This window comes from Cryobacterium tagatosivorans (genome assembly GCF_004402215.1).
GTDB lineage: Bacteria > Actinomycetota > Actinomycetes > Actinomycetales > Microbacteriaceae > Cryobacterium > Cryobacterium tagatosivorans.
Window position 1 is genome coordinate 57,227 of sequence record NZ_SOEZ01000079.1, and the last position, 53,270, is coordinate 110,496.

Consider the following 53,270-nt stretch of genomic DNA (forward strand, 5'->3'; position numbering starts at 1 on the left):
CATGTCGTCGGGCAGCAGGTCGAGCTCGTCGATGACGAGACGCTCGAATTCCTCCGGGGTGAGCTGCGCCATCCGTCCAGCATCCCACGCCACACTCAGTCGCCCTTCACATTGACCAGCTGCCGGAGCGTGTGTCGCACCTCCACCAGGTCGGCGGAGTCCCGCATGACCCGGTCGATGGGCTTGTAGGCCTGCGGGATTTCGTCGATGAACGCCGCTGTGTCCCGGAACTCGATCCCGGCCATCGCCTCGCGCAGCTGCCGGAACGTGAACGTCTTGCGGGCGGCCGTGCGGGAGTACTCCCGGCCGGCCCCGTGTGGTGACGAGTTGAGCGAGAGCGGGTTTCCCCTGCCGACGACGACGTAGGATGCCGTACCCATCGAGCCCGGAATCAGGCCGGGCTTGCCCGTGCTCGCCTCGATGGCGCCCTTCCGGCTCACCCAGACGTCCTTGCCGAAGTGGCGCTCGCGCTCGGTGAAGTTGTGATGGCAGTTGATGCGCTCCTCCTCGACGACGGGGACGCCGGTCCACCGTTCGAACTGCGCCACGACGCGGTCCATCATCTCCTCGCGGTTGAGGAGGGCGAACTGCTGGGCCCAGCGCATCTCGGCGATGTACCGGTCGAACTCCGGCGTGCCCTCGACCAGGTAGGCGAGATCGGGGTGGGGCAGCTTGATCCGGTTCACGGATGCGTAGTGCCGGGCGATGCCGATGTGATGCTGCGCCAGCTGGTAGCCCACGCCCCTCGAGCCGGAGTGCAGGAACAACCAGGCACGGTCCTGCTCGTCCAGGCTGACCTCGATGAAGTGGTTCCCGCTGCCGAGCGATCCCAGCTGCAGCCGCCAGTTCGGCGAGTAGACGGCCGGATCGAAGTGCGCCGCGGCCGCCGCGCGCTCGAGCTCCCGGGTGCGCGCGGCGGCCGACGGGGTGAGGAGGTCGTTGTAGTGGCCGGCCGACAGCGGGATCGCCCGCTCGATGGCCTCGCGCAACGGCCGCCGGTCCCGCGGGAGGTCGCCGGCGCTCAGCTGCGTGCGCACGGCGATCATGCCGCAGCCGATGTCCACGCCCACCGCGGCCGGGATGATGGCGCCGAGCGTCGGGATGACGGACCCGACCGTTGCGCCCATGCCGGGATGCGCGTCGGGCATCAGCGCGAGGTGAGGGAAGATGAACGGCAGCGAGGCCGTCCTGATCGCCTGCTCCCGGGAGTCCGGGTCAAGGATCGAGGCCCAGTTCAGGAGCTTCGGTGTGATTTCTTCCATGCCGGCATCCCTCTTCGGAGGCAGCCTACGCCTGTCCCGAGGGGAGCGCCGATAAGGCAAAGAAAAGCATTGGGGTGAGTAACGGGGCTTGAACCCGCGACCTCCTGGACCACAACCAGGCGCTCTACCAGCTGAGCTATACCCACCATGTGTGCTTACATCGCATGCGACGTAGGCAACTCAAGAATTCTATTACACCTTCGGGCCAAAGTTGGACACGGCGTGTGCCGAATGCACTTTCGCCTGGTCGCTCGTGGGTCCGGGGTCGGCCACGAAGACGCTCCGGCGGTAGTAGGCGAGTTCGCGGATCGATTCGAGGATGTCGGCGAGGGCGCGGTGGCCGCCGTCTTTCGCTGGGGCGTTGAAGTAGGCGCGCGGGTACCAGCGGCGGGCCAACTCCTTGATCGACGACACGTCGACGTTGCGGTAGTGCAGCTGCTTGTCCAGGCGCGGCATGTACCGGGTGAGGAAGGCGCGGTCGGTGCCGATGGAGTTGCCGGCGAGTGGTGCCTTCTGCTCGGCGGGGATGTACTTCAGGATGTATTCGAGCACCTGGTACTCGGCCTCGGCGACGCTGACCCCGTCCGGGATCTCGGTGATCAGGCCCGACGAGGTGTGCATCTCGCGCACGAAATCGCCCATGTTCTCCAGGGCGGACGCGTCCGGCTTGATCACGATGTCGAGGCCAGGGCCGATGAGGTTGAGGTCGAAGTCCGTGATCACGACCGCGATTTCCACCAGCTCGTCGTTTTCGAGGTCGAGACCGGTCATTTCACAGTCAATCCATACCAACCGGTCACCGCTAATTGTCATGGGTCGAGTCTACCGGTGGGCGGTGACACGGCCGGCCGAGGCTGCGGCCCCGGCGATCGGCGGGGGGCGGGCTCCGTAGACTGGGACCGATGCCAACGACACTCGCGGTTCTCCTGATCATCAACGCGGCCTGGGCCTTCATCGTTTGGCCGCAATTCTTCCGGCGGGTCCGGCGCGACGAGCGCGCCCGCGACGCCTCCGGCAAGCCGACGAAGTTCCTGATCGTCCACGCCGTGCTCATCGGCATCTCCCTGCTGCTGGCGGCCGTCTCGGTCGTCGTGGCGACGATCGCCCTGATCACGGGCTGACCCGAAGGCCGACGATGGAATTGATCCTGTTCTCCTCCGCATTCTGCGAGCCGTGCATGCAGACCCGCGCGGTGCTGGCCGAGGCGGCGCGACTCGTGCCGCAGGCGACCGTGCGGGAACTGGATGTGGCCAGGGACGCCCGGGAGGCCGAGGCGGAGGGGATCCGGATCACGCCGACCGTGATCGTGAAGAACGCCGCCGGAGCCGAGGTGTTCCGCGCCCGCGGGGTGCCCACGCTCGCGCAGGTGCTGGTGGCCGCCGCGAAGGCGCTCTGAGCGGCCGCGTCGACCGGTGACCGGCCCGCGACGTCGCCTGCGGTATCGTTGAACCGCGTTTCCCGCCCCCGTAGCTCAGTGGATAGAGCAGCGGCCTTCTAATCCGCTTGTCGTAGGTTCGATTCCTACCGGGGGCACCACGTCCAGCCCAGCGCGGGCATCCGACGCGGGCACAGGGTCGAATCACTCAGGCTGGTAGTCAGACGAGACGAAGGGTGCGTGGCCGCTCATGGCCTATCCGCTGGTCACAGGACGCCTGAGCATCGCGCCGCTGGCCGAGGAAGACGCCGCGGCGTTCGCCCGGTACCGGCAGCAACCGGAGGTGGCCCGGTACCAGTCCTGGTCGACCGCTTTCTCCGAGGCGGATGCCGCGCGCCTCATCGCTGCCCGGCCGCCGGGCGACCTGCCCGGCCCAGGGGAGTGGCTGCAGCTGGGCGTGCGGGTCCGGGGCGGCGTGCAACTCCTCGGCGATGTCGCCGTCCACTGCGTCGCCGAACAACCGGACACGTTCGAGCTTGGCGTCACCTTCGCGGGCGAACACCAGGGCCGCGGCTACGCGACGGAGGCCCTGCTGGCCGTGCTCGGCGGCCTCTTCACCGAGCACGGCGCGCATCGGGTGATCGCCCGCTGCGACGCGAGGAACGACGCCATCGCCGCGGTGCTGCGGAAGGGCGGCCTGCGTAAGGAGTCGCGGGAGATCGAGGCGGACTGGTTCAAGGGGGAGTGGACGACGCTCGACACGTACGCCCTGCTCGCGCGTGAATGGGCCCCGCGCGCAACGGCCACCTGAGCCCGGAGACCTCCGGCTGGCCCGGTCGTCTCGTCCGGCTTGATAGATTCGGTTCATGCGAGAACTTCAGGCGCGGATCATCGCGGAACTGCACGTGGCCCCGACCATCGACCCGGCCTTCGAAGTGAGCCGCCGGGTCGGCTTCCTCAAGGAATACCTGCTGCGAACCGGGTCGAGGGGGCTGGTGCTGGGAATCAGCGGCGGCCAGGATTCGTCGCTGGCCGGGCGCCTGTGCCAGCTGGCGGTCGACGAACTCGGCGCCGAGGGGCATTCCGCGTCGTTCACGGCCGTGCGCCTGCCCTATGCCGTGCAGCGCGACGAGGTGGACGCCCAGCTGGCGTTGGAATTCATCCGCCCGCAGACCGTGCTCACCTTCAACATCGAGCGCGCGGTCGACGGCTTCGAGGCGGAGTTCCAGCACAGCACCGGTGAGGAGCTGACCGACTTCAACAAGGGCAACGTCAAGGCGCGGGCCCGGATGATCGCGCAGTACGCCCTCGCCGGGACGCGCGGCCTCCTGGTCGTCGGGACCGACCACGCGGCCGAAGCGGTCACCGGATTCTTCACGAAGTACGGCGACGGGGGAACGGACATCCTGCCCCTGGCCGGCCTGACCAAGCGCCAGGGCCGTTCCCTCCTCGTCCACCTCGGAGCTCCGGAGCGGCTGTACCTGAAGCCGCCGACCGCCGACCTGCTCGATGACCAGCCCGGCCAGACCGACGAAGCGAACCTGGGCCTGCGGTACGAAGACATCGACGATTACCTCGAGGGAAAAGCCGTCGACGAGGGCGTCGCGGAGGCGCTGGAGGCGCGCTTCCTCAGCACCGAACACAAGAGGACCGTTCCCGCCTCGCCGTTCGACGCGTGGTGGCGCTGAGCCGCGTGGGTCTGCTGCCGGCCGACTAGTGCCGGCCGACTACTGCCGGCCGACTACTGCCGGCCGACTACTGCTGCGAAGGCGTTGCGACCGGTCCGGTGGGATTATAGGGCTCCGCCTGACGAACCTCGAGCGCCTCGACGTCATCGAGCAGCTGCTGGGTCTCCGACGGCGTCGACGGTGTCGCCGGTGTGTAGCCGAGCGGCGCGTAGCTGATCGGCGCACGGCCGGCCTGGGCCGCGTCGGCCTGGACAGCGGCGGCCTGCCGGGCGTCGGCCTGCCTGGCGTTGTCCTTCGCCGCGTCGGCATGGTCGGTGTCGCGGTCGCGGTCGCGGTCGCGGTCGTTGACGTTGGCATTGACGTTGGCATTGACCGCGGGTTCGGCCTGCATCGTCGCCTGGTGCGTCGGTTCGAACGACCGGGGCGCGCCGGCCGATTCGGACTCGAGCCGGGTGAAGTCGTCGTGGTGCTGCTGCGCCACCCAGGCGTCACGCTCGGCGAGGAGGCTCTTCTCCGAGCTCGTGTCCTGCAGTTTCCAGCGGTCGATGTCGCCCTGGAAGATCTTGCGGGCCCGCGACGGCTTGTTCTGCCAGTCGACCAGACGGTCGCGGAACTCGGCCACGGCGGGCTCGAGCTGATAGCCGAACGTTGCCGAGGTGCGCTTGAGGTCGGCAAGTTGGTGGGCGGCCCAGTTGGCGGCGATGCCGGCACCGCGAATCGGCAGCAGGCGCAACTGGATGTCGGCGTGACCGACGGCGCGGTCGGCCATGACCTGCTCCTGCGTTGTCAGCGAGTTCCAGACCGAGGCGTCGGCAGCCGCGTCGACCAGGGTGCTGATCACCGCGGACTTGAGCTCGCGATCGCGCTGGTCGAGCAGACCCCTGACGGCGCCGCGGGAGATCCACGCGGCCAGCACGCTGGCGACGATGAGCGCCACGACGAGCACGACGGCGCCGAAGACGACGGGCTGGTTACTGATGGCCGTGAGCCAGGATACGAAGTTATTCCACCACTGCATGTGCCGAACTGTACCGGGCGCCGGAGCGGTTCCCGCGGAAGGTGCGCGGCGTGCCCCGAAGTGGTGCCAGGCGAATGCGGGCTCAGCGGAAGTAAGGGGCTCAGTGGAAGCAGTCGCTCAGCGGAAGCAGTCCGCCGCGTCGTCGATCCGCCAGAACTCGCCCAGGTCGATGCTGCGCGCTGCCTGGACGATGCGGCGCGCGGCGAAACGCTCCCCGCGGGCATCCGCTCGGCGTTCGATGTGGCCGAGGACGGCTCCTGAACGACCGGTCACCCGCCACAGGCCGTCTTTGACCGGGATGAGGCTCGGGCCGCGGGTTGCGGTTATCGTGCTCATGGAATCCTCCGAACTGTCAGCCGGCCGCTGGGGTTTTTCCCAGGTTATGGCCGGCCGCCGACATTCGTCCCGGGTCAGCGGGGCAGGCTGTTCGCCAGGGCGAGGTCCTGGCTCGCCAGGTCCAGGTCCACCGCCTTGTTGGAGCGTGCCGTTTGCGCGACGACGATGCCGACGAGCACGAGCACGGCTCCGGCGGCCTGCACCCCGGTGAGCGATTCGCCCAGCCAGAGGAACGCGAACGCGAACGCGAAGATCACCTCGGACGCCGAAACAACCCCGGCGCCCGTGGCGTTGAGCCGGCTGAGCGCCATGTAGGAGAGCAGGTACGGCGCGAAGGAGCCGAACACACCGTTCCAGAGCAGGATGCCCCACAGTGGAACGGTCACCGCGTCCAGGTTGCCGCCGAGCGACGTCTGCTGGGCCAGGATCGCGGGGTCGAGCTGCCACCACGCGCTGAACAGGAGCCAGAACGCGCTGGCGAAGAGCATCGACCAGAACGCCACCGCGAGGGGGGAACTCGTGGCGACCTGGCGTTCACCGAGCAGGAAATACACGGCCAGGCAGATTGCCGCCAGGATCCCGGCCACGACGCCGGGGGCGGACAGCCGGCTCGCCCACACCTCGGCGACGATGGCCATCCCGACCAGCACGCAGACGATGGCCACCCAGATCCTTGATTTCACCTTCTCCTTGAAGACGAAACGAACCACCAGGGCGATGAGCAGCACGCCGGAGTACTCGAGCATGAGCGCGATTCCGACCGGCAGCAGGCTGATCGCGACGGCGTAGAACCACTGGATCAAGGCGACCCCGGCCACGCCGAGCAGGGCCATCACGGCCAGCTGCCTGCGGTCGATGCGGAACGCGGCTCGGTTCGTGGCGAGCAGCAACCCACCGGCGAGGATGGCGATGATGGTGACCCGGGCGAAGGTGAGCTGCGCGGGGGAGAGGCCGGCCTCGACAATGACCTTTGTGGTGCTTCCGTTCAGTCCGAACAGCAGGGAGGCGAGCAGCGCGAAGAGGTAGCCCACCCCGTTATCCGAGTGACGTGCCGTGCACGGCGTGTGGTTCGATGGCGGCGATCTCGTCGTTCGTCAGCGCCGGGGCGTCGAGCGCGGCGATGTTCTGCTCCAGTTGGCTGACGCTGCTCGCCCCGATGAGGACCGAGGTCACGGATGGCTGCCGCAGGATCCAGGTCAGGGCCAGTTGCGCGAGGGTCTGGTGGCGTGCGGCGGCAAAGTCGTTGAGCGCGCGCACCCGGCCGAGATACGTCTCGGACAGGGCGGCCTCGGTCAGGAATCCGCTGGTGGCGATGCGCGAGCCCGACGGCACCTGGCCGTCGAGATAGCGGTCGGTCAGTAGACCCTGCGCGAGAGGAGAGAAGACGATGCTGCCGACGCCGAGTTCGTCGAGGACCGGGAACAGCCCCTCCTCGATGTGCCGGTCGAACATGGAGTAGCGCGGCTGGTGGATGAGCAGGGGCACGTTGAACTCGGCCAGGGCGGCCGCGGCGGCGCGGGTCTGCTCCGGGTCGTAGTTCGAGATCCCCGCGTAGAGTGCCTTGCCCTGCTGGACGGCGGTCGCCAGGGCGCCCATCGTCTCCTCGATCGGGGTGTTCGGATCCGGCCGGTGCGAGTAGAAGATGTCGACATAGTCCAGGCCCAGCCGCCCGAGGCTCGCGTCGAGCGATGACAGCATGTACTTGCGGGAGCCCCACTCGCCGTACGGACCCGGCCACATGTCGTACCCGGCCTTGCTGGAAATGATCAGCTCGTCCCGGTAAGGGCGGAAGTCCTCGGCGAAGATCCGGCCGAAATTGGTCTCCGCGGCCCCGGCGGGCGGCCCGTAATTGTTGGCCAGGTCGAAGTGGGTGACCCCGAGGTCGAAGGCGCGGCGCAGGATGGCGCGCTGGGTGTCGATGGGGCGCTCATGGCCGAAGTTGTGCCAGAGGCCCAGCGACACGGCCGGCAGCCTGAGGCCGCTGCGCCCGGTTCGTCGATAATCCATGGCGGCGTAGCGGTCAGCGGCGGCAACAAAGGTCATGGAGTTACTCTAGAGGCGTGCAAACTTTCGTGGTCGCAGGTGGATGTTTCTGGTGTCTTGACGCCGTGTATCGAGTGTTGCGGGGGGTGAGCGACGTCGTCTCCGGTTACACCGGCGGCGAGGTCCCCAATCCCAGCTATGAGGCGGTGTGCACGGGCCGAACTGGGCACGCGGAGGCCACGGCGGTGACGTTCGACCCCGAGGTCATCCCGGCGGACGTGATCCTGGACGTGTTCTTCACCCTCCACGACCCGACCCAGCTGAACCGGCAGGGGGCCGACGTCGGCACCCAGTACCGGTCGGCGATGTTCTACGCGGACGAGGAGCAGAAGCGGCTCTTCGAAGCGGCGCGGGAGCGCGCCAACGGCTACTGGGACGGCGGAATCGTGACCACGATCGAGCCGCTCGGCGAGTATTACGTCGCCGAGGACTACCACCAGGACTTCTTCGCGAAGAACCCGGGCCAGGGCTACTGCATGGCGGTCGCCCTGCCCAAGGTCAACAAGATCCGCAAGTCGTACTCGCAGTACATCGTCGCGTAGCGCTTCACCGCCGGCGCCCGTGGGCGCGCCCTCCACAGCCCGTCGCCGCGGCGGATTTCCTCCGATGCCGGGCGGGCGGTCTGTCGCGCCCTCGGGGCGCCGCACACTCGTCGTACGCGGCCCGAGGTCGACAAGACTGGCACGAGTGGTTGTCCCCGGGTCGCGCGCGAAGGGCCTTCCGCCCTGCGCCGCTGTCCGTGCGGGGCCGTTCGTCCAGGGCCGTTGGTCCGGGGCGGTTCGCGCTGGGCCGTTCGTGCCGGGAGAGCGACATGACGAGTGACACCATGACCCTGACGGGAGTCGTGGCGACGACGCCGCGCCACCTGGTCACGAGTTCCGGCGCAATAGTTTCTATAAGGATAGTTCCCCCCCAGTTCTGGGGTGCTCCAGTGTGCTGCACCGATGATGTGGCCCAATACAAATCACGCCGGCTTTTCGATTCGAGGCCCAAACGTGGCTCAAACGCCCTTCTCTACCAGTACTGTGGCTCAACTGCTGTGCAAGGTAGAGGAGTCAAAACTTGTCAGACACTGCCGTAGAGACAAAGAAGTCCCTGGTTCCAAAATGGGAGCAGCTGGCGCGCGACGAGGTTCGAGCTTCGATTCGCAAGTTCACTAAGCCCCTGCAGGATCTCGTGAAGCGCGATGCCAACGAGGGGGACACTCGGCTACTCGTGACTGACATGCTCTGTTACGGACTGGGCTATGACAAGTTTGACGATCTGACAACCGAGTATGCGGTCCGAGGCGAGTTCGCTGACTACGGGGTTCGCATCGACAAACAGCTCGTGGCTTTCATCGAGGTTAAGCGGGCGACTCAAAAACTGCATGCTCGCCACCTGCGCCAGGTCGAGACATACGCGGTGAAGGAAGGCTTGGAGTGGATAATCCTCACAAACGGTCAGGTCTGGCAGGCCTACCACGTCCAAGCTGCGACGGGCCAAAAGGTCGCCACGCATCTCGCGTTCGAGGTTGATCTGCTGAGTGATGAAACGCCTACACGGAAGACAGAGGCCCTTTTCCACCTTCATCGATCGGCCATGAAGAAAGGCCTGATCGATGCGCTGTGGCGGCGCAAAGCGGCGACATCCGCACCCGCGATGGCAGCGATTCTCTTGTCACCGCCCGTTCTTGATGCTGCGCGCAAGGAGATCCGTCGGAGCAGCGGATACAACCCGGATCTTGACGAATTGGCAAGGATAGTTCGCGCCGAAGTCCTCAAGGCTGAGCTTTTCATATAGCAATCAGATTGGACCGTAATGACTCAGGATGAGATAGCGCTTTGGGTTCAAGTGGCTGCCGTGCTCGCGGCCGTAGGCGCGTCAATCGTCGCACTGGTCATCTCCGCTAAGGATCGAAATGCTGCCCACTTCATTGCCGCGGAAGACCGTAAGTTCGCTCAGCGACACAGCAAGCTCATGTTCGAGCTCGAAACGCTCGTCAGATTGCTTGAGAATCGGAACCGGGGAGGATCGACCGATCGCGAGGAGTCAAGTCGAATGGGCGCCGAAGCGCTCACCTTGGTTGGCTTGATCGGGCCTGAGCGGCTTCCGCGACAGTGGGAACGCGCCGTGTCAATGTCTGACGAAGGATTGCGGCAGCTTCAGGATGATGCGGGGTTTCCGCAGTACAAGAGAGATGCAATCGAGACACAACTCGCGGTGAGCGCCGTCGTGGCCGAGATCAGAATCATCAATGACCGTTAGACAGTCGCGAATTGCGCCCCCGTCATCCGTGAGGACAACGGGGGCGTATCGGCGCTGGTAGGTCATAACCCGGAACGTAGCTCGCTACCATCCATCCGGCACGCCATCGTGCGCGGTGAGGTTCACGCCGAGCTAGTGGGGTCAGTCCCAGGCGCGGTCGGCCTTCGCGCGTGCCAACACGTCCGGGTCGCGCACTTCGCCAGTGGTGACGAGCAGTCGCGCCGCCTGAATGGTGCCCAACAGGCCGAAGATGCCGCTGGGGTGCTTCTCGTGCCGCCAGTACGTCAGATACTCCACCCGCCATGCTGCGAACGCCTCCACGGGCGGCTGGGGCCACTCTGAGAGGTCAAAGCGCGTCATGGTCGCCGGGTGATCCTCGAGGCCGTTACGGCGCTTACGGACAACCATCAGCGGGACTGCTTGCCATACACACGGCGGCTAGCTGATGGGTCATCCTCGAGCGCAGGAATGCCCAGCATGACCAGCAGCCGAGCAAGGGCCAGACGCTGCTGGCGACCTTCGCTCACGGCCGGGTGCACGCGGCTGCCCTGGGAGCTGGGGAGCATGAGGCCCTCGTCCTCCACAGCCTTATCAAGCTGCACGATACGGTCACGAGTGCGGCAAGATTCCTCGAGGATTGCTAACTCATGGTCCGCCCAGGAGAATTCATCCGTAGCGGCATCCCACAACCTGCGGCCCGCGGCGTTCAAATTTCGGGGGGTTTTGACGCCCTTTCCAGGGCCGTTTGAATCGGTCATATCTGCTCCAATGCTGGTGTTTATGTGGGATGTGGCCTTGAAGGGCCAAACGTGGATTCTCCGTGTGTACAAATTGCGCCTACGTCGCCCGAGGCGCAAAAGGGGTGCTTGGGGTTATACGCCCTATACCCCTGCGCCCCGTCCGAAAAGGCACTCGGGCGGCGTGTGGCCTACTTCCGGGGCAGTAGGTCGTTCTCGGTTTGTCCTGCCGGTAGTTGGGCGATGGCGGTGATGGGTCGCCCGTCGCTGAGTCGCGGCATGATGTGGAGTTCCATCTTCACGCCGTGCACGTTGCGCTGCTTCGAGCGTTCAATACCGATGGGCACTAACTCGGTGTTGATCGTGCCGTCCGGGTTGCGGGGCAGGTATGGGTATGTTCCATCGGTGCCGGGGTCGGTGATGTCGTGTGCCATTACTTCCCCTGGTCGAGGTACGCGGCCGCTGTCTCGGCGTCGTCGATGTCCGGCTCGAGGTACGGGGCGATCGCCGTGTTTGCGTTGGCCTCGATCGCTTTGTGCAGGTTCGAGTCAATGAAGTCGCTGAATGGCTGCTGCCGGTATTCGATGTTGGCGGTGGTGTGCGGTTCGCGGCGTAGGAGGTTCGCGGCGCCTTGTGCGTCTGAGCGTGCGCGGGAGCGTGCCGCGCGTGCGCCGAGGTAGCTGACGAACCCTGAGTAGGCGGCGTTGAGGTCGCCGGCGATTGCTGCCGCGACGGCTTCCCCGTATTGCGCGTCTCCGATCCGGGCGAGTTCAGCCTCGAGTGCGGGGTTGGCGTCGAATACTTTCTGTGCCCGTGCGGCTTGTGCCGTCTGGATGAGGGCTGCCTGTTCTTTCTGTTCGGCCTGCTCTTGTGCTTCGAGTGCTGCGAGTGCTGCGCGAAGTTCGTCGGCGGTGGCGGGCGTGGTGGTCTTGGCGGTGGTCATTAGTTGTCCTTCTGGTTGAGTTCGGTCAGTGCTGCTTCGGCGTTGTCTGCGTAGCCGGCGCGCAGTAGGGCGTTGGTGGAGAGCGTGAGTCCGGCTTTCAGTGCCTGGTCGATCTGCGCGCGGTCCTCTGCCACTGACTTGGTGTAGGTCTTGGCGATGGAGGTAACGCGGCGGTTGCGGCGGATGCCTTCTGCTTCGTTGTCCTCGGGGTTGGTGTAGGTGGTGCTCATGGTGTCTCCTTGATTCGTTGGTCTGGCAGGGTGGGGTGGATCTCGGGTGGCCGGGTGAGTTTCAGTCGGCGGCCGCGCTTGCGGTTGTGGCTTTTGCGCTTGGCGGTGGGCCAGGTGGGGCCGCTGTACGGTCGGTAGCTCAACAGGGCACCTCGAGGTCGTCGGGGTTGGTCATGGGGTTTTCCTTCCGGGGGTGATCTTGATTCGTAGTCCGCGCTCGTCTGGGTCTACGAACACTTGCCAGCCTTCGAGCGTGAGTGAGGCGAGCGCCCGGAGTGGTTCGCTGGTGAGAAAGTTGGTTGTTGCGTGGTAGTTTTCGATCCCTTCGCCGGTTTCGGTGCGGGGGTAGTGGAGCCATTTGGGGCGCTGGTTGAGGTCGTCGTGCAGGCCGAGCTCGTGGAGCGTGAGGAGGGGCCCGTGGTCGGTGGGCCATCCGTCGATCCTTGATGAAATGCTCATGCGGTCGGCCCGGCCTCGAGCGCGGTTACGCGCCTGTTGATCTGCTGCAGGAGCGGGATGATTCCGACTGCAAGGCGCTCATAGGCGATGCCGAACGGGGCACCTTCGCTGTCGTAGTTGACGAATGCTCCGAGGCCGGCTGCATGGAACTGTTCAGCGATGCCGCCGATGATGTACGGGGCGTTGTCGCCGTGCAGGTCGGTTTCTGCTGTGTAGCGGAAGTCGACAATTTCGGCGTCGAGGATGCTGTGTGGGTCGAATACCGTTGGGCGGATGTCTTGCTTGAAGCGAGCCGATGAGGGGACGTGACCAATGCGCCCGTCGTCGGTGGTGGCGTACGTGGCGAAGTAGTTTGACGTGAGGACTGTGACCGGCACGCTTGGCACCCGGAGCGCACCGTCCACCGTGAGATCGCCGCCGACTGTTACGTCTGTGCCGAAGTGCCCAAAGCCGGTTGCGGTCACGTTGCCCGTATTTACGGCCGTGGACATTGCGGAATCGACCTGGGCTTGTAGGTCGTTGAGCAGCCCTGCCAGTTGTTCCTGCTGGGTGGTGAGCGCGTCCACGGTCGTCTGAAACGATTTGGCGATGGAGGGGCCGAGTTCGGTCACGAACCGCTCGAGGTCGCGCATCTTTCGCAGCTGCGTGTCTTCGCTTGCGGGCATCCGTGAGCCGATTGAACCTGGCTGAAATGACATGTGTTACTCCGTTTCGATCTTGGTTGGTGGGGTGGATGTTGCTTGCGTCGTGCGTAGTGCGCTGATCGCGGTCATGCTGCGGCCCGTGCGTCGGTGTGTGCGGCGTCGGTCTTGCCGCAAATGCCGATCGCTTTGGACTGCGGGGCGAACAGGGGAGCGGCGCAAACGCGGCAGGCAGGCTGCCCGGTTTCGGTGCCAGATTTTGCAGTAGGTACCCGTAAGCCTCCGTGCCCCTTATCTAGGGGTTGGGTAGGTACTGCAGTTTCTGGCACCGAATTTTCGGGGTGCTGTGTGGGGGGTGCAGAATCTGGCACCGCTTTTTTGGGGTCGAGGGCGTCCGGTTCAATGTCGTCCCTGAGCGTGTATCGCCAGATCGTCACGTCTCGCCCAGCGTTGTTCCCTTCGCTCTCATCAACTGAAAGAACGTTGAGCATGTGGAGTGCCTGCAATTCGCGGTCAACGGTCGCCCTCGGCATCCCCAAACGCTTGCGAACATCCGAGGTCGAGCTGTCAGGGTTCGCTGAAACGTCATCGATGATGCGCAGCCGAATAGGTGGCATCGAGTCGCGGGCGCATCTGATGGCCAATCTCAGGGCCGCGGTGCGGTCGATGCCGATAGCCACGGACCCGCGCACGATCTGCGTGAGCTGTTTGGCGAACCTGGTGGGCATCTCCGGCGCGTGCGCGTCGATCACGTCGCCCCGGTAGTCACGTTCTACGGCGGTGCGTGCCAGCGTCACGAGGTCGGCCGCTGCGAGCAGCGCGTCTGTTTCGGCATCCGTGACGGCGATCCCCGCGGTGTTGATTGTGCCCATGAGGGTCGCGACGGACTCGGTGAGTTCAGAGCGCATCTGCTCTTCGTGCCCGGTGTTTCCGATAGCTTGCCGTCCGGCTGAACGTCGCCCGGTCGTCGAGTCCATCCGCACGAGCACGAATCTGTCGCCCATCGAGGCGATGACCGCGTGAGCCTTGTCCCAGGCTGTCGTTACTGCCCCGATGATGACGAGTCGCCCCGACCATTCGAGCGTTTGCCCGCCGTCCGTCCCGACGTTTCTTGACCACACTCCGTCGTAGACCTCGCGCATCGCACCGAGCACGCTTGCCCGCTGGTCGCCCGACATCGAGAGGATGCTTGTCACGTCCTTGATGACGATAATTCCCCGGTCGCCCATCTTCCGCAGGAGCCCGCCCGTAGCGTCCTCCGATCGCTCTTTGCGGGAGGTGCCAGAGAGCAGCGCTCCCTCCGATGCGATGGTGGAAACGATGGTGGCCCCGATGGCGGCGAGCGATCCGACCGTCTCCGTCTTTGCGTTGCCCGATCCTGAGATGACGAGCAGCCATACAGGGTCGCCGTCGAGTTGTTCGCATGCCGCCGTTGCTAGTACCGCGTCGAGTGCGTCCGTGTCGTATGCGTCACCGAGCCAGCGCTTGAATGCCGCGTGCGCGTTCTCTAGCGCGACTGCGGGCGCTTGCTGGTTGGCGTCCTGCCGTGCCTTCACGGTGGCTTGTGCGGCGTCTGAGCCTGGTTCTACGGTGGCCCACGTCATTCGGCACCCCCGTTGTAGATCGCTCGCCGTGTTGCATCCAGCTCGACGTGCGATGGGCCGATGATGATTGGCTGCCGGGGGTTGAATGCGGCGTTGTAAAACCTGTCGCGGTCAGCGGCGCATTGCTGCAGCTCGTGCGCCATGACAGCCATGCCGTCCGTGTGCCCGATGGAGTAAAAGCCCATGAGTGCCGGCGTGAGATCCTCGAGGCGGATCTCGCCAGACTTGAGCCGCCATAGAGCCGAATCAAGTGCCTTCTCGACTGTTGCGCCGACTTTGTGTGTGTCATGCGTTGCGCTCAATCAGATGCACCCCCAACAGTCGCGGGGGAGAATCCGGCAAACGCGGCCGTGATCGTTTCGCGCTGTTCCGGGGTTAGCGGGTGAGCAGAGGCGACGATACGGCTGATGTATTCCTGAGCGGCGCTCACAGGGCATCGCTGGCGAGCGGGCGACCAGCGGAGTTGAGGCTGGTGAGGTTGACCCGTATGAGTCGCGGGCCGAACCGTTCAGCCTGCACGAGTCCCTGGGTGATGTATCGGCGCATCGTCTGCACACTGACAAATCGCAGGGCTGCTGCTTCCTGGATGGTGCCCCATTCGACAGGGGGCGAGACTTCCTGAGTGCTGCTCGATCGGCGGTATGTAGAGTGGTCCACTAGATCGTCCTTTCGCGAGGTTTCGGTCAAAGCGTGGGGCTCGAGGTAGGACTCGGCCCCACGCGTCTTTGTGTCGGTGGCTTTGATTGGTACTTGTGAGTTATGAAGTATTTCTCCTGACCACAAGTGCTTAATTTGAGGTTGACGCATGCCGTGATAGAACGCAAACACGCCTGTGGATAAGGCTGTCGAAACTCGACGTCGTAGGTATGTTCGCCTGTGGATAACCGCTTTTCTTCGCACATCTCCAAATTATTTCTAGGATTGTGGCGTGACGGTGGAGCGCGGAAAGACGCCGAAGTGTGGCCCCAAATGGGGGTCAATGAGTTACTAACAGCGTGGGACCAAAGGTTTTTTGTGCCCTTTGGGTAAATCGCCCCATAACGGCAGTATCGCGGACACGAAAACGCCCCCGGCGTCTGAATCTCAGACACACGGGGGACGCGATTTTTTGTCTCGATGGGAGGACTCGAACCTCCGGCATGACGGGTAGAAACCGCCTGCTCTGTCCACTGAGCTACATCGAGGGGTGCCCCGGCCCACTTTCGCAGGCCGGGGCGTTGTCGAGCTTGGGTTAGGCGGCTACCGGCGCGGCCGGCTCGCTGAACAGGACGGCGAACGGGATGTTCAGATGCTCGGCGATCTTCATAACGTTGGAGACCTTGAAATCAGACAGGCCGGCGAGGTGGCGGCGCAAGGTTGTGCGCGGGATGCCTGTTGCCTTGGCAAGAGGGAGCAATGCAACCCCTGCGGACAACCTGGCGGCTTCCATCCTGCGGGCGACTGTTGCCGAGGCAGCGGAGGCGGCCATCAGAGCGCCGCCCCTTCGGTGGTGAGCGCGTCCATGCGGTCGGCCATGCTGCGGAGCCATGCGGGGAATGCTTCGTACTCCGTGGCGGCGGTTCTGAACTCATCGGCGGTCATGGTGCCGTCGCCCTCGAAGGCGATGTCGCCCTCGAATCGTCCGGAGCAGTCAGAGATGGAGGCTTTGACGATACCGCCGTCGAAGGTGGCGTTTACGGCTTCGTGCGACCAGTCAGCAACGGGGGCGTAGAACTCGTGGCCGTTGCCGGTGCAGTCGATGTACTTGCACGGGGTCTCCCGTGCCTGGATAGCAAGCCGCTCGTTTTCGGCGTCTGCGATTGCCCTGTCCACTTTTTCTGAGTCGGTCAGGGGCTTGTGGATTACGCTGGTGTTCATATCGATATTCCTTTTCATTGTGTATCGGTATTGCCCCCGAGCTTTTACGGGTTTCGGGGGCATCTTTCATAACTGCCAGCGACTAGGGCGCGGCAGCTACATCTTGGGGTGAGTGCGTCAACTCGATCACTACATCCTCGGGACGGAATGCGTTGTTACCTCCGCGTTTGGTCGGCATTATCGTCACAGTCATTAGGGCGCTCACGATACGGCGCTTGTGCTGAATTGAGAGAGTGCCACGCCAGAACGCTTCGACGCTCTCAGCGGTCACGAGATCCGACAGGATGGTGCCTCCCTCAATGGCCCCGAGCTGTGCCTGGAGAGCGTCGACGCGGGCCTGCAGCTTGATCTTCTGCTCTCGAACCGACGCGGCGCTGAGTGTGCCGTCGGCGTAGAGTTCGGCGAGCCCACCGATGAGCGCACGCACCTCCTGTGCCTCTTCAGCGAGCGCAGCAGCATCCCCGGTGGGGGTGAGCAGCGAAACCGCGTCAGGGCGGCGCAGGAGGGCCAGCACGACCCCCTCGACGAGCGCGTCGACGTTGGCCATGTTGCGGCGCGTGTCGAGCCCCCGGCATTGGTAGACGGGCGTGCGCTTCCCGCTCTTGAAGTCGCGTGTGACATCCATGAGCCCGCCGCACTTGCCGCAGCGATAGATGCCGCTGCCCAGGTACTTGATCTTCTTCGACCAGTCCTGCCGAACGCGGCGCGATGCTACGACCGTCTGGAAGCGGTCCCATGTTGGCCGGTCGATGATTGCGGGCCAGCTGCCCGCCTCGGTCACGACATCGCCTAGATATGTGCGGATGCCAGCTAGGGCAGGGTTGCTCGCGCGGTGGGTCAGGTTCTGGTAGCTGTAGGGCTTGCCGTTAGCCGCGACGATGCCGCGGGTCTTGTAGTCCTTGGCGATCGAGTACCACGATTCCCCGGCGATGATCCTGTCGACGGCCTCCCGCAGAATCTCGGCCTCTGCCTCAACAATTCGCACCTCGCCGTCGACGCGCTCATATCCGAGCGGGCGCGTGGCAAATGACCAGACACCCGCGTTAGCTCGCTGAACGTTCGCGGCAACCTGGCGAGCGCCCTTCTGCTCGACCTCGTAGCGGGCAGCAGCTCCGAGCATTTGCGCCATCATTCGCCCGGCAGGGTTGTTTAGGTCGAGGTCGCCAGCCTTGACCGTGAGGATCCGGAGGGCGTGCTTCTCTGCCAGCTCGACCAGCTCGACCAAATCACGCACGCGGCGGTAGAGCCGGTCTGTGTGCCAAACGATGATCGTTGATACCTGCCCGCCCCTGATCGCGGTCAGCAGCTCTTGGAATGCGGGCCTGGTGCCCTTCGACGCTGACACGTCATTGTCGACAAACTCCCGCGAGACTGTGCGACCGTGGCGCTCGGCCAATGCGCGACACTCGGTCAGTTGCCGGCCAACGGCAGCCCCTTCGCCGTTACGGTCGAGGGATTGGCGGGCGTAGATAACAGTGGACATATCGACATACTACTGAGGCAATTACCGCGGGACTGGCCATCACGTCGTTCCGGCTGGCATCCGGGCAGCGCAGGTTCGACCGCAAACGCAACGCCTGGGTGGATGCTGATCCGAACTGGTACACCGTGTCCTCCTTCCGGCAGCTGGCGCACAACGTCGTGGCCTCGGTCCGGAAGGGACAGCACGTGATGGTGACCGGCAGGCTGCGTGTGCGCGACTGGGAGAACGCGGATCGCAACGGCACATCGGTCGAAATCGAGGCGGACGCGATCGGCCACGACCTCACCTGGTGCACGACGGCATACTCGCGCAGCGCGCCGGCGGCCCAGCCCGCGCCCAAGCCCGTGCCCCAGGACGACGCGGGAAGCGACCGGGGAGATGAGGCAATCTCCGACCCGGAGGCGCCGAGGCTCGCGACCCTGGAAGCGTGAGGTCCGGATGCTCGGGCCACCGGCGGCCACCGGCGGGCACCGGCGGCGCCTGCGACGGCACGGTCGCGGACCTCCTCGGCACCGGCACGTGTCTCCTGGGCGGCACGCGGCAAATAGACTGGTGTATATGGCCGAATTTATTTACACGATGGTCCGAGCGCGCAAAGCGGTTGGCGACAAGCTCATTCTCGACGACGTCACCATGTCGTTCTTCCCCGGCGCCAAAATCGGCATCGTGGGGCCGAACGGCGCGGGTAAGTCAACGATCCTCAAGATCATGGCCGGGCTCGACGCCCCGAGCAACGGTGAGGCCAAGCTCAGCCCCGGCTACACGGTCGGCATCCTGATGCAGGAGCCCGAGCTCGACGAAACCAAGACGGTCCTCGAGAACGTGCAGGAAGGCGTCGGCCCGATCAAGGCCAAGGTCGACCGCTTCAATGAGATCAGCCTCGCGCTGGGCGAACCCGACGCCGACTTCGATTCCCTGCTCGCCGAAATGGGCACGCTCCAGGAGGCCATCGACGCCGCCGACGCGTGGGACCTCGACTCCCAGCTGGAACAGGCCATGGATGCCCTGCGCACGCCGCCGGGGGACATGTCCGTCGTTGATCTCTCCGGTGGAGAGAAGCGCCGGGTGGCGCTGACCAAGCTCCTCCTGCAGAAGCCGGACCTGCTGCTCCTCGACGAGCCCACTAACCACCTCGACGCCGAGAGCGTGCTCTGGCTCGAGCAGCACCTCGCCCAGTACGCGGGCGCCGTGCTGGCCGTCACCCACGACCGGTACTTCCTCGACCACGTGGCCGAGTGGATCGCCGAGGTCGACCGCGGCCACCTGTACCCGTACGAGGGCAACTACTCGACCTACCTCGAGAAGAAGCAGGAACGTCTTCTCATCGCCGGCAAGAAGGACGCCAAGATGGCCAAGCGTCTGGCCGACGAACTCGACTGGGTGCGCTCCAACGCCAAGGGCCGCCAGGCCAAGTCCAAGGCACGCCTGGCTCGCTACGAGGAAATGGCCGCCGCGGCCGAGAGCACCCGCAAGCTCGACTTCGAGGAGATCCAGATCCCGGTCGGACCGCGACTGGGCGCCCAGGTCATCGACGCGAAGAAGATCAAGAAGGGCTTCGGCGACCGCGTCCTCATCGAGGATCTCTCCTTCACCCTCCCGCGCAACGGCATCGTCGGGATCATCGGCCCCAACGGTGTGGGTAAGACCACCCTGTTCAAGACCATCGTCGGACTCGAGCCGCTCGATAAGGGAGAGCTCAAGATCGGCGAGACGGTCACCATGTCGTACGTCGACCAGAGCCGCACCGGCATCGACCCGAACAAGACGCTCTGGGAGGTCGTCTCCGACGGCCAGGACTACATCCAGGTCGGCAAGACCGAGATCCCGTCGCGCGCCTACGTCTCCACGTTCGGTTTCAAGGGACCGGACCAGCAGAAGAAGGCCGGCGTTCTCTCCGGTGGAGAGCGCAACCGCCTCAACCTGGCGCTGACCCTCAAGCAGGGCGGCAACCTGCTGCTGCTCGACGAGCCCACCAACGACCTGGACGTTGAAACGCTCGGCTCGCTCGAAAACGCGCTGCTCGAGTTCCCCGGCTGCGCCGTGGTCATCACGCACGACCGGTGGTTCCTCGACCGGATCGCCACGCACATCCTGTCGTACGAGGGCACCGACGAGGACCCGGCCAACTGGTACTGGTTCGAGGGGAACTTCGAGTCATACGAGCAGAACAAGATCGAGCGCCTCGGCCCGGACGCGGCCAAGCCGCACCGGTCCGCCTACCGCAAGCTCACCCGCGACTAGGAGTCACGGGCATGAAGCTGCACGTTCCGATCTCGCTGCGCTGGTCCGACCTGGACGCGTACGGCCACGTCAACAACGCGGAGATGCTGCGCCTGCTCGAAGAGGCGCGCATCCAGGCGTTCTGGGTGAGCGACGAGACGGGCGGCTCGATGCTCGGGGCGAGCACCGCGGTGCTCGACGGCAAGCCGGGGGCGGCGACGCTCACCCTCATCGGCCGGCAGGAGATCGAGTACCTGGCGCCGGTGCCGTACCTGAGGCAGCCGCTCGACGTGCGGCTGTGGCTGGGCAAGCTCGGCGGCGCCAGCCTCGAGGTGTGCTACGAGGTCTGGAGCCCGGTGGGCTTCGAACCCGCGGTGCTGTTCACCCGGGCGAGCACGACGATCGTGCTCGTGGATGCCGCGACCGAGCGTCCGCGCAGGATCAACGAGATTGAACGAGCCGCCTGGACTCCCTACCTCGACGAACCGGTGGCCTTTTCACGGCGCTGACGCCGGCCGGATGGCCTAGCGGGGGTTCTCTGTGAAGAGACCCTCCCAGATCGCCCGGCTTCCGGATTCACCGATGAGCACGGTCTGGTAGGTCGCCATCCCGCCGATCCCGATCGCGAGCAGCACGAGGATGATGGCGACCGCCCGCCGTCCTCCGCTCCGCGGCGCCTCGGACTGCTGAGGTTCGGACGCCTGAGGTTCGGACTGCTGAGGTTCGGAGCGTGCCCTCCGGTCAGCCAGGAAGTACCACAGCCAGGTGCCAATGCCGAGCAGGCCCAGGGCCAGCGACCACGGCCAGAGTGCGTTGCCGAGGTCCGCATGAGTCTCGATCAGCGGCGTGCGGAAGACACGCTCCTTGAGCCATTGGCCGGCCGCCATGGTGAGCGGAACCAGGCCGATCAGGACCAGGCCCATCAGCGCGATCAGGATGCCGAGACGCCGCCGGGCCGTCGGCCAGGCCGCGGCGAGCAGCACGCAGAGTGCCGTGACCGGCACGAGGACGACGACCACGTGCACCAGCAGCGCGTGCAGCGGCAGGCCATTGACGTTGAAGAGGTCCATGTGGGTGATCTCCCTAGCCGGCCAGGACCCGGTCCCCGTCGATCGTGACGGTGATCTTCTCCAGCGGGCGGGGAGCCGGGCCGCCCAGGACCGCCCCGGTGGTGGAGTTGAAGCGGGATCCGTGGCAGGGGCAGTCGAACTCGCCCTTCCCCGGTGCCACCGGGCAGCCCAGGTGGGTGCAGATGGCGCTGAAGGCGACGACCTCGCCCGCCTTCGGCTGGCTGAGCAGGACCGGCTTCTGGTCGAGGGTGGCCGAGATCGAGCCGCCCACCGGGATGTCCGCCAGCCTGGCGATTTCGACCGGCTTGCCCGTTCCTTTCGATGACGAGCCGGAGGACCCGGACGGCGCCGCGCAGCCGGCGAGGGCGAGGGCCGTTCCGGCGCCTCCGATCAGGATGACGGTGCGACGTGTGACATCCGGTGCGTGCGACATGGTGCTCCTTCGTAGAACGGTCAGGATTAGATTGGCACGGTGAACGCCGGGACCGGTATTCATAGCGACCGGTATTCATAACAACGAGACGGCGTGCCGTTTGGTTCAGGCCCGCCGGGTTTTCGGCCCGGCTGAACCGGCGACGCCCGCGTCTCGTGTTATCTCGGGAGGTGTGTGTGATGGCGGACGACCGCACGGAGTTGTTGCGTGCGCTCCACGACGAGCATGCCCCGGCGCTGCGGCGGTATGTGCAACGGCTGACCGGCGACGCGGCCCTCGCCGACGACGTGGTCCAGGAGACGCTGCTGCGCGCCTGGCGGCGCCCCCGGGTTCTCGACCAGTCGGAGGCCTCGGCCCGGGCCTGGCTCTTCACCGTCGCCCGCAACCTGGTCATCGACGATCGCCGGTCCGCCCGCGCCCGGCACGAGATCGGCACGGACCGGATGCCCGAGGCCGTCACGGCCGACCAGACCGACGCGATGCTCGACTCCTGGCTGGTCGCCGACGCCCTGGCGGCACTGTCGCCGGAGCACCGCGCCGTCGTCGTCTGCGCCTTTTATCGCGGCCAGTCGGTCGCGGAGACCGCGCGCCTGCTCGACATTCCCCCGGGGACGGTGAAGTCGCGCCTGCATTACGCGCTACGCGCCCTGCGCCTGGCCCTGCAGGAGAGGGGGGTGACCGAGCGATGAGCGCGCCAGGGGATGTCTACGGGGATTGGGATGCCGCCTACGTCGCGGGTGCCCTCGGACCGGAGGAGCGGCGGGAGTTCGAACGGCACCTGCGCGACTGCGCGTCGTGCTCCCGAGCGGTCGCCGAGCTGGCCGGGCTGCCGGGGCTGCTGGCGACGATTCCGGTCGACCAGGCCCTGCTGCAAGGTGACGCGGCAGGCGCCATGCGGCCGACCGACGCCGGGCTGGAACGCCTGCTGACGGCCGCACGCCGGGAGAGGACCCGGGGACGCGCCCTAATGGCGGGCGCGATCGTGGCGGTCGCGGCGGCCGCGGCGGCGGTGGCGCTGCTGCTGCCGGGCTGGCTGGGGTCCCCGGCCGAGACGGCGGCGACGATCGCGCTGGAGCAGGTGGTGCCGAGTCCGCTCGGCGCCGACATCCGGCTGACCGGCGAGTCCTGGGGAACCCGGATCGAGTCGACCTGCCGGTACGCGGACTCGGGCTACGGCACGGAGGCCCAGGCCTACGCCCTCTACGTCACCGACGTGAATGGCGCCTCGAGCATGGTGGCGACCTGGTCGGCCGGGCCGGGCACCACAGTCCGGCCCGTGGGCACGACGAGCCTGGCGCCGGGAGACATCCGGACGGTCGACATCCGCTCCGTGGAGACGGGGCAGGTGCTGTTGGAGTCCGGCCCGTCGCCCGGGCGCCAGGCCGGTTAGTCGGCCTTTCGCGGCAGGCGGACCATGCCCTCCTGGGCGACGCTCGCCAGGAGCAGGCCGTCCCGGCTGTAGATGCTGCCCGTGGACAGTCCGCGCCCGCCCTGCGCGGTCGGGGAGTCCTGCAGGTAGAGCAGCCATTCATCCACGCGCCCGAACCGGTGCCACCACATGGCGTGGTCCAGGCTGGCGACCTTGAGGCCGGGCGTGGCCCAGGGCAGGCCGTGGCGGCGCAGCACCGGCTCCATGATCGAGTAGTCGCTGGCATAGGCGAGGGCGGCCCGGTGCAGGTCGGGGTCGTCCGGCATCGGGCCCAGGGACTTCAGCCACACGCCCTGGCGTCCGGTGCGCGCGCCCTCGACGGCGAGGTAGATCGGCGAGGGAATGTGGCGCATGTCGAAGGGCCGCTCATTGGCCCAGTACCGCGCCACCGAGTGGTCGAGGTGGCCCAGGGTCTCCTCCGCCGAGGGCAGCGACTCCGGATCCGGGATGTCCGTCGGCATCTCGATGTGGTGTTCCAGGCCCTCGTCTGCGTCCTGGAAGGACGCGATCATCGACAGGATCGGCAGGCCGTCCTGGTAGCACTGCGTGCGCCGGGTCGAGAACGAGCGGCCGTCGTGGATGCGTTCGACCGAGAACGTGATCGGCTGGGTGACGTCCCCCGGGCGCAGGAAGTAGCCGTGCATGGAATGCACGTGGCGCTCGTCCGGCACGGTGCGCATGGCCGCGACGAGGGACTGGGCGAGCACCTGCCCGCCGAAAACGCGGCCGTGCGGCATCCACTGGGAGACGCCGGTGAAGATGTCCTCGCTGGTGCGGGCACCCGTGTCGGTGAGATCCAGGGCGGCCAGGAGACCTTCCATCGGCGTGTTCATGGCTTCTCCTCGGTGCTGGCTGTGGTGCCGCCAGGGAACCCGGCGTGAGCCCCGACGTATCTTGGTAGTTTAGGAGCAGATGAGCCAGTCATTTTCCCTCGCAGATTCCCTGTCCCTCGCCGACCTCCAGGTCTACCTCTCGCGCGCCGCCCGCGTCGAGGACGGATCCGTCCGCCTGATTTCCGCCGCCGGGGTGCTCGCGGTGTACACCGCGATCCTCTATCCGCGCGGCCTGCTCGACTCCAGCCCGACCGTGCTGGGCCTGCGCACGTTCGCCCTGACCGAGCCGGTCGAGCTCGACGCCGTCGTCCCGGTGCGGTCGTTGCTCGACCGGGTCGCCCGCCTGGCCGGCGCCGCCGTCGACCCGGGCGCGCCGGTCACCGTCACCGTCCCGCTCGAGGTGAGCACCGTCACCTGGGCCGGGATCTCCCCGCCCCGCGGCGGCTGGCAGCCGCACGGCCAGACGGATGCCGCCGTCCTGGAAAGCGCCGCCCGAGCCGGAATCGACGAGGTCGCGGCGTCGATCCCGGCCGGAACCGGCGAGCAGATCGTGCAGCGGGTGCGCTCCGAGGTCTGGGGCCGACCCGTCGAGGACCTCGACTTCGTGCCCAGCGGCGCCGCCTTCGCCGCCTACAGCCTCGGCTTCCTGTCGCCGGACGAGCCGGTCGCGCTCTTCGAGACCGGCCCCTGGACCCGGCTGAGCACGAGCCGCGGCCACATCCTCGTGCGCCGCAAGCCCTGGACCCTCAAGGCCTGACCCGCCCCGGTGATCACGCCCGGTGATCGGGCCCCGGTGGTCGAGCCCCGGTGGTCGAGCCCCCCGGTGATCGAGCTTGTCCAGATCCGACCTCCGCCGGTCAGCCGGCGGCGACGAAAGCCGCCCAGAGGTCGGCGCGGGCCGGGAAGGCCGCGAGGTCCCGCCCGAGCACCTGCTCCGCCTGGCCGATGCGAGCCCGGAGGGTGTGCCGGTGCACGCCGAGCACGTCCGCGGCCGGCCCGTACTGTCCGTTGTGTTCCAGCCAGACCCTGACACTGGCGAGCAACTCGGTGCCCCGCTCCGCGTCATGGCGAACGAGCGGCTCGAGGGTTGCCCGGCCCACGTCCCCGGCATCCGTCCTGGCCAGGTAGGCGAGCACGCCCTGACGGGACACAATCTCGAATTCCAGCACGGCAGGGGCCCCGTCCCGGGACCTCTCCAGCGCCCGCTCGGCCTGGGCCAGCGCGCGCGGCAGGGCGCCGTACTCGGCCGGATCCGACACCCCGATGTGCAGGCCGAAGGCCGTGCTGAGCTCGGTGAGCAGCGGGCCTGTCGTCCGGTCCACCAGGAGCACGATCATCGCCCTCTGCCGGGCGAAGAAGAGTTGCCCCGGCCGGGCCTCGACGCGCAGCTCGAGGAGTTCGATGAGGTCTTCGAGCCCGTCGCGTCCCGTGCCGATCGCGGCGATCCGCACCGGTGCGGCCGGCAGCGGCCCCCACAGATCGCCGATGATGCTCTGCACGAGTTCGACGCTGCCGCCGAGCAGCGCCTGCAACAGCCCGGACCGCAGTTTCCCCCGCGCCCGGCCGAGCGCGCTGTTCTGTTCCAGGGCGAGTCCGGCGAGCGCGACGACGCTCGTCACCACCTCCTGGCCGGCCGGGTCGAGCTCGACCTGGCCGCCCAGGGCCAGCACGCCGCGGAGCTGGCCGCCCCGGCCGAGAGTCTGCAGGGTCACGCTTTCGCCGCCGTCGACCACCGTGCTGCTGGCGCGCTGCCCCCGCCGAAGCAAGAGGGCGGCCTCGCGCTGAAGCATGTCGGACGGTCCGCCGACGCCGGAGCGGGCGAACGCATCCCGGGGGAAGACCCGGTCGAGCCCGCCGGTCGCATCGAACAACGCGACCCAGTGCCCGAGCTGGCGGGAGAGCTCGCTCAGCGTGGCCCCCAACCCGTCGGGGCGGAGCGCGGCCAGCGCGATGGCTCGCTGCGCCCCGAGTGTCCAGGTGTGGCGGGCGAAGCGTTCCTCCGCCACCATGTCGCCGGCCGCGCGGGCCACCGCGATGAACGGCGTCCGGTAGGGCACCTCGAAGAGCGGCAGCCCGTCGGCGAGGCAGGCCGCGACCAGCGCGTCCGGTGTTCCCTCGCGCACCACCTCGGTGCCGAAGCCGAGGCCGGTGATGCCTCGTTCGCGCAGCCGCGCCACGTAGCCGCGGGAGAAGGCCTCCCCCGGCGCATCCGAGGTGAACTGGGTTCCCGTCGTGAGCAGGACCTGGCTGGGGGAGAGGAAGGGCGTCGGGTCGGCCAGGTCGGAACTGTGCACCCATTCCAGACCCTGGTCGAGGGAACCGGGTGGTAGGTCGCCCTCGGGCGTGAGCAGCCGCAGGGACAGCTCTGGCCTGGCCAGCAGGCGACGGAGGGTGGGAAGCACGGGGAACCGAATCGGTTGTCTGACGCTTATACAGCGTGGCGATTACTGGACCTCTAACTATACGTTGTGGCAGGCCGGCGGGCCGCCGGGCGTGCTTAGCATGGCCGAGTTGGCGTCGTTGCCCGTGGCGACGACGCAGATCGGTTCGAGAACTGGAGCAGTCATGACACACGTTGATACCCCGAGCACGGTCGCACCCGTTGGTGGACCGTCACTTCCTCAGGAACGCCGCCTGGTGACGGCCATCCCCGGCCCGAAATCGCTCGAGTTGACCCGCCGCAAGGAGCAGACGATCTCCGGGGGCGTTGGCACGACCATCCCGGTCTACACCGTTGCCGCCGGTGGCGGCGTGCTCGTCGACGTCGACGGCAACTCGCTGATCGATCTCGGCTCGGGCATCGCGGTGACCGGCGTGGGCAACAGCGCCCCGCGCGTCGTGGCCGCCGTCGCCGCCCAGCTCGCGCAGTTCACCCACACCTGTTTCAGCGTCGCCCCGTACGACGGCTACATCGAGGTCGCCGAGGCGCTCAACCGGCTCACCCCCGGCGACCACGCCAAGCGAAGCGCCCTGTTCAATTCCGGCGCCGAAGCCGTGGAGAACGCGGTCAAGTTCGCCCGGCACTACACCGGCCGGCAGGCAGTGCTCGCCTTCGATCACGCGTACCACGGCCGCACCACCCTGACCATGGGCCTCACCGCCAAGAACCTGCCCTACAAGAACGGCTTCGGCCCGTTCGCCGCCGAGATCTACCGCGCCCCGCTGTCCTACCCGTTCCGGGACGGCGGCCTTGACGGCGTCGAGGCCGCGAAGCGCGTGATCAGCCAGGTCGAGAAGCAGATCGGCGCGAACAACCTGGCCGCGATGATCATCGAGCCCATCCAGGGCGAGGGCGGTTTCATCGTCCCCGCCGCCGGGTTCCTGCCCACCCTCGTCGACTGGTGCCGCGCCAACGGCGTCGTCTTCATCGCCGACGAGGTACAGACCGGTTTCGCCCGAACCGGCGACATGTTCGCCAGCGACCACGAGGGCATCGTTCCGGACCTCATGGTGCTGGCCAAGGGCATCGCCGGCGGCCTTCCGCTGTCCGCGGTCACCGGTCGCGCCGAGATCATGGACGCGCCGCAGGTCGGCGGTATCGGCGGCACCTACGGTGGAAACCCGCTCGCCTGCGCGGCGGCTCTCGCCACCATCGACAGCTACGAATCCGACAACCTGGTCGAGCGGGCACGGGAGATCGGCGCCATCCTGACCGAGCGCCTGTCCGCGTTGCAGGCCGAGGACGCCCGCATCGGCGAGGTCCGCGGACGCGGGGCGATGATGGCCGTCGAACTGGTCGACCCGGCAACGGGGGAGCCGGATGCCGCACTCACCGGCCGGGTCGCCGCGGCCGCCCACGCCGCCGGCGTCATCCTGCTCACCTGCGGGACCTACGGCAACGTCATCCGTTTCCTGCCGCCGCTGAGCATGCCGGACCACCTGCTCGTCGAGGGCCTGCAGGTCGTCGCCGACGCACTGGCCGCAGCATGAGCGCGCTCGTCGCCGAGGCGGCCCCGCTGACCGTCGCCGAACGCGAAACCGAGCTGCTCGCCCGGGTTCCCTCCGGGCTCTACATCAACGGCGTCTGGGAGCAGGGCAGCGGCGCACCGATCACGGTCACCGACCCGGCCACCGGCCTGGCGCTCAAGCAGATCGCGAACGCGGATGCCGCCGACGGCCTGCGTGCGCTCGATGCGGCCGTCGATGCGGCACAGGCCTGGGCCGCGACCGCGCCTCGCGTGCGCGCCGAGATCCTGCGCCGTGCCTTCGACCTGCTGCAGGAGCGCCGCGAGGACTTCGCCCTGCTGATGACGCTGGAAATGGGTAAGCCGCTCGCAGAGGCGAACGGCGAGGTCACCTACGGCGGCGAGTTCCTGCGCTGGTTCAGCGAGGAGGCCGTGCGCATCAGCGGCCGCTACGGGCTCACCCCGGAGGGCACCGGGCACATGACCGTGTCCCAGCGACCGGTCGGCCCGTGTTTCCTGATCACACCGTGGAACTTCCCGCTCGCCATGGCCACCCGCAAGATCGCTCCGGCACTTGCGGCCGGCTGCACGGTCGTCATCAAGCCCGCCGAGCTCACCCCGCTGACCACCCTGTACTTCGCGCAGCTGCTCGAGGACGCCGGGGTCCCAGCCGGAGTCGTCAACGTGATCACCACCTCCACCTCCTCCGCGGTTGCCGGGCCGATCATCGCCGACCCGCGCCTGCGCAAACTGAGCTTCACCGGCTCGACTCCCGTCGGCCGCAAGCTGATCCAGCAGTCCGCCCAGGGTGTGCTGCGCACCTCGATGGAGCTCGGCGGCAACGCTCCGTTCGTCGTGTTCGAGGACGCAGACCTCGGCAAGGCGGTCGACGGCGCGATGCTGGCGAAGTTCCGCAACATCGGCCAGGCCTGCACGGCGGCGAACCGGTTCATCGTGCACGAGTCGGTTGCCGACGAGTTCGCCCGGCGCATCGTGGAGCGCGTCGGCGAGCTGCGCATCGGCCGCGGCACGGACGCCGGTGTCATGCTCGGCCCGCTCGTCAACGAGGCGGCCGTCGAGAGCACGGATGCCCTGGTGCAGGATGCGCTCGAGCGAGGCGCGAGGCTGCTCATCGGCGGGGTTCGCCCGGACGGCCCCGGGTCGTTCTACGAGCCGACCGTGCTCACCGGCCTGGCGCCGGACACCGCCCTGCTGACCGAGGAGATCTTCGGCCCGGTCGTCGGCATCGTGACCTTCGGCGACGAAGACGAGGCCGTGCGGCTGGCCAACGCCACCGAATACGGCCTGATCGGCTATGTCTTCACCCAGGACCTGGCCCGCGGGCACCGGATGATCGACCGCCTGGAGACCGGCATGATGGGCCTGAACACGGGCCTCGTCTCCAACGCGGCCGCCCCGTTCGGCGGGGTCAAGCAGTCCGGCCTCGGCCGGGAGGGTGGGCTCGAGGGCATCCACGAGTACCTGTCATCGAAGTACACCCTCACCCCGGTATCCTGACCGCGAAACCGCAGTTGTGCGCCCTAAAACGCGCGAATGAGGCGCACAACTGCGGTTTCGCGGGATGTAAGGCGAGTCAGAGGGCGGCGGCGACCGCCCGGCCGGCGATGCGGCCGGAGAAGAGGCAGCCGCCGAGGAACGTTCCCTCGAGGGAACGGTAGCCGTGCATGCCGCCGCCGCCGAAGCCGCTGGCCTCCCCGGCCGCATACAGGCCCGGCACCGGCCGCCCGTTCCAGCCGAGCGCCCGCGCCGACAGGTCGGTCTCGATCCCGCCCAGGCTCTTCCGGGTGAGGATGTGCAGTTTCACCGCGATCAGCGGCCCGTTCTGCGGGTCGAGCAGCTTGTGCGGCGTTGCCACCCGGATGAGCCGGTCGCCGCGGTAGTGGCGGGCCTGCCGGATCGCGTTGATCTGGGCATCCTTGGCGAAGTCGTTGTCGAGCTCGCGGTCACGGGCCACGATCTCCTGCTCGATCCGGGCGAAGTCCAGCGGCACCTCGGGGGAGAGCTTCTGCATGCCGGCCATGAGCTCGAAGAGCGTGTCGGCGACGACGAAGTCGACGCCCTTCTCCTTGAACGCCTCGACCGGGCCGGGCGCGCCCGGCCCCACCCGCTTCGCGAGCAGCCGGAGGTCCTTGCCGGTCAGGTCCGGGTTCTGCTCGCTGCCCGAGAGGGCGAACTCCTTCTCGATGATCTTCTGGGTGAGCACGAACCAGCTGTGCTCGTAGCCGGTCTTCAGGATGTGCTCCAGGGTGCCCAGCGTGTCGAAGCCCGGAAACAGCGGAGCCGGCAGTCGCGTGCCGGTCGCGTCGAGCCAGAGCGAGGACGGCCCGGGCAGGATCCGGATGCCGTGGGCGGCCCAGACCGGATCCCAATTGGTGATCCCCTCCGTGTAGTGCCACATCCGATCGCCGTTGATCAGGCGTGCGCCGCCCGCCGAGGCGATGCCCAGCATCCGCCCGTCGACGTGCGCCGGGACGCCGGACAGGAGGTGCTCGGGCGCGCTGCCCATGCGTGCGGGCCACTGCGCGCGAACGAGGTCGTGGTTTCCGCCGATGCCGCCGCTCGTGACGATCACGGCCGAGGCGCGCAGGTCGAAGTCGCCGACGGCATCCCGCGAACTGGCCGCCCCGCGTGCCGCGGAACTCGTCGCGAGCCGGGTGCCCCGCACGCCGACCACGGAGCCGGACTCGACGGTGAGGGAGTCGACACGGTGGCGGTGCAGGGCGGTCACCAGTCCCGCCTGGACGCCGGCGCGGACGGTCTCGATGAACGGCTCGAGGAGGCCGGGGCCGGTGCCCCAGACGATGTGGAACCGGGGCACGGAGTTGCCGTGCTCGAGCGCGGTGTACCCGCCGCGTTCGGCCCAGCCGACAACGGGGAAGAAGCTCACGCCACTCTGGCGCAGCCAGGAGCGCTTCTCGCCGGCGGCGAACTGCAGGTACGCCTCGGCCCAACGCCGGGGCCAGTGGTCTTCCTCGCGGTCGAATCCGGCGCTGCCGAACCAGTCCTGCCGGGCCAGCTCGAGGGAGTCCTTCACGCCCATCCGGCGCTGCTCTGCCGAGTCGACGAGGAACAGGCCGCCGAACGACCACCAAGCCTGGCCGCCGAGGGAGGCGGCCGGTTCCTGCTCGACCAGGAGCACGCGCTTGCCGGCGTCGACCAGCTCGGCGGTCGCCACGAGCCCGGCGAGCCCGGCTCCCACGACGATGACATCGGCTTCGGTCGCTGCTGCGCTCATCGTGACTCCCGTGTCAGCGGGCGCAAACTCGGGCCCGGTTAGTCCTCGAAGGTGTTCACCATGGCGTGCGCGGCACGTTCGAGGTAGTCCCACAGTGTTTCACGCTGCAGCGGCGGCAGGTCGAAGGAATCGACCGCGTCCCGCATATGCAGGAGCCAGCGGTCGCGGGCATCCGGGTTCACCTTGAACGGCTGGTGACGCTGCCGCAGCCGCGGGTGCCCGCGCTGGTCGCTGTAGGTGGTCGGGCCGCCCCAGTACTGTTCGAGGAACATGGTCAGCCGTTCGGCCGCCGGACCGAGGTCTTCCTCCGGGTACATCGGCTTCAGCACCGGGTCGCCGGCGACCCCGCGGTAGAACTCGGCCACCAGCTTCTCGAAGAACGGCCGCCCGCCGATCTGGTCGTAGAACGACGCGAGGGGGACGGAAGTGGGTTCTGGCTCAGGCGTCATCACGGATCTCCGGGTCGGGTGCCGTCGTCGGCTGGGCGGCGGGCAAAGGCTCGGGTTGGGCAGGCAGGGCGGGCTGCGCGGGCTGCGCAGGCTGCGCGCCGGCCTTGGGCTTGCGGGGGGCCCGGGGAGCCCGGGGCTTCTTCACGGGGATGGGCGCGGTGCCGGGGCTCGTCAGCACGTCGGGCACCGCCGCCGCGGCCTCCTCGGCGGCGTCGAGGGTCGGCGTCACTCCGGAGCCGTCGGCCGCGCCGCCCTCGCCGGTCATCACGACACTGTTGAGCGGGGTTAGCGAGACGCCCATCCCGTCGAGCGCCTTCTTCATGTGCAGGCGGAGGTCGCGGGCGAAGTCCCACTTGGCGGAGACACGGGTCTTCACGGCCAGGCGGGTGACGAGCGCCTCGGCGGTGATCGACTCGAGTCCCCAGATCTCCGGCTTCTCCAGGATGACGGCGCGCCACTTGCGGCTGGAGGCCAGGGCCGTGGCCACGCGGAGGAGTTCCGCCTGCACCGCCTCGACGTTGGAGCTGTACGGGATCGCGAGGTCGATGATGACCCGCGCCCAGCCCTGCGACATGTTGCCCACGCGCAGGATCTCGCCGTTCCGCACGAACCAGAGCGTGCCGTCGACGTCGCGCACCTGGGTGATCCGGATGCCGACATTCTCGACCACGCCAGAGGCGAAGCCCACGTCGACGATGTCGCCGACGCCGATCTGGTCCTCCACGACCATGAACAGGCCGTTGAGGATGTCCTTGACGATGTTCTGCGCGCCGAAACCGAGGCCGGCGCCGAGGGCCGCCGTCAGCAGGGCGAAGGAGCCGAGGATGTCCTTGTTGATGACGTTGACGATGAGCAGCACCGTCACGATCAGCAGGGTCACGTTGAGGATGTTCGTGAGCACCGAACCGAGGGTGCGGGTGCGTTGCACGACCCGCACGGCGGCAAGCGGCGACACGTTCAGCGCCTGTGTGTCGTCGACCTTCTGCGTCCTCTTCACGCCGGAGACGATCTGCTGCACGACGCGGTCGATCACGAAGTGAAGCACCCAGCGCAGCAGCAGCGCGATGACGATGATCGCGACGACGTTGATGATCGTCACCCACAGCCCGACCGTGAAGAATTTGTTGAGTTCAGCCCAAATAGAGTCCAAGTTCATATTCGACACAGTCTAAACGAGCGCCCCTGAACGAATTCGACGGAGATTCCGCGCATCCGGCCCGCCCCGGACCAGTTCCGGGGCGAATCGCGCACAATCTCCGTCGAATTCGAGAAGTGCGGCGGGCTACGCGGCGTCGCGCGCCTGCGCGGCGAGGGCGCGCTCGACGCCGGCCAGGTTCTCGACGATGAGGCGGCGCAGCGCCACCGGTTCCGGGTTGGCGTCGAGCCAGGCGCGCGTCGCGTCGACGAGCGCCTGGTTGGCCAGCGGCGCCGGGTACAGGCCGATGACGATCTTCTCGGCGATCGCGAAGCTGCGGGATGCCCAGACCGTCTGCAGCATGGAGAAGTACTGGTCCACGAACGGTTCGAGCAGGGTGGTGTCGTTCGCCCGGAGGAACCCGGCGCCCGTCACCCGCACGATGGTGTTCGGCGCGGTGTCCACGTCGATCAGCGACGACCAGGCGGCCTGCTTGCCCGGGAGGGTCGGAATGGCGGCCCGGGCCTGGGCGGCCGACTGGGCGCCCGTCGCCGTGTTGTCCCTGGCGAGGGCTGCGTCGATCTCCGCGGTGCCGGCCTGGCCGCCGGCGACGAGGGCGATCAGCAGCTCCCAGGCCAGGTCGGTGTCGATGACGAGGCCGTCGAGCGGCGACGTGCCGTCCAGCAGGGCCGCGATGGACTCGAGCTGGGCCTCGGTGGTCGCGATCGACGCGAAGAACTTCACGAACTGGAACTGCGCGTCGGTGCCTGCCTCGGCGTGGCGGGCGAGGGACCAGAGCGAGTCCCCGACCTCCTTGACCGTGCCCGCTCGGTGCTCCTCGGCGACGTAGTACGTTGCCGCGAGCACAACCTGGCCGAGCACGGTGCGCAGCGTCGTCGACTCGGTTTCGGTCGCGACGTTGCCCAGCACGAGGGTGATGAAGTCGCGCGGAGAGGTCTCGGCGTCGCGGGTCGAGTCCCAGACGGAACCCCAGACGATCGCGCGGGCCAGCGGGCTCTCGATCGCGGACAGGTTCTCCAGGGCAACGTCCTGCGACGCGGCATCGAGACGAATCTTGGCGTAGGCGAGGTCGTCGTCATTGAGGAGGATCAGGTCGGGGCGTGCGCGGCCGACGAGCTCGGCGACATCCGTGCGCTCACCGTCGACGTCCAGTTCGACCCGGTGCGTGCGCACGAGGCCGCCGTCCTGCGGGGAGCCGGCGGTGTCGAAGCTGTACAGCCCGATCGCGAGGCGGTGCGGACGGATGGTGGGGTAGTCGGCGGTGGCGGACTGCAGCACGGCGAACCCGGTGATGACTCCGGCGTCGTCGACGGTGATCTCGGGGCGGAGCGTGTTCACGCCGGCCGTCTCGAGCCAGAGCGTCGTCCACTCGGTCAGGTCGCGGCCGCTGGATGCCTCGAGCTCGACCATCAGGTCGTTCAGCTCGGTGTTGCCCCACTCGTGCTTGGCGAAGTACGAGGCGACGCCGGCGAAGAACTCATCACGGCCCACCCAGGCGACGAGCTGCTTGAGCACCGAGCCGCCCTTGGCGTAGGTGATGCCGTCGAAGTTGACCTGCACGTCTTCGAGGTCGTTGATCGTCGCGACCACAGGGTGGGTGGATGGCAGCTGGTCCTGCTTGTACGCCCAGCTCTTCTCCATCACGGCGAAGGTGGTCCAGGCTTCGTGCCATTCGGTGGCCTCGGCGGTGGCGATGGTCGACGCCCACTCGGCGAACGACTCGTTCAGCCACAGGTCATTCCACCACTTCATGGTGACGAGGTCGCCGAACCACATGTGCGCGAGCTCGTGCAGCACGGTGACCACCCGACGCTCCTTGATGGCGTCGGTGACCTTCGAGCGGAAGACGTAGGACTCGGTGAAGGTGACAGCGCCGGCGTTCTCCATGGCGCCGGCGTTGAACTCCGGCACGAACATCTGGTCGTACTTGTCGAACGGGTACGGGTAGTTGAACTTGTCCTCGAAGTACGCGAAGCCCTGGCGGGTCTTCTCGAAGAGGTAGTCCGCGTCGAGGTACTGGAAGAGGCTCTTGCGGCTGAACAGGCCGAGGGGGATGACGCGGCCGTCGCTGGAGGTCAGCTCACTGCGCACGACGGCGTACGGGCCGGCCACGAGGGCGGTGATGTAGCTGGAGATCGTGTGGGTGGGCTCGAACGCCCAGGTCTTCGCGCCGTTCCCGGCATCCGTGGGTTCGGGGGTGATCGCGTTGGAGATGACCTCCCAGGCGCCGGGTGCGGTGACCGTGAACCGGAAGGTGGCCTTGAGGTCGGGCTGCTCGAATACCGCGAAGACGCGGCGGGAGTCGGGGACCTCGAACTGGCTGTACAGGTAGACCTCGTTGTCGACCGGGTCGACGAAGCGGTGCAGGCCCTCGCCGGTGTTCGTGTAGATCCCGTCGGCGACGACGGTGAGGACGTTCTCGGCGGCGAGGTTGTCGAGCTGGATGCGCACGTTGTCGCTGACGGATGCCGGGTCGAGCGTGACGCCGTTGAGGGTGACGGAGTGCACCGCGCGGGTGATCGCGTCGATGAAGGTGGAGGCGCCGGGCGTTGCCGTGAACCTGACCGTGGTCGTGCTGCCGAACGTTTCCGGCCCGGTCGTGAGGTCCAGGGTGATGTCGTAGCTCTGTACGCTGACGAGCGTTTTGCGCTCCTGGGCTTCGATGCGGGTGAGGTTTTCTCCAGGCAACGGGTTCTCCATTTGGGTCTTTGCGGTCTTCGAAATTGTGCGCGGCCCTTGTGGCGCCATTGCACGATTCCCCAGCCTAGCCAAGGAATAGGGTGTCCGCATGAGGGCAAGCACAGACCCGCAGGCCGCCACGGCCGATCGGTACCGCGAATTCGCCGAGGTCGAGGCGCGCGGTATGAGCGCCTGCTACGAAACCTGGGCGCGCGGGGTGGCGGATGACCCGGCAACGGCGGCGCTGATCGACCGGCTTCCCGGGCCCAAACGGCAGCCCAACCTCGTCTTCAGCGCCTCCCGGTTCCACGGCGCCCCGGTGTCGGACTACGCCGCCTTCGCCGCCTGGCTGGCCGCGCACTGGGCCGAGGTGGAGGCGACCTGCCTCAGCCACGCCACCCAGACGAACGAACCCGGCCGCTGCGCCGTGCTGTTGCCCGCGCTCGCCGCGATTCCCGGCCCGCTCGCCCTGATCGAGGTGGGGGCATCCGCCGGGCTCTGCCTGCACCCGGACCGGTACAGCTACCGGTACACCGCGGCCGACGGCGGGGTTCGGATGCTGCATCCCGCCGACGGCCCCAGCCCGGTGCTCCTCGACTGCGCGACCACCGGCCCGCTGCCGCTGCCCGACCGGCTCCCGGAGGTCGTCTGGCGGGCCGGCGTCGACCTCAACCCGCTGGACCTGAACGACGAGCCCGACGTGGCCTGGCTGGACGCGCTGATCTGGCCGGGAGCACACCGATCGGCGGACACGGCTGCGCGCGGCGGTGGAGGTCGCCAGGGCGCAGCCGGTCGAGATCGTGCGCGGTGACCTCAACGAGCAGGTCGAGGCGCTCGTCGCGCGCGCGCCGGCCGGGGCGACCGTCGTCGTGTTCCACACGGCCGTGCTCGCCTATCTCGACGAGGAGGCCACCCGCCGGTTCTCCGCCACGATCGCCCGGCTTCCCGTGCGCTGGCTGTCGAACGAGGGCCAGAAGGTCGTCCCCGCCGTCACCGAGAACCTGCGAACGGACCCCACGACATCCACCGACTTCGTGCTCGCCCTCGACTCGGAGCCGATCGCCTTCACCCAGCCGCACGGCCGCGCCCTGCACTGGCTCGCCCACTCCTCCCGCCGAACTGTGAGTTTGGCACCTTCGTAGGCGTCGGGAAGGTGCCGAACTCACGGTTCGGCGAGCTACAGGGTGAGCTTGAAGCCGATGTGCGAGGCTTCGAAGCCGAGGCGTTCGTAGAACCGATGTGCGGCCTGCCTGATCTGGTCCGAGGTGAGCTGGACCAGCCGTGCCCCGCGCCGACGGCCTTCCGCGATCGCCCAGCCGATCATGGCGCCGCCGAGGCCGTTGCCGCGAAGGCTCGAGTGCACGCGCACCGCTTCAATCTGCATTCTCAGCGCCCCCGCGCGGGCCAGGCCGGGGATGGATGTCAGCTGCATCGTCGCGACGACGTCTCCCGCGGGCGAGACGGCGACGACCAGGAGCTGTGCCGGGTCGGCGTTGATGGCCTCGAAGGCCCGGTCGTACGGGGCACGCGCCTCGGGAACGGCCGATTCGACGGATGCCCGGAGTTGATCGTCGGCGAGCAGCGAGACGATCGCGCCGACGTCGGCGGCCGCGGCCCTGCGCAGCGTGAAGGCGCCGGCCGGGAGGTCGAATTCGGCAAGAGTCATTGGTGCCAGGTTCATTGCTGCACAAGCTCCTTGATCATTTCCAGTTCGTTCCGGCTGGGGTCCAGGTTGTACGGGGTCGTGTGGCCCGTCGCCCCGAAGCCGCGCCGTTCGTAGGCCGCCCGTGCGCGCGCGTTGTCCTGGTGAACGTGAAGGGTCAACCGGTCGCCCTGGCTGCCGGCCCAGGTTTCGACGGCTGCCAGCAGCGCATCGGTGACGCCAAGCCGGCTGCCGCGGTAGTCCGGGGTGACGTACACGCCGACGAGGAGTGGGCCGACGGCCGCATCAACGAAGCCGCCCATGGTGCCGATCCAGCGCCCTGAATCGTCGATCGCGACGACGGCAATGCCGTGGGGTGCGGTGCCGCGCTCGCCGCGCATCCGCCACTCGGCCTCGTCGTGGCCGAGGGCGTCGTCGAGTGTCTCGGTGTAGGCGGTCGGTGCGTCGCGGATCATCTCGAGGCGCAGCTGGCGAATTTCACGCCAGTCGGCAGCGACGGTGCGTCGGATGGAGAATGCCTGGGTGCTCACCGTCGTGAGCCTATCGGGCCGCTAACAGTGCCGCTGGTCTGCGCTAGGCCTCGGCGAGCGCCTTGAGCCTGGCGAGGGCGCGGGGCCACATCTCGGTGAACATGTCGGTGAACTCCTCCTCCGAGTCCAGAGCCACCGCAAGGGTCGTGACACCATCGGACTCGCTGAACGAGTAGCTTTCGCGCCCGCCAACGAACCTGGCCTGGTCGCCCCGGTACTCGACGCCCTTGACGATTTCGGCCAGGTATTCCAGCGTCATCAGCTCGTCGGGCCTGTTCTCGACGACCTTCGTGATCATCCCGCCCAGCTCGCCGTCCTCGTCGGGCCCAAAGAAGCGGATCTCGCTGCCCAGGTCCCAGCTGCCCTCGTAGTAGGAACCGCCCTCGTTGAACGCGCTGGTCCATTGCCGATACGTTGCGTCGTCGAACATGGTCGTCCACACGGTGTGTGCGGGAGCGTCGATCTGGACTGTGAAGTGCAGCTTTTCCATGCCGGGGAGTGTACCCCCGGCCCCGGGGGCGCACGAGACTGCAGCCGGGGCGGCCGGAGGGCGCCCGGTTCGCGAAAACCGGAACCACCGCGTGGAAGGGGCTGATTCGTCCGGTTTTCGGGCACGACCCCTCGTTCCTTCCGGTTTTGACAGCACGCCTCGACGCGCGGAAGAGGCCGACGACCGGCTACGGGTTCTCGCGCACACTCTCCAGGCCGTCGATCACCTCGAAGTCGCCCGTGACCAACGGCTTCGGGCGAAGGGTCAGGCAGACCGCCCCGGCGCCTGTCTTCTCCAGGTTGACCAGGGTGAACCCTGACGGCACCGAGCCGGGCTCGAAGAGCCGCTTGCCCGGCCCACGACGACGGGGAAATAGAGCAGGCGGTACTCGTCGACCAGGCCGGCGTCGTGCAGGGCGCGGGCCAGCCGGTAGCTGCCGTGCACCTGCAGTTCGCGCCCCGGCCGGGCCTTCAGCTCGGCCACGGCGGCCAGGACATCGGCCGGGAGCACGGTGGTGTTGTTCCACGCCGGGTTGACGAGCGTGGTGGAGGCGACGTATTTTGGCAGTCCGTTGAGGGCCAGCGCGACCGGGTTGTCCGGGTCGGTGACCTGCTCCCAGTACGGCTGCATCATCTGGAATGTGGTCCGCCCGAGCAGGATGGCGTCGGCCTCGGCGAACCAGCCGTCGACGATCCGCCCGCCCCATGCCCTCGTCGGCGAGGGGCACGAGCCAGCCGCCCCGGTCGAAGCCGCCGGACCGGTCTTCCTCGCGGCCGCCCGGGCCCTGCATGACGCCGTCCAGGGTGAGGAAGGTGTTGACCGTGAGCTTCATCGCAATCCTCTCGTGGGTGAGGCAGCACGGATGGCTGCACCCAGGCCCAGCGTCGTCCGGGGTGGAAGGGCTGTCAACCGTGGGTGCGGCCCTAGGGTTGGTTCATGATCAGGCGCGCGGATCCAGAGGATCTCGCCGCCCTCCCCGCGATCGAAGTCGCCGCCGGGGAGTCGTTTCGAGCCCTGGGCATGGACGAGATCGCCGCCGACCCGCCGCCCTGCCTGGCCGCGCTCGCCGGGTACCAGGCCCAGGGACGGGCGTGGCTCGCCACCGACCACATCGTCGGGCCCCTCACGCCGAGCGGTGACTGATCGATTCGGCGCACTGGTTGCCCTATGCGTCCGATACGGCGGAGCGGCTGGCATCCCGGTGCCTGGGGCGGGCGGGGTGTCAGCCGCCGGTGCCGATGACGACGGTTCCATCGAGGTCGTCGGAATGCACCACCTTCGGCGTCAGCCCGTTCTGGGCGAAGACGGCCATGGTGTGCGCTGCCTGCGCCTGGCTCGTCTCGACGAGCAGGTACCCGCCCGGCGCCAGCCAGGCTGGTGCGGCCGCGGCCACGCGCCGCTGCACGTCGAGGCCGTCGGCCCCGCCGTCGAGGGCCAACCGGGCCTCGTGCAGGCGGGCCTCCGGCGGCATCCGCTCGATGGCCCCGGTGGGGACGTAGGGGGCGTTGGCGACCAGCACGTCGACCCGGCCGCGCAGGGCCGCTGGCAGGGCGTCGAGGAGGTCGCCCTCGAATACTCGACCGCCCAGGGCGGAGAGGTTGCGCCGGGCGCACTCCACCGCCGCGGAGTCGATGTCGGTGGCGTAGAGCTCGATCGTGGGCGTGGCCGAGCTGAGCGCCGCGCCGACGGCGCCGGAACCGCAGCACAGGTCGACGACGATCGCCCCTGGGCGGCACACCGCGAGGGCCTGGCTCACGAGGAACTCGGTGCGGCGGCGCGGGACGAAGACGCCCGGATCGACCTGCACGCGCAGCCCGTAGAACTCGGCCCAGCCGAGGATGTGTTCCAGCGGCAGGCCCCGGACGCGCCTCTCCACCATCGCGGCGAGTTCGTCCGGCGTGCGCGCCGCGGAGGTGAGCAGGCGCGCCTCGTCTTCGGCGAAGACGCAGCCGGCCGCGCGGAGCCGGGCAGCGATGGCGGAGGGGGGTGTCATTGCACGGGACTCTACTCCACCGGCGACAGAGGCTATTCCCTTGCGGCGCGGATGCCGCAGTACCTAGACTGGGCGCAAATTGGGGGGTCATTCATGTCCAACGGCGGCGAATACACGGGCTCGGCGACGCGGCTTCCGGCCGGGCAGACGCATCCCGGCGGGATCGTGCCCGACCATCGGGATGCAGCGGGTGTTGCGACCGTTGCGGCGAATACCCGGGTGGCGGCCATCACCGGGATTGTCCTGGGAGTGATCCCGGCGCTGTCGCTGATCGGGCTGATCGTGAGCATCGTTGCGCTCGCCGGGTATCGCAAGGCGGGCGCGAGGCCGACGCTCGCCCTCATCGGCATCGTTGTCAGCGCGGTGGTCCTCGTCGGCTTCGGCGTGTACCTGCTCATGCTCGGTGGCCTGCTCGCGGCGAGCCAGGGCTCCTAGGCGCACGCATTCTCGCTCCCGGGGGCGCTCGAAGGTTGAGTCGCGGAGAAAGTACCTTCCCGCGCGGGATGAAGGTACTTTGTCCGCAACTCAACCCGACGGGCGGGCTACCAGGTGCCGGGCTTGTAGTCCTTGAGGAAGACGCCGCAGAGGTCCTCGCCGGCCTCGCCGCGAACGATCGGGTCGTAGACCCTGGCCGCGCCGTCGACGAGGTCGAGGGGCGCGTGGAAGCCCTCCTCGGCGAGGCGGATCTTGGTCGGGTGCGGGCGCTCGTCGGTGATCCAGCCGGTATCGACGCTGGTCATCAGGATGCCGTCGGAGAGCATTTCCTTCGCGCTCGTGCGGGTGAGCATGTTCAACGCGGCCTTGGCCATGTTCGTGTGCGGATGTCCCGGCCCCTTGTAGCCTCGGCCGAAGACGCCCTCCATCGCGGAGACGTTGACGATGTAGGTGCGCCGGGCGGGGGAGGCGGCCATCGAGGCGCGCAGGCGGCTGACCAGCAGGAACGGCGCCGTCGTGTTGCAGAGCTGCACCTCGAGCATCTCGAGCGGGTCGACATCCTCGATGTTGGCGGTCCAGCTGTTCACGTCGTGCAGGTCGGGCACGAGCCCGCCGGCATCGATGGCGGTGCCTGCCGCGAGGCGCTCGAGCGAGGAGGAGCCCGGCGCGAGGGCGAGGGCGGTGAGGTCGTCCGCGGTGAGCGCGCCCGCCCCGGCGGCGGCCGCGGCGAGGATGGGGTGGCTGCTGACCGAGGCGGCCAGGGCGGACGGATGCGCGTCGTTCGTGTGCCCGAAGCTCACGATCTCGGGGATGATCCCCTCCGGCAGCGGCGACGACTCGGCCTCGACCAGCGGCGAATACGACCCGGGGGAGCGGCGCACGGTCTGCGCCGCGTTGTTGATCAGGATGTCGAGCGGTCCCTGGGCCGCAACGGAATCGGCCAGGCCGATCACCTGGGCCGGGTCGCGCAGGTCGATCCCGACGATGCGCAGGCGGTGCAGCCAGTCGGCCGAGTCGGGCATGGCGCTGAAGCGGCGCACCGCGTCGCGCGGGAACCGGGTGGTGATCGTGGTGTGCGCGCCGTCCCGGAGCAGGCGGAGGGCGATGTACATGCCGATCTTCGCGCGGCCGCCGGTGAGTAGCGCGCGTTTGCCGGTGAGGTCGGTGCGGGCGTCGCGCTTGTCGTGGCTCATCGCAGCGCAGCTCGGGCAGAGCTGGTGGTAGAAGGCATCGACGAGGGTGTAGCGCTGCTTGCAGATGTAGCAGGGGCGGGCGACGAGCAGCTCGCCGGCCGACGGCTTGCTCGTGCCGAGGCGCAGCTGCGCGCCGATGGTCTCGTCGTCGATGCGGGTCGGGGCACCGGTCGCCGTGGCCGCGATCACGTCGCGGTCGGCATCCGCGATGGCCTGGCGCTTCTCGGAGCGGCGCGCGACCTTGACCGACTTGAACATCTTGGCGGTGGCCTGGCGCACGGTGACGAAGTCCGGGTCATCCGGGTCGATCGTGGTGAGCTGCGCGAGCACGCGCAGGGCAACCTCGAGGTCGGCCGGGTCGATGCCGGGTGTGCTGGGCGTGCCGGCACTGGGCGCCGTCGACGGAACGGGCACGGCCGGAGGCACGGTGTCGGTGGCAGGCACAGTGGTCATCCGTCAATTCTACGGCGGCAGCCTGTGAGGCCCCGCCCTCCGGCCGCGCCCTCCGGCCGCGCCCTCGGGCCGGGGGACCGGCACGGGATGCGGAAACGGACATGTGCTGCCGGTGTAGCGGCAACACATGTCCGTTCGGGCGGCGCGGGGTGTTAGACCTTCGCGGGCTCGGCATCCTGCGCGTCGACCACGTCAACGGCGTTGGTCGCCGCTTCGTAGGTGTGGTCGAACGGCATCTCGTCCATGTCGAGCATCGGGTTCTCGTCCTGGCCCGCAACGAGTTCCCTGGCTTCGGCCTCCGAGGTCACACTCGGCATCGAGCCGAGCAGGGGGCGCTGGGCCGTCTCCTTCATGAAGTAGATGGTGATCGCTCCGATGACGGATGTCCCCATCAGGTAGTACGCCGGCGCCATGTCGTCGCCGGAGGCCGCAATGAGGGCCGCGATGATGAACGGGGTCGTTCCTCCGAAGATCGCGACGGAGAAGTTGTAGGCGATGCCCATCGCTCCGTAGCGGCTCTCGGTCGGGAACAGGGCCGGCAGGGCCGACGCCAGGTTGGCCACGTAGAAGGTCACCGGGAAGGCGATCAGCGCGAGGCCGAGCAGGGTGGTCCAGACCTCACCGATGTCGATGAGGAGGAACGCCGGGATGGAGAGGAAGACCGCGCTGATCGCACCGATCCAGAGCACCGGACGTCGTCCGATCTTGTCGGAGAGGCGACCGGCCAGCGGGATGCAGATCGACATGATGACCAGGATCGGAATGGTCAGCAGCGTTCCATGGAACTCGTCGTAGCCCTTGTTGGCCGTGAGATAAGTCGGCATGTAGGACGTGAGCGCATAGCCGAGCGTGTTGGCGGACGCCACGAGGACCATGGCCAGCACGATTCCGCGCCAGTAGGCCTTGAAGATAGCGAGCGGGCCCTTGGCGGCGGGGGCATCGGCGACCAGCGGGTCGTTCGCCGCGATCTCCTTGGCGTCCAGGGTCGCCTGGAAGGTCGGCGATTCCTCGATCTTCATCCGGAAGTAGATGGCGATGAGGCCCAGGGGTCCGGCGATGAGGAACGGGATGCGCCAGCCCCAGTCCTCCATGACGTCCTGTCCCAGGGTGACCTGCAACACGGAGACGAGGGCCGCACCGATGGCGAAGCCGAGGTAGCTGCCCATGTCCAGCAGGCTCGCGAAGAATCCGCGGTGCTTGTCCGGAGCGTGTTCGCTGACGAAGGTGGTGGCACCGGCGTACTCACCGCCGGTGGAGAAGCCCTGGACGATCTTGGTGAACACCAGCAGGGCAGCGGCCAACATGCCGACCTGGGCGTACCCGGGCAGCAGACCGACGGCGAAGGTGGAGACGGCCATGAGCATGAGCGTCATGGACAGCACCTTCTGGCGGCCGATCTTGTCGCCGAGCCAGCCGAAGAACACGCCACCGAGGGGGCGGGCGATGAACGTGGCCGCGAAGGTTCCGAGCAGGAACAGCGTCTGCACGGTCTTGTCGGCCTCGGGCAGGAACACCGGGCCCATCGTGGTGATCAGGTAGCCGAAGACACCGACGTCGTACCACTCCATGGTGTTTCCGACGATCGTTCCGCCGAGGGCTTTCTTCAGCTTGGGGTGGTCGACGACGTTGACGTCGGACTCCTTGAGCCGGCGCCGCAGGAGCGGTTTTTTGGATTTCACGGCGGCGCTTGTGGCACCGCTCAGAGACGTGTTTTTACTTCGGTCAATAGGCAATATGTTCTTCTCTCGTGGAGGCCATTTGCGTGAGACCTGTGGCGACCCGTGGTCGGGAAATTTCCGAATCATTCTCGGGCAAGCTAGCCATTTTAGCCGATGATCGGCCAAAACGTTATTCCGGATGCAATTTTGACGGGATTCGGGGGCCCATAAGCGCCGCCTAGTCTGGACATATGACTGATTCGATCGAGTTCTGGTTCGACCCTTCCTGCCCCTGGGCATGGGTGACTTCACGGTGGGTGGACGAGGTCGCGGACGCGCGCCGGCTCGACGTCACCTGGAACGTGATGAGCCTCGCCGTGCTCAACGAGGACAAGGAGGTCAGCGACGAGTACCAGGCCTTCTTCCCCCGGGCCCTGAAGTACACCCGCCTGGTCCAGGCCGCCCAGGAACTGCACGGACAGGAGAGCGTCAAGGCCCTCTACGGCGCCCTCGGCGCCCTGATCCACCTCGGCGGACAGACCGACCCGGACGCGGTCATCCCGGCGGCGCTCGCCGAGGTGGGATTACCGGCCTCGTTCGCCGCCCACGCGGACAGCGACGAATTCGATGTGGCCATGCGACTGAGCCACTTCGAGGGCATCCGGCGGGTGGGCCACGACGTCGGGACGCCGATCATCGCCGTCGGCGACGTGGCCTTCTTCGGCCCCGTGATGTCGCCGGCTCCGACCGGCGCGCAGGCGCTCGCGCTCTGGGACGGGGTGATGGCGGCAGCCGCCTTCGACGGGTTCTTCGAACTCAAACGGAGTCGGACCCGCGAGCCGATCTTCGCGCCGCTGCCGACCGGCCCCGCCGACCAACCCGCCGCCCAACCCGCCGCCGACTAAATAGAATTCCCCTATGCGCATCCACATCGCCACCGACCACGCGGGCCTGGACTTCAGCCGGCACCTCATGACCCACCTCACCGCCGCCGGCCACGAGGTCATCGACCACGGGCCGCAGAGCTACGACGAGCTCGACGATTACCCGGCGTTCTGCATCAATGCGGCGCAGGCCGTGGTGAATGACCAGGCCGGCAACGTCGAGGCCCTGGGCGTCGTCTTCGGCGGGTCCGGCAACGGCGAGCAGATGGCCGCCAACAAGGTGAAGGGTGCGCGTGCGGCCCTGGTCTGGAACCTGAGCACCGCCCGGCTCGCCCGGGAGCACAACGACGCCAACGTCATCTCCATCGGGGCCAGGCAGCACACCGTCGAAGACGCGACGGCCTTCATCGACGCGTTCATTGCCGAGCCGTTCTCCGGGGCCGAGCGGCACGCGCGCCGGATCGCCCAGCTCGCGGAGTACGAAACAACCGGGCGGATCGCCGGCAAAGACATCGTGGCCTGACCGTGCCCGAGGGTCATTCCGTCCACCGGATCACGCGCCAGTTCGCGCGCAACTTCGTCGGCAAGCCCGTGCGCCTCTCCTCGCCGCAGGGCCGGTTCGTGGCGGGGGCCGAGCAGCTCGACGGCCATGTGATGACGGATGCCCGGGCCGTCGGCAAGCAAATGTTCCTCGAGTTCGACAACGGACTCTGGCTGCGCATCCACCTGGGCATGTACGGCGCGTGGGACTTCGCCGGGGACATCCTGATGGACGCGACGATCGCGTCGGCCAACGGCAGGATGGGGCAGACCAACCAGCGCGGCACGGTCCTGGCCGGCACGGACCTGGGTCGGGCCGGCCTGGGCGCCGTGCTCGACTCGGCCGGCGAGAACTCCCTGCACAGCATCGGGGCCCCGCGCCGCACCCGGGTGCGGATGGCCGAGCAGGAAAAGGAACTGGGCGCGGTCGAGACCTTCCCGCCCGAACCCGTGGGCCAGGTGCGCGTTCGCCTGCTCACCGACACCGTCTCGGCCGACCTTCGCGGTCCGACCGCGTGCGAAGTGCTCGACGCCGGCCAGGTGGAAGCTGTGATCGCCAAGCTCGGACCCGATCCCCAGCTCGACGACGGCCAGGCCGCGGAAGACCGGTTCACGCACGCGGTGCGCCGCAGGCCCACCCCGATCGGCCTGCTCCTGATGGACCAGGCGGTGGTGGCCGGCATCGGCAACGTGTACCGGGCCGAGCTCCTGTTCCGCGCCCGGATCGACCCGCATGCCCCAGGGAAGACCCTCAGCGACGACACGGTCCGCGGCCTCTGGCGGGACTGGTCGCACCTGCTCGCCATCGGCGTGAAAACCGGCCAGATGATGACGATGGACGACCTCGGCGACGACGAGTACGTCCTGGCCATGAGGAACCGGGCGGACCGGCACTGGGTCTACAAACGCGAGGGGCTGCCCTGCCGCGTCTGCGGCACGCACATCGCCCTCGAGGAGATGGGGGCACGCAAGCTGTACTGGTGCCCGTCCTGCCAGCGGCCCTCGGCCGGAACGATCGACCTGGAAAGCGGAATCCGATGAGACAGAACCCCAGTTTCGTGCTCGGCGAAACCGCCGAAATCAAGCGCTTGATCAGGGAAAACCCGTGGGCCACGATCGTCAGCCACACCTCGGCCGGCGAACTGGTCGCCTCGCACTACCCGGTCATCCTCGACGAGTCGTCGGAGGGCATCGTGCTGCTCGGGCACGTGGGCCGCCCGGACGAGCAGCTGCACGAACTCGGTTCTCACCAGCTGATCGTGGTTATCCAGGGCCCCCACGGTTACATCTCGCCCGGCTGGTACGACGCGTCCGGGGCCGTCCCCACCTGGAACTTCATCACCGCGCACCTCTACGGCACGCCTGAGCTGCTCAGCGCCGAAGAGAACCTGCGTGTGCTCGAGGGTCTGGTCGACCACTTCGAGGAGCGGATGCCTGAGCCGCGCCGCATGAAGGGCACGCAGGTTGACGCCGCGTATGCCGAGCGCATCTCGGCGGGGACGGTGGGTTTCCGCCTGAGGGTCACCCGGCTGGTGGCCAAGAACAAGATGAGCCAGAACAAACCGGCCGCGACCGTGGAACGCGTGATCGCGGAACTCGAGGGCGACGGGCCGTACGCGAGTGCGCCCCTGGCCGCCGAAATGCGGCGCGTGCACGATCGGCTCGGTCGGTGACGGGTTCCACGACGCTTCTCCTGCTGAATGGCCGCCTCCCGGGCAGCGACGACGTCGTCGACATCGAAATCGCCGACGGCGTGATCCGGCGCGTCGGCTACACCGACCCCGGCCGCCCGGCGACGCGCACGGTCGACCTCGGTGAGCGGTGGGTCATCCCAGGGCTCTGGGACAACCACGTGCATTTCAGCCAGTGGGCGCAGACGGCACGGCGCCTCGATGTCTCTGCCGCGGCATCCGCCGCGGCGGCGGCCGTCTCCGTCGCCGGGCGCGTTCCCTCGGTACCGTCCGGGGACACCCTCGTCGGGTTCGGTTTCCGCGACGGGCTGTGGCCGGACGCTCCCGGGCTCGAGGTGCTCGACGCCGCATCCGGGGACGTCCCCGTCGTGCTGGTCAGCGGCGACCTGCACAGCTGCTGGCTGAACTCGGCGGCGCTTGCGCTGCACGGTTTCGCGGGCCATCCCACTGGGCTGCTCCGGGAGGACGACTGCTTCGCCGTCGTCGCCTCGCTCGGCGCGGTCGCGGACGCGGTGATGGACGGCTGGGCCGACGAGGCGGCGCGGGTCGCGGCATCCCGCGGCGTCGTCGGCATCGTCGACCTCGAAATGACCTGGAACCTCGACACCTGGCGGCGCCGGATCGCCGCGGGCACGGATGCGCTCCGGGTCGAGTTCGGCATCTACAGCCAGGACCTGGCGCGGGCGGTGGCGCTCGGCCTGAGAACCGGGGCTCCGGTCGACGGAACCGGGGGACTGCTCACCGTGGGCCCGTACAAGGTGATCACCGACGGGTCGCTCAACACCCGCACGGCGTACTGCTTCGACGAGTATCCCGGCCTCGAAGGCACCCCGGGTGCGCACGGGATGCTCACGGTGCCGCCCGCGGAGCTCGTCTCGCTGATGCGGACCGCGGCCGAGGCCGGCATCCGCCCGGCCGTGCATGCCATCGGCGACCACGCCAACAGCCTGGCCCTCGACGCGTTCGCGGAGCTCGCCTGCGAGGGCAGCATCGAACACGCGCAACTGCTCGCCGCCGCCGACATCGGCCGATTCGCCCGGCTGGGCGTGGTCGCCAGCGTGCAACCGGAGCATGCCCTGGACGACCGCGATGTCGCCGACCGCTACTGGGCCGGCCGCACCGGCCGGGCCTTCGTGCTCGCGAGCCTGCTGGACGCCGGCGTGCAGCTGGCACTCGGCTCGGATGCCCCGGTCGCGCCCCTCGACCCCTGGGTGACGATGGCCGCCGCCGTTGGGCGCGGCACGGAGGGCCGCGAGCCGTGGCACCCCGAGCAGGCGATCTCCCGGCAGGCGGCCCTGGCCGCGTCCGCGCGCGGGCGGCACCAGGTCGCGGTGGGGGAGGTCGCCGACCTGGCGGTCTGCGAGGTCGACCCGTTGACGGCATCCGTGGCCGATCTCCGGCGGATGCCCGTGGCCGCCACCCTGCTGGCCGGCCGCTTCACCCACACCACCCTCTGAGCCCCTCCCCACACTCCCCGCGAAACCGCAGTTGTGCGCGTCATTCGGGCGTTTTGACGCGCACAACTGCGGTTTCGCGGGGAGTGAGGGGGCATGGACGGGGGATTACCCCCGAGGGGATCCGGAGGCTGTCCGGGTGGGGCGGGTGACGCCGCGGCGCGAGAGTGGAGTCATGACCACTGAAACCACCCCGGGACCGGCGCAGTCTGCCACGCTGGATGCCGTGCAGACCACACCACCCGCAGCCACACCACCCGCAGTTCCACCGGCCTCGGCCACACCGCCCGCAGCCACACCGCCCGCTTCGCCAGCCGCCGCGCCGCCCGCTGCCACGGCGCCGACAGCCACGGTGTCCGCAGCCATTTCGCCCGCGGCGGATCCATCCGCAGCCGCGCCGCCTGTCCGCCCGCGGGCGACCTACGGCAGCCTCTGGCGGCAGGTGCCGAGGGAACTCGGGTTTCTGCTGCCCACCCTGCCCATCGTCATCGCGGCCCTCACCACGCTCAGCACCGTCTTCTTCACCGGGGTCGGGCTCGTCGCCATGTTCGTCGGGCTCTTCCTCGTCGTCGCGGCCCTGTACATCGCCCGCGGATTCGGCGCCTTCGAGCTGCTGCGGCTGCGCTGGGCCGGCCGGCCCCCGATCACGCCCCCGCGCTGGGCGCCCCCGGGCGAGGCAGCCACGCCGCTGCGGACCATCCTCGGCCCGCTCGTCAACGGACACTACTGGCTGTACCTGCTGCACGGCATGGTCGTGAACTTCTTCCTCGGCCTCGTGAGCTGGATCGTCACAATCGTCTGTCTGTCCGTGGGCCTCGGCGGTGTCAGCTTCTGGGCCTGGGGCGGCTTCGTCCCCGTTGGCGACGGTCGAATCCAGCTCTTCGACCTCGTGGCGGACTGGCTCGTGCCCGGGAACACGCTCTCCGTCGCCCCGTTCGTCGGCGAGAGCATCCTCCAGTTCATCCTCGGCGCCATTTTCCTGCTGACCCTGCCCTACCTGACCCGGATGTTGCTGATCGCGCACCACGCGACGGCGCGCGTCATGCTCGGGGCCTGGCCCTCGGAGGCACTGCAGCGCGAGGTAGCCGACCTGAGCGCATCCCGCGGCGCGGCCGTCTCAGCCGAGGACCAGTCGCTTCGTCGCCTCGAGCGCGACATCCATGACGGACCCCAGCAACGGCTGGTCCGGCTGCAGATGGACCTCGCCGCCGCCGAACGCAAGCTGGACACCGACCCGGAGGCCGTCCGCAGCCTGCTCGCCGAGGCCAGGAACCAGGCGCATGAAACCCTCGAGGAACTGCGCGCACTGTCCCGCGGGCTCGTTCCGCCCATCCTGCAGGACCGCGGCCTGGTCGCCGGGCTCGAGTCGCTGGCCGCGCGCAGCACGGTACCCGTGCAGCTGGAAATGAACCTCGATCCCGCCCTCCGGCTTTCGTCCGAGATCGAACGCAACGCCTACTTCGTCGCGGCCGAGCTGCTCACCAACGTGGCCAAGCATGCCCGGGCGACGAGCATCCGCCTGCACGCGACGCTGCGCCGTGTCCCGGATGATGACAGCACCTGGCTCGACCTCTGGGTGATGGACAACGGATGCGGTGGAGCGGTCTTCACCGACGGCCACGGCCTGCAGGGGCTCCACGAACGGCTGCGCGGGCTGCGGGGGGTCCTCTCACTCACCAGCCCGGCCGGGGGACCGACGGCGATCGGCGCGCACATCCCGCTGGCGTCAACGCTGTCGGGCTCCGTGCCCGTCTCCGTGCCCGTCTCCGTGCCCGTCTCCGTGCCGGCTACGGTTCCGGATGCGGCCTGACCGGCGCCTGGTGGCGATGCCCGATGCCGGTCCGGGCCCCGGCAGGAGTTCGGTGCGTCCAGACCTTGCGCCCGGCCGGGTTCCGGTTGGCGGCGTGACGGTGATGTGCCGGTCGGGCCATCGTCAGCGGCGGTGACTTCAGCCCGCGCCTCCTGACGATGACCAGGACGGCGGCGCCGGCAAGGAAGAGCAGCAGGGCGACCAGGCCCATGTTCTCGGCCTCGACCCCGGTCGATGTGATCGCGATCGGGCGCACGGCCGCCAGCAGGCTCGGTGTCACGAGGCCGGATTGGATCATGGGGTGACCCTCCTTTCGGGTAAGAGTGGGGTCACGCGCTCAGCAAAGCAGGCCGGGTATCCCGCCGACAAGGCACCCGGATACCCCAAAGTGAGGGTCACTCATCTTTTCGGGAACGGCGCGTGCCGGGCCTGCCGCCAGGCGCGCGAGGAACGCGGGTCCCTCGAACTGGGGGTGAGAATTGCTCAGGTTGCCCCTTGTTGGGGGACAGCGCACCGTGCTCTGATGTGGCTAAGAAGCACTCTTACCCGAAGGGAGTACCACAAATGATCCTGTCTACAGAGGCCGGGCGAAAGCGCGCCCGCGTCGTCGCCCTGTTCGCCGCCGTTCCGTTCGCGGCCCTCGGCGCACTGGGCGTCGCGGCATCCGCCACGGCCTCGCAGCCGTCCGACGACCACAAGGTCACCTACTGCCACGCGACCCACAGCGAGAAGAACCCGTACGTGATCATCACCACCGACAAGGTCGCCGTCGTGCAGGCGCACCAGAACCACCAGGACCTCGAGGACGTCATTCCCGCGTTCGACTGGTGGCTGGCCGGAGCGACCGGACACTTCGACGGGCAGGGCGACAACCCGGAGGCCTTCATCGAGAACGGCTGTGTGGCGGAGGAATACCCCAGCTAGGGCGGCCCGGGCGGATGCCGGGGACCCGACCCGCGGCATCCGTTTCGCCCCTATCCTGAAGACATGACTGAGGACGGGGCGAGAGGCGCGGTGCGCCTGGTCCTCGCGGAGGATTCCGTGCTGCTGCGCGAGGGACTGGCCAGGCTGTTCGACGAAGCCGGCTTCGAGACGCTGGCCGCGTACGGCGATGCCGACGCGCTGCTGGCAGACGTAGACCGGCTCCGGCCCGACCTCGCCGTGCTCGATGTGCGGATGCCGCCCACCTTCCGCGACGAGGGCGTGCGCGCGGCTCTCGAACTGCGCCGCCGGCTTCCCGGCATCGGGATCCTGCTGCTCAGCCAGTATGTCGAGGGCACGTACGCCCAGGAGCTGCTGGCCGCCGGCGACGGGGGCCTCGGCTACCTGCTCAAGGACCGGGTCGCGTCGCTCGAGGAGCTCAAGGATGCCGTTCGGCGCATCAGCGCGGGCGGCACGGTGCTCGACCCGCAGGTGGTGCGGGAGCTGCTGGCCCGGCGGACCGATCCGCTCGCCTCGCTCACACCGCGGGAGCGCGAGGTGCTCGGCCTGATGGCCGAGGGGCGCACCAACGGCGGGATCGCCTCCGCCCTGGTGATCGGCGTTGGGGCGGTAGAGAAGAACGTGACGTCCATTTTCCAGAAGCTCGGGCTTGAGGACTCGGGGTCCGACCACCGCCGGGTGCTGGCCGTGCTGAGGTTCCTCCAGCACTGATCGTTCCTTCAGCGCTGACCCCAGGGCCCGGCCCTCTCGCTGAGTTGCGGACAAAGTACCTTCCCGAGGCCGATGAAGGTACTTTCTCCGCAAACGAGCGGCAGCCTTGCGGGCGGCTCGGATGCTCCTCGGCCAGCCCGCCCGTCTGCTCCGCTGCGAGATCTGCGGAAAGGGCGCTGATTCCGGCGGGACGGTGATTCTGGAGGGGATGACGGGAATCGAACCCGCGCCATCAGTTTGGAAAACTGAGGCTCTACCATTGAGCTACATCCCCAGGGCCCGTCGCCGGGCACTCGAATAGCGTAGTACACGTTGGCGGGCGCTCGCTGCACGACCACGCGTCGGGACGCCGGAGCTGTGCACTAGACTTACCGAGGTCAATCGGCCTGCCGTGAGGAGCTTTCTCGCGTCAACCGGAGGGCCCCAACGGGTTGAGATGGCGATCCGGGGCGTAGCTCAGCTTGGTAGAGCGCTCGGTTTGGGACCGAGAGGTCGCAGGTTCGAATCCTGTCGCCCCGACCATCACCCCCCACGCACGCAATCGTTCAAAACACAGGAGAGTCCCCACGTGAAGTCAACGGTCGAAAAGCTGAGCCCCACGCGCGCCAAGCTCACCATCACGGTGACGCCCGAGGAGCTCAAGCCCAGCATCACCCACGCCTACGGGCACATTGCCGAGGGCATCAACATCCCCGGCTTCCGCAAGGGCAAGGTTCCGCCCGCCATCATCGACCAGCGCGTCGGCAAGTCCGGCGTCCTGGAGCACGCGGTCAACGAAAGCCTCGACGGTTTCTACCGCAAGGTTGTCGAAGAGCACAAGCTGCGCCCCCTGGGCCGTCCGGAAGCCGACATCGTCGAATGGCCCAGCGACAAGGACTTCTCCGGCGACCTGCTGCTGGCCATCGAGGTTGACGTCCGCCCCGAGATCGAGCTTCCCGACTACAAGGGGCTCACGCTCACCGTCGACGCCGTCGAGGTGTCCGACGACGAGGTCACCGAGGAGCTCGACAAGCTGCGCAGCCGCTTCGGCACGCTCGTCACCGTCGAGCGTCCGGCGAAGACCGGCGACTTCGCCCAGATCGACCTGGTCGCATCCATCAACGGCGTCGAGGTCGACACCGCCAGCGGAATCTCCTACGAGGTCGGCTCCGGCGACCTGATCGAGGGCATCGACGAGGCGCTCGACTCGCTCAGCGCCGGCGAGACCACCACGTTCAACTCGAAGCTCATGGGCGGCGACCACGAGGGCGAAACCGCCGAGATCGTCGTCACCGTCTCCGCCGTCAAGGAGCGCGAGCTCCCGCCCGTCGACGACGACTTCGCCCAGATCGCCAGCGAGTTCGACACGGTCTCCGAGCTGACCGAGAGCCTCAAGACCCAGGTCGAGCGTTCCAAGGTCTTCGGCCAGGGTAACCAGGCCAGGGACCAGCTCATCGAGCAGCTGCTCGAGTCCGTCGAGGTCCCGATCCC

64 protein-coding genes and 5 tRNA genes (2 of these 69 running past the window's edge) are annotated in these 53,270 nt (G+C 68.0%); 30 read left to right on the forward strand and 39 right to left on the reverse strand.

The annotated features are described in order from the left end of the window. The 4 genes from E3O23_RS17010 to orn form a co-directional block, all read right to left on the reverse strand. On the reverse strand, positions 1-72 hold the start of the coding sequence (locus tag E3O23_RS17010) for a metallopeptidase family protein (protein ID WP_134493120.1). 279 nt of this gene lie to the left of the window's left edge; 72 of the gene's 351 nt are visible here — the first part of the coding sequence; it begins with the start codon at positions 70-72; the stop codon falls past the left edge of the window. A 23-nt stretch (positions 73-95) separates the two neighbouring features. After that, the gene (locus tag E3O23_RS17015; protein ID WP_134493122.1) at positions 96-1,262 is read right to left on the reverse strand and encodes an RtcB family protein; all 1,167 of its coding nucleotides are present in this window, start codon (positions 1,260-1,262) and stop codon (positions 96-98) included. A gap of 70 nt (positions 1,263-1,332) precedes the next feature. Then, positions 1,333-1,408 (reverse strand) — tRNA-His (locus E3O23_RS17020). Between the two features lie 46 nt (positions 1,409-1,454). Further along, positions 1,455-2,075, reverse strand: coding sequence for an oligoribonuclease (gene orn / locus E3O23_RS17025; RefSeq protein ID WP_134493124.1), 621 nt, complete (start codon positions 2,073-2,075; stop codon positions 1,455-1,457). A gap of 89 nt (positions 2,076-2,164) precedes the next feature. On the opposite strand from orn, the gene E3O23_RS17030 reads away from it, so the two are divergent. From E3O23_RS17030 to nadE, 5 genes are all read left to right on the forward strand, one after another. Then, positions 2,165-2,383 (forward strand): SCO4848 family membrane protein, encoded by a 219-nt coding sequence (locus E3O23_RS17030; protein ID WP_134493126.1) that lies wholly within the window; start codon positions 2,165-2,167, stop codon positions 2,381-2,383. 14 nt (positions 2,384-2,397) lie between these two features. Then, positions 2,398-2,658 (forward strand): thioredoxin domain-containing protein, encoded by a 261-nt coding sequence (locus E3O23_RS17035; RefSeq protein ID WP_134493128.1) that lies wholly within the window; start codon positions 2,398-2,400, stop codon positions 2,656-2,658. Positions 2,659-2,722: 64 nt separating this feature from the next. Continuing rightward, positions 2,723-2,798: transfer RNA gene (locus tag E3O23_RS17040), tRNA-Arg, on the forward strand. An 89-nt stretch (positions 2,799-2,887) separates the two neighbouring features. Continuing rightward, a complete protein-coding gene (locus E3O23_RS17045; RefSeq protein WP_134493130.1) occupies positions 2,888-3,448 on the forward strand; it encodes a GNAT family N-acetyltransferase in 561 nt (186 codons plus the stop codon). A 55-nt stretch (positions 3,449-3,503) separates the two neighbouring features. Then, positions 3,504-4,325, forward strand: a complete 822-nt coding sequence (nadE, locus tag E3O23_RS17050; RefSeq protein ID WP_134493132.1) for an ammonia-dependent NAD(+) synthetase — start codon at positions 3,504-3,506, stop codon at positions 4,323-4,325. A gap of 67 nt (positions 4,326-4,392) precedes the next feature. Here nadE and E3O23_RS17055 read toward each other — a convergent pair whose 3' ends face one another. From E3O23_RS17055 to mgrA, 4 genes are all read right to left on the reverse strand, one after another. Then, positions 4,393-5,343 carry a hypothetical protein gene (locus E3O23_RS17055; protein ID WP_134493134.1) on the reverse strand — a complete coding sequence of 317 codons (951 nt, stop codon included), beginning with the start codon at positions 5,341-5,343 and terminating at the stop codon, positions 4,393-4,395. 117 nt (positions 5,344-5,460) lie between these two features. Next, on the reverse strand, positions 5,461-5,679 hold the full coding sequence (locus E3O23_RS17060) for a hypothetical protein (RefSeq protein WP_134493135.1): 219 nt from the start codon (positions 5,677-5,679) through the stop codon (positions 5,461-5,463). 74 nt (positions 5,680-5,753) lie between these two features. Then, positions 5,754-6,710, reverse strand: a complete 957-nt coding sequence (locus E3O23_RS17065; protein ID WP_134493136.1) for a DMT family transporter — start codon at positions 6,708-6,710, stop codon at positions 5,754-5,756. A 4-nt stretch (positions 6,711-6,714) separates the two neighbouring features. Next, complete coding sequence (mgrA, locus tag E3O23_RS17070) at positions 6,715-7,722, reverse strand: L-glyceraldehyde 3-phosphate reductase (RefSeq protein ID WP_134493138.1); 1,008 nt, start codon at positions 7,720-7,722, stop codon at positions 6,715-6,717. A 17-nt stretch (positions 7,723-7,739) separates the two neighbouring features. On the opposite strand from mgrA, the gene msrA reads away from it, so the two are divergent. The 3 genes from msrA (at position 7,740) to E3O23_RS17085 (ending at position 9,969) form a co-directional block, all read left to right on the forward strand. Then, on the forward strand, positions 7,740-8,264 hold the full coding sequence (gene msrA, locus E3O23_RS17075) for a peptide-methionine (S)-S-oxide reductase MsrA (RefSeq protein WP_134493140.1): 525 nt from the start codon (positions 7,740-7,742) through the stop codon (positions 8,262-8,264). A gap of 520 nt (positions 8,265-8,784) precedes the next feature. Next, positions 8,785-9,504: a type I restriction enzyme HsdR N-terminal domain-containing protein gene (locus tag E3O23_RS17080; RefSeq protein ID WP_134493142.1), complete on the forward strand. Its 720-nt coding sequence runs from the start codon at positions 8,785-8,787 to the stop codon at positions 9,502-9,504. Positions 9,505-9,522: 18 nt separating this feature from the next. After that, complete coding sequence (locus E3O23_RS17085) at positions 9,523-9,969, forward strand: hypothetical protein (protein WP_134493144.1); 447 nt, start codon at positions 9,523-9,525, stop codon at positions 9,967-9,969. Positions 9,970-10,110: 141 nt separating this feature from the next. On the opposite strand, the gene E3O23_RS17090 is transcribed toward E3O23_RS17085, so the two are convergent. The 14 genes from E3O23_RS17090 to E3O23_RS17155 all read right to left on the reverse strand — a co-directional run bounded on the left by E3O23_RS17090 (position 10,111) and on the right by E3O23_RS17155 (position 17,923). Next, the gene (locus tag E3O23_RS17090) at positions 10,111-10,329 is read right to left on the reverse strand and encodes a hypothetical protein (protein WP_166790568.1); all 219 of its coding nucleotides are present in this window, start codon (positions 10,327-10,329) and stop codon (positions 10,111-10,113) included. A 47-nt stretch (positions 10,330-10,376) separates the two neighbouring features. Then, a complete protein-coding gene (locus E3O23_RS17095) occupies positions 10,377-10,727 on the reverse strand; it encodes a terminase (RefSeq protein ID WP_198415208.1) in 351 nt (116 codons plus the stop codon). A gap of 170 nt (positions 10,728-10,897) precedes the next feature. Beyond that, complete coding sequence (locus E3O23_RS17100; protein ID WP_134493148.1) at positions 10,898-11,140, reverse strand: hypothetical protein; 243 nt, start codon at positions 11,138-11,140, stop codon at positions 10,898-10,900. Then, a complete protein-coding gene (locus E3O23_RS17105; RefSeq protein WP_134493150.1) occupies positions 11,140-11,649 on the reverse strand; it encodes a hypothetical protein in 510 nt (169 codons plus the stop codon). Before E3O23_RS17105 ends, E3O23_RS17100 begins: the two co-directional genes overlap by 1 nt. Further along, the gene (locus E3O23_RS17110; protein WP_134493152.1) at positions 11,649-11,879 is read right to left on the reverse strand and encodes a hypothetical protein; all 231 of its coding nucleotides are present in this window, start codon (positions 11,877-11,879) and stop codon (positions 11,649-11,651) included. Before E3O23_RS17110 ends, E3O23_RS17105 begins: the two co-directional genes overlap by 1 nt. Positions 11,880-12,050: 171 nt before the next feature. Then, the gene (locus E3O23_RS17115) at positions 12,051-12,338 is read right to left on the reverse strand and encodes a hypothetical protein (protein WP_134493154.1); all 288 of its coding nucleotides are present in this window, start codon (positions 12,336-12,338) and stop codon (positions 12,051-12,053) included. Beyond that, entirely contained in the window at positions 12,335-13,036 is a 702-nt protein-coding gene (locus E3O23_RS17120; protein ID WP_134493156.1) for a tail fiber domain-containing protein, read from the reverse strand. Before E3O23_RS17120 ends, E3O23_RS17115 begins: the two co-directional genes overlap by 4 nt. A gap of 71 nt (positions 13,037-13,107) precedes the next feature. Beyond that, positions 13,108-14,583, reverse strand: coding sequence for a hypothetical protein (locus E3O23_RS17125; RefSeq protein WP_198415209.1), 1,476 nt, complete (start codon positions 14,581-14,583; stop codon positions 13,108-13,110). Next, positions 14,580-14,885: a hypothetical protein gene (locus E3O23_RS17130; RefSeq protein WP_134493158.1), complete on the reverse strand. Its 306-nt coding sequence runs from the start codon at positions 14,883-14,885 to the stop codon at positions 14,580-14,582. The genes E3O23_RS17125 and E3O23_RS17130 overlap by 4 nt, the downstream gene beginning before the upstream one ends. A 124-nt stretch (positions 14,886-15,009) precedes the next feature. Then, positions 15,010-15,240, reverse strand: a complete 231-nt coding sequence (locus E3O23_RS17135; RefSeq protein ID WP_134493160.1) for a DNA-binding protein — start codon at positions 15,238-15,240, stop codon at positions 15,010-15,012. Positions 15,241-15,694: 454 nt separating this feature from the next. Next, positions 15,695-15,767, reverse strand: a tRNA-Arg gene (locus E3O23_RS17140). 47 nt (positions 15,768-15,814) lie between these two features. Beyond that, the gene (locus E3O23_RS17145) at positions 15,815-16,051 is read right to left on the reverse strand and encodes a helix-turn-helix domain-containing protein (protein WP_166790569.1); all 237 of its coding nucleotides are present in this window, start codon (positions 16,049-16,051) and stop codon (positions 15,815-15,817) included. Continuing rightward, entirely contained in the window at positions 16,051-16,440 is a 390-nt protein-coding gene (locus tag E3O23_RS17150) for a hypothetical protein (protein WP_134493164.1), read from the reverse strand. The genes E3O23_RS17145 and E3O23_RS17150 overlap by 1 nt, the downstream gene beginning before the upstream one ends. A gap of 82 nt (positions 16,441-16,522) precedes the next feature. Beyond that, the gene (locus tag E3O23_RS17155; RefSeq protein ID WP_134493166.1) at positions 16,523-17,923 is read right to left on the reverse strand and encodes a recombinase family protein; all 1,401 of its coding nucleotides are present in this window, start codon (positions 17,921-17,923) and stop codon (positions 16,523-16,525) included. Between the two features lie 32 nt (positions 17,924-17,955). On the opposite strand from E3O23_RS17155, the gene E3O23_RS17160 reads away from it, so the two are divergent. The 3 genes from E3O23_RS17160 (at position 17,956) to E3O23_RS17170 (ending at position 20,652) form a co-directional block, all read left to right on the forward strand. After that, positions 17,956-18,354 (forward strand): single-stranded DNA-binding protein, encoded by a 399-nt coding sequence (locus E3O23_RS17160; RefSeq protein WP_255453324.1) that lies wholly within the window; start codon positions 17,956-17,958, stop codon positions 18,352-18,354. Between the two features lie 127 nt (positions 18,355-18,481). Beyond that, positions 18,482-20,164 (forward strand): energy-dependent translational throttle protein EttA, encoded by a 1,683-nt coding sequence (gene ettA / locus E3O23_RS17165; RefSeq protein ID WP_134493170.1) that lies wholly within the window; start codon positions 18,482-18,484, stop codon positions 20,162-20,164. A gap of 11 nt (positions 20,165-20,175) precedes the next feature. Continuing rightward, on the forward strand, positions 20,176-20,652 hold the full coding sequence (locus E3O23_RS17170) for an acyl-CoA thioesterase (RefSeq protein WP_134493172.1): 477 nt from the start codon (positions 20,176-20,178) through the stop codon (positions 20,650-20,652). A gap of 15 nt (positions 20,653-20,667) precedes the next feature. Here the strand turns inward: E3O23_RS17170 and E3O23_RS17175 are convergent, their stop codons facing one another. Further along, entirely contained in the window at positions 20,668-21,213 is a 546-nt protein-coding gene (locus tag E3O23_RS17175) for a hypothetical protein (RefSeq protein WP_134493174.1), read from the reverse strand. 13 nt (positions 21,214-21,226) lie between these two features. After that, positions 21,227-21,646: a QcrA and Rieske domain-containing protein gene (locus E3O23_RS17180; RefSeq protein WP_134493176.1), complete on the reverse strand. Its 420-nt coding sequence runs from the start codon at positions 21,644-21,646 to the stop codon at positions 21,227-21,229. A 179-nt stretch (positions 21,647-21,825) separates the two neighbouring features. Here E3O23_RS17180 and E3O23_RS17185 point away from each other — a divergent pair, with 179 nt between their 5' ends. Together E3O23_RS17185 and E3O23_RS17190 are read left to right on the forward strand one after the other, a co-directional pair. Beyond that, the gene (locus E3O23_RS17185) at positions 21,826-22,335 is read left to right on the forward strand and encodes a sigma-70 family RNA polymerase sigma factor (protein ID WP_134493178.1); all 510 of its coding nucleotides are present in this window, start codon (positions 21,826-21,828) and stop codon (positions 22,333-22,335) included. Further along, complete coding sequence (locus E3O23_RS17190) at positions 22,332-23,036, forward strand: anti-sigma factor family protein (protein ID WP_134493180.1); 705 nt, start codon at positions 22,332-22,334, stop codon at positions 23,034-23,036. The genes E3O23_RS17185 and E3O23_RS17190 overlap by 4 nt, the downstream gene beginning before the upstream one ends. Here E3O23_RS17190 and E3O23_RS17195 read toward each other — a convergent pair. Further along, a complete protein-coding gene (locus tag E3O23_RS17195; protein WP_241983531.1) occupies positions 23,033-23,908 on the reverse strand; it encodes an acyl-CoA thioesterase in 876 nt (291 codons plus the stop codon). The genes E3O23_RS17190 and E3O23_RS17195 overlap by 4 nt on opposite strands. Before the next feature lie 79 nt (positions 23,909-23,987). On the opposite strand from E3O23_RS17195, the gene E3O23_RS17200 reads away from it, so the two are divergent. After that, positions 23,988-24,665 (forward strand): DUF8185 domain-containing protein, encoded by a 678-nt coding sequence (locus E3O23_RS17200; protein WP_134493182.1) that lies wholly within the window; start codon positions 23,988-23,990, stop codon positions 24,663-24,665. A gap of 100 nt (positions 24,666-24,765) precedes the next feature. Here the strand turns inward: E3O23_RS17200 and E3O23_RS17205 are convergent, their stop codons facing one another. Continuing rightward, entirely contained in the window at positions 24,766-26,310 is a 1,545-nt protein-coding gene (locus E3O23_RS17205; protein WP_134493184.1) for a PucR family transcriptional regulator, read from the reverse strand. Positions 26,311-26,473: 163 nt separating this feature from the next. Between E3O23_RS17205 and gabT the strand changes: the two genes are divergently transcribed. Together gabT and E3O23_RS17215 are read left to right on the forward strand one after the other, a co-directional pair. Next, positions 26,474-27,838 (forward strand): 4-aminobutyrate--2-oxoglutarate transaminase, encoded by a 1,365-nt coding sequence (gene gabT / locus E3O23_RS17210; protein WP_134493186.1) that lies wholly within the window; start codon positions 26,474-26,476, stop codon positions 27,836-27,838. After that, entirely contained in the window at positions 27,835-29,331 is a 1,497-nt protein-coding gene (locus E3O23_RS17215) for an NAD-dependent succinate-semialdehyde dehydrogenase (RefSeq protein ID WP_134493188.1), read from the forward strand. The genes gabT and E3O23_RS17215 overlap by 4 nt, the downstream gene beginning before the upstream one ends. Positions 29,332-29,407: 76 nt before the next feature. On the opposite strand, the gene E3O23_RS17220 is transcribed toward E3O23_RS17215, so the two are convergent. The 4 genes from E3O23_RS17220 to pepN form a co-directional block, all read right to left on the reverse strand. Then, positions 29,408-31,069 (reverse strand): FAD-binding dehydrogenase, encoded by a 1,662-nt coding sequence (locus tag E3O23_RS17220; RefSeq protein WP_134493190.1) that lies wholly within the window; start codon positions 31,067-31,069, stop codon positions 29,408-29,410. A 38-nt stretch (positions 31,070-31,107) separates the two neighbouring features. Further along, positions 31,108-31,518: a globin gene (locus tag E3O23_RS17225; RefSeq protein WP_134493192.1), complete on the reverse strand. Its 411-nt coding sequence runs from the start codon at positions 31,516-31,518 to the stop codon at positions 31,108-31,110. After that, positions 31,508-32,674 (reverse strand): mechanosensitive ion channel family protein, encoded by a 1,167-nt coding sequence (locus E3O23_RS17230; protein ID WP_134493194.1) that lies wholly within the window; start codon positions 32,672-32,674, stop codon positions 31,508-31,510. Before E3O23_RS17230 ends, E3O23_RS17225 begins: the two co-directional genes overlap by 11 nt. Positions 32,675-32,800: 126 nt before the next feature. Beyond that, positions 32,801-35,362, reverse strand: coding sequence for an aminopeptidase N (pepN, locus tag E3O23_RS17235; protein WP_134493196.1), 2,562 nt, complete (start codon positions 35,360-35,362; stop codon positions 32,801-32,803). Between the two features lie 100 nt (positions 35,363-35,462). On the opposite strand from pepN, the gene E3O23_RS18715 reads away from it, so the two are divergent. Both E3O23_RS18715 and E3O23_RS18720 read left to right on the forward strand, forming a co-directional pair. Then, a complete protein-coding gene (locus E3O23_RS18715; RefSeq protein ID WP_255453320.1) occupies positions 35,463-36,164 on the forward strand; it encodes a DUF2332 domain-containing protein in 702 nt (233 codons plus the stop codon). Continuing rightward, the gene (locus tag E3O23_RS18720; protein WP_255453321.1) at positions 36,121-36,495 is read left to right on the forward strand and encodes a DUF2332 family protein; all 375 of its coding nucleotides are present in this window, start codon (positions 36,121-36,123) and stop codon (positions 36,493-36,495) included. The genes E3O23_RS18715 and E3O23_RS18720 overlap by 44 nt, the downstream gene beginning before the upstream one ends. A 35-nt stretch (positions 36,496-36,530) precedes the next feature. Here E3O23_RS18720 and E3O23_RS17245 read toward each other — a convergent pair whose 3' ends face one another. From E3O23_RS17245 to E3O23_RS18640, 4 genes are all read right to left on the reverse strand, one after another. Then, positions 36,531-37,034, reverse strand: coding sequence for a GNAT family N-acetyltransferase (locus E3O23_RS17245; RefSeq protein WP_241983532.1), 504 nt, complete (start codon positions 37,032-37,034; stop codon positions 36,531-36,533). Further along, the gene (locus E3O23_RS17250; RefSeq protein WP_241983533.1) at positions 37,031-37,546 is read right to left on the reverse strand and encodes a GNAT family N-acetyltransferase; all 516 of its coding nucleotides are present in this window, start codon (positions 37,544-37,546) and stop codon (positions 37,031-37,033) included. Before E3O23_RS17250 ends, E3O23_RS17245 begins: the two co-directional genes overlap by 4 nt. Before the next feature lie 43 nt (positions 37,547-37,589). Beyond that, positions 37,590-38,036, reverse strand: coding sequence for an SRPBCC family protein (locus tag E3O23_RS17255; RefSeq protein WP_134493198.1), 447 nt, complete (start codon positions 38,034-38,036; stop codon positions 37,590-37,592). Positions 38,037-38,300: 264 nt separating this feature from the next. Continuing rightward, positions 38,301-38,729, reverse strand: a complete 429-nt coding sequence (locus E3O23_RS18640; protein ID WP_338145316.1) for a dihydrofolate reductase family protein — start codon at positions 38,727-38,729, stop codon at positions 38,301-38,303. Between the two features lie 243 nt (positions 38,730-38,972). On the opposite strand from E3O23_RS18640, the gene E3O23_RS17265 reads away from it, so the two are divergent. Continuing rightward, complete coding sequence (locus E3O23_RS17265) at positions 38,973-39,179, forward strand: hypothetical protein (protein WP_134493200.1); 207 nt, start codon at positions 38,973-38,975, stop codon at positions 39,177-39,179. Positions 39,180-39,258: 79 nt separating this feature from the next. Here the strand turns inward: E3O23_RS17265 and E3O23_RS17270 are convergent, their stop codons facing one another. After that, positions 39,259-40,029, reverse strand: a complete 771-nt coding sequence (locus E3O23_RS17270; RefSeq protein ID WP_134493202.1) for a putative protein N(5)-glutamine methyltransferase — start codon at positions 40,027-40,029, stop codon at positions 39,259-39,261. A 93-nt stretch (positions 40,030-40,122) separates the two neighbouring features. On the opposite strand from E3O23_RS17270, the gene E3O23_RS17275 reads away from it, so the two are divergent. Continuing rightward, positions 40,123-40,464 carry a hypothetical protein gene (locus E3O23_RS17275; RefSeq protein ID WP_134493204.1) on the forward strand — a complete coding sequence of 114 codons (342 nt, stop codon included), beginning with the start codon at positions 40,123-40,125 and terminating at the stop codon, positions 40,462-40,464. A 107-nt stretch (positions 40,465-40,571) separates the two neighbouring features. Here E3O23_RS17275 and E3O23_RS17280 read toward each other — a convergent pair whose 3' ends face one another. Both E3O23_RS17280 and E3O23_RS17285 read right to left on the reverse strand, forming a co-directional pair. Further along, a complete protein-coding gene (locus tag E3O23_RS17280; RefSeq protein ID WP_134493206.1) occupies positions 40,572-42,110 on the reverse strand; it encodes an SDR family NAD(P)-dependent oxidoreductase in 1,539 nt (512 codons plus the stop codon). A gap of 152 nt (positions 42,111-42,262) precedes the next feature. Next, positions 42,263-43,843 (reverse strand): MFS transporter, encoded by a 1,581-nt coding sequence (locus tag E3O23_RS17285; RefSeq protein WP_241983534.1) that lies wholly within the window; start codon positions 43,841-43,843, stop codon positions 42,263-42,265. 176 nt (positions 43,844-44,019) lie between these two features. Between E3O23_RS17285 and E3O23_RS17290 the strand changes: the two genes are divergently transcribed. From E3O23_RS17290 to E3O23_RS17315, 6 genes are all read left to right on the forward strand, one after another. Next, positions 44,020-44,673: a mycothiol-dependent nitroreductase Rv2466c family protein gene (locus E3O23_RS17290; protein WP_134493210.1), complete on the forward strand. Its 654-nt coding sequence runs from the start codon at positions 44,020-44,022 to the stop codon at positions 44,671-44,673. A 13-nt stretch (positions 44,674-44,686) separates the two neighbouring features. Beyond that, complete coding sequence (locus tag E3O23_RS17295; protein ID WP_134493212.1) at positions 44,687-45,175, forward strand: ribose-5-phosphate isomerase; 489 nt, start codon at positions 44,687-44,689, stop codon at positions 45,173-45,175. Between the two features lie 2 nt (positions 45,176-45,177). Next, positions 45,178-46,233, forward strand: coding sequence for an Fpg/Nei family DNA glycosylase (locus E3O23_RS17300; protein WP_134493214.1), 1,056 nt, complete (start codon positions 45,178-45,180; stop codon positions 46,231-46,233). After that, positions 46,230-46,865, forward strand: coding sequence for an FMN-binding negative transcriptional regulator (locus E3O23_RS17305; RefSeq protein ID WP_134493216.1), 636 nt, complete (start codon positions 46,230-46,232; stop codon positions 46,863-46,865). Before E3O23_RS17300 ends, E3O23_RS17305 begins: the two co-directional genes overlap by 4 nt. Then, entirely contained in the window at positions 46,862-48,340 is a 1,479-nt protein-coding gene (locus E3O23_RS17310; protein ID WP_134493218.1) for an amidohydrolase, read from the forward strand. The genes E3O23_RS17305 and E3O23_RS17310 overlap by 4 nt, the downstream gene beginning before the upstream one ends. 172 nt (positions 48,341-48,512) lie before the next feature. Continuing rightward, positions 48,513-50,147 carry a sensor histidine kinase gene (locus E3O23_RS17315; protein WP_194088273.1) on the forward strand — a complete coding sequence of 545 codons (1,635 nt, stop codon included), beginning with the start codon at positions 48,513-48,515 and terminating at the stop codon, positions 50,145-50,147. On the opposite strand, the gene E3O23_RS17320 is transcribed toward E3O23_RS17315, so the two are convergent. Further along, positions 50,125-50,445, reverse strand: coding sequence for a hypothetical protein (locus E3O23_RS17320; RefSeq protein ID WP_134493220.1), 321 nt, complete (start codon positions 50,443-50,445; stop codon positions 50,125-50,127). The two genes, E3O23_RS17315 and E3O23_RS17320, sit on opposite strands and share 23 nt — an antisense overlap. A 266-nt stretch (positions 50,446-50,711) precedes the next feature. On the opposite strand from E3O23_RS17320, the gene E3O23_RS17325 reads away from it, so the two are divergent. Both E3O23_RS17325 and E3O23_RS17330 read left to right on the forward strand, forming a co-directional pair. Further along, positions 50,712-51,071: a hypothetical protein gene (locus E3O23_RS17325; protein ID WP_134493222.1), complete on the forward strand. Its 360-nt coding sequence runs from the start codon at positions 50,712-50,714 to the stop codon at positions 51,069-51,071. A 63-nt stretch (positions 51,072-51,134) separates the two neighbouring features. Next, on the forward strand, positions 51,135-51,800 hold the full coding sequence (locus E3O23_RS17330; protein WP_134493224.1) for a response regulator: 666 nt from the start codon (positions 51,135-51,137) through the stop codon (positions 51,798-51,800). Between the two features lie 200 nt (positions 51,801-52,000). On the opposite strand, the gene E3O23_RS17335 is transcribed toward E3O23_RS17330, so the two are convergent. After that, positions 52,001-52,074: transfer RNA gene (locus E3O23_RS17335), tRNA-Gly, on the reverse strand. Between the two features lie 171 nt (positions 52,075-52,245). On the opposite strand from E3O23_RS17335, the gene E3O23_RS17340 reads away from it, so the two are divergent. Then, positions 52,246-52,322, forward strand: a tRNA-Pro gene (locus E3O23_RS17340). Between the two features lie 46 nt (positions 52,323-52,368). After that, positions 52,369-53,270, forward strand: the 5' portion of a protein-coding gene (gene tig, locus E3O23_RS17345) for a trigger factor (RefSeq protein WP_166790570.1). Its footprint extends 508 nt past the window's final position; only the first 902 of its 1,410 coding nucleotides appear in the window; it begins with the start codon at positions 52,369-52,371; its stop codon lies beyond the right edge, outside the window.

Excerpts from the sequence above, each read along its gene's own strand:
- E3O23_RS17015 (WP_134493122.1), bottom strand. The coding sequence starts at position 1,262 with ATGGAAGAAATCACACCGAAGCTCCTGAACTGGGCCTCGATCCTTGAC.
- E3O23_RS17045 (WP_134493130.1), top strand. The coding sequence starts at position 2,888 with ATGGCCTATCCGCTGGTCACAGGACGCCTGAGCATCGCGCCGCTGGCC.
- E3O23_RS17195 (WP_241983531.1), bottom strand. The coding sequence starts at position 23,908 with ATGAACACGCCGATGGAAGGTCTCCTGGCCGCCCTGGATCTCACCGAC.
- E3O23_RS17155 (WP_134493166.1), bottom strand. The coding sequence starts at position 17,923 with ATGTCCACTGTTATCTACGCCCGCCAATCCCTCGACCGTAACGGCGAA.
- E3O23_RS17115 (WP_134493154.1), bottom strand. The coding sequence starts at position 12,338 with ATGAGCATTTCATCAAGGATCGACGGATGGCCCACCGACCACGGGCCC.
- E3O23_RS17120 (WP_134493156.1), bottom strand. The coding sequence starts at position 13,036 with ATGTCATTTCAGCCAGGTTCAATCGGCTCACGGATGCCCGCAAGCGAA.
- E3O23_RS17320 (WP_134493220.1), bottom strand. The coding sequence starts at position 50,445 with ATGATCCAATCCGGCCTCGTGACACCGAGCCTGCTGGCGGCCGTGCGC.
- E3O23_RS17035 (WP_134493128.1), top strand. The coding sequence starts at position 2,398 with ATGGAATTGATCCTGTTCTCCTCCGCATTCTGCGAGCCGTGCATGCAG.
- E3O23_RS17305 (WP_134493216.1), top strand. The coding sequence starts at position 46,230 with ATGAGACAGAACCCCAGTTTCGTGCTCGGCGAAACCGCCGAAATCAAG.
- E3O23_RS17145 (WP_166790569.1), bottom strand. The coding sequence starts at position 16,051 with ATGGCCGCCTCCGCTGCCTCGGCAACAGTCGCCCGCAGGATGGAAGCC.
- E3O23_RS17100 (WP_134493148.1), bottom strand. The coding sequence starts at position 11,140 with ATGGCACACGACATCACCGACCCCGGCACCGATGGAACATACCCATAC.
- E3O23_RS17095 (WP_198415208.1), bottom strand. The coding sequence starts at position 10,727 with ATGACCGATTCAAACGGCCCTGGAAAGGGCGTCAAAACCCCCCGAAAT.
- E3O23_RS17295 (WP_134493212.1), top strand. The coding sequence starts at position 44,687 with ATGCGCATCCACATCGCCACCGACCACGCGGGCCTGGACTTCAGCCGG.
- E3O23_RS17315 (WP_194088273.1), top strand. The coding sequence starts at position 48,513 with ATGACCACTGAAACCACCCCGGGACCGGCGCAGTCTGCCACGCTGGAT.
- E3O23_RS17060 (WP_134493135.1), bottom strand. The coding sequence starts at position 5,679 with ATGAGCACGATAACCGCAACCCGCGGCCCGAGCCTCATCCCGGTCAAA.
- E3O23_RS17175 (WP_134493174.1), bottom strand. The coding sequence starts at position 21,213 with ATGGACCTCTTCAACGTCAATGGCCTGCCGCTGCACGCGCTGCTGGTG.
- E3O23_RS17230 (WP_134493194.1), bottom strand. The coding sequence starts at position 32,674 with ATGAACTTGGACTCTATTTGGGCTGAACTCAACAAATTCTTCACGGTC.
- E3O23_RS17085 (WP_134493144.1), top strand. The coding sequence starts at position 9,523 with ATGACTCAGGATGAGATAGCGCTTTGGGTTCAAGTGGCTGCCGTGCTC.
- nadE (WP_134493132.1), top strand. The coding sequence starts at position 3,504 with ATGCGAGAACTTCAGGCGCGGATCATCGCGGAACTGCACGTGGCCCCG.
- E3O23_RS17170 (WP_134493172.1), top strand. The coding sequence starts at position 20,176 with ATGAAGCTGCACGTTCCGATCTCGCTGCGCTGGTCCGACCTGGACGCG.
- E3O23_RS17265 (WP_134493200.1), top strand. The coding sequence starts at position 38,973 with ATGATCAGGCGCGCGGATCCAGAGGATCTCGCCGCCCTCCCCGCGATC.
- E3O23_RS17275 (WP_134493204.1), top strand. The coding sequence starts at position 40,123 with ATGTCCAACGGCGGCGAATACACGGGCTCGGCGACGCGGCTTCCGGCC.
- E3O23_RS17185 (WP_134493178.1), top strand. The coding sequence starts at position 21,826 with ATGGCGGACGACCGCACGGAGTTGTTGCGTGCGCTCCACGACGAGCAT.
- E3O23_RS17290 (WP_134493210.1), top strand. The coding sequence starts at position 44,020 with ATGACTGATTCGATCGAGTTCTGGTTCGACCCTTCCTGCCCCTGGGCA.
- mgrA (WP_134493138.1), bottom strand. The coding sequence starts at position 7,722 with ATGACCTTTGTTGCCGCCGCTGACCGCTACGCCGCCATGGATTATCGA.
- E3O23_RS17225 (WP_134493192.1), bottom strand. The coding sequence starts at position 31,518 with ATGACGCCTGAGCCAGAACCCACTTCCGTCCCCCTCGCGTCGTTCTAC.
- gabT (WP_134493186.1), top strand. The coding sequence starts at position 26,474 with ATGACACACGTTGATACCCCGAGCACGGTCGCACCCGTTGGTGGACCG.
- E3O23_RS17280 (WP_134493206.1), bottom strand. The coding sequence starts at position 42,110 with ATGACCACTGTGCCTGCCACCGACACCGTGCCTCCGGCCGTGCCCGTT.
- E3O23_RS17150 (WP_134493164.1), bottom strand. The coding sequence starts at position 16,440 with ATGAACACCAGCGTAATCCACAAGCCCCTGACCGACTCAGAAAAAGTG.
- E3O23_RS17180 (WP_134493176.1), bottom strand. The coding sequence starts at position 21,646 with ATGTCGCACGCACCGGATGTCACACGTCGCACCGTCATCCTGATCGGA.
- E3O23_RS17215 (WP_134493188.1), top strand. The coding sequence starts at position 27,835 with ATGAGCGCGCTCGTCGCCGAGGCGGCCCCGCTGACCGTCGCCGAACGC.
- E3O23_RS17255 (WP_134493198.1), bottom strand. The coding sequence starts at position 38,036 with ATGGAAAAGCTGCACTTCACAGTCCAGATCGACGCTCCCGCACACACC.
- E3O23_RS17190 (WP_134493180.1), top strand. The coding sequence starts at position 22,332 with ATGAGCGCGCCAGGGGATGTCTACGGGGATTGGGATGCCGCCTACGTC.
- E3O23_RS17220 (WP_134493190.1), bottom strand. The coding sequence starts at position 31,069 with ATGAGCGCAGCAGCGACCGAAGCCGATGTCATCGTCGTGGGAGCCGGG.
- E3O23_RS17270 (WP_134493202.1), bottom strand. The coding sequence starts at position 40,029 with ATGACACCCCCCTCCGCCATCGCTGCCCGGCTCCGCGCGGCCGGCTGC.
- E3O23_RS17330 (WP_134493224.1), top strand. The coding sequence starts at position 51,135 with ATGACTGAGGACGGGGCGAGAGGCGCGGTGCGCCTGGTCCTCGCGGAG.
- E3O23_RS17090 (WP_166790568.1), bottom strand. The coding sequence starts at position 10,329 with ATGACGCGCTTTGACCTCTCAGAGTGGCCCCAGCCGCCCGTGGAGGCG.
- E3O23_RS17110 (WP_134493152.1), bottom strand. The coding sequence starts at position 11,879 with ATGAGCACCACCTACACCAACCCCGAGGACAACGAAGCAGAAGGCATC.
- E3O23_RS17245 (WP_241983532.1), bottom strand. The coding sequence starts at position 37,034 with ATGAACCTGGCACCAATGACTCTTGCCGAATTCGACCTCCCGGCCGGC.
- E3O23_RS18715 (WP_255453320.1), top strand. The coding sequence starts at position 35,463 with ATGAGGGCAAGCACAGACCCGCAGGCCGCCACGGCCGATCGGTACCGC.
- ettA (WP_134493170.1), top strand. The coding sequence starts at position 18,482 with ATGGCCGAATTTATTTACACGATGGTCCGAGCGCGCAAAGCGGTTGGC.
- E3O23_RS17105 (WP_134493150.1), bottom strand. The coding sequence starts at position 11,649 with ATGACCACCGCCAAGACCACCACGCCCGCCACCGCCGACGAACTTCGC.
- E3O23_RS17325 (WP_134493222.1), top strand. The coding sequence starts at position 50,712 with ATGATCCTGTCTACAGAGGCCGGGCGAAAGCGCGCCCGCGTCGTCGCC.
- orn (WP_134493124.1), bottom strand. The coding sequence starts at position 2,075 with ATGACAATTAGCGGTGACCGGTTGGTATGGATTGACTGTGAAATGACC.
- E3O23_RS17125 (WP_198415209.1), bottom strand. The coding sequence starts at position 14,583 with ATGACGTGGGCCACCGTAGAACCAGGCTCAGACGCCGCACAAGCCACC.
- E3O23_RS17055 (WP_134493134.1), bottom strand. The coding sequence starts at position 5,343 with ATGCAGTGGTGGAATAACTTCGTATCCTGGCTCACGGCCATCAGTAAC.
- E3O23_RS17030 (WP_134493126.1), top strand. The coding sequence starts at position 2,165 with ATGCCAACGACACTCGCGGTTCTCCTGATCATCAACGCGGCCTGGGCC.
- E3O23_RS17200 (WP_134493182.1), top strand. The coding sequence starts at position 23,988 with ATGAGCCAGTCATTTTCCCTCGCAGATTCCCTGTCCCTCGCCGACCTC.